This is a genomic window from Paenibacillus sp. FSL P2-0322 (genome assembly GCF_037975315.1).
In the GTDB taxonomy this organism is placed as follows: Bacteria; Bacillota; Bacilli; order Paenibacillales; family Paenibacillaceae; genus Paenibacillus; species Paenibacillus polymyxa_B.
Genome location: NZ_CP150243.1, coordinates 3,450,074 through 3,507,744 on the forward strand (window position 1 = coordinate 3,450,074; position 57,671 = coordinate 3,507,744).

The following is a 57,671-nucleotide window of genomic DNA, read 5'->3' on the forward strand; positions in this document are numbered from 1 at the left end:
CATTCATTAATACATTAAGTTATTTTTATGCTGTATACATTATTTTTGTCGTAAGTTAGAGAGGAGTCGAATTGTATGAACCGTTTTGTTTTAGCTGATCCCGATCAATGTATCGGCTGTCGTACCTGTGAAATCGCATGTGTCATCGCACATTCAGCGGAGAACCCTTTTATCTCGCCGGATGATGAGTTTCATTTTCACCCTCGTCTGAAGGTTATCAAATCATTTGGGGTCACTGCACCCGTTCAGTGTCGTCACTGTGAGGATGCTCCATGCGCCAACGCTTGTCCGAACGGCTCTATTACGAACGCAGATGGCTGCATTCTCATTAATAGCGAAAGCTGCATTGGCTGTAAAACCTGCATGATCGCCTGCCCTTACGGCGCGATTAACATGGTACCCGAGTATCGAAACGGGCAGCCTGTCGTGCAGGATGGATTGTATACCAATATGTCAGGACGCTTGCAACCCAAAGAGCGCATGATTGCCAGCAAATGTGATTTATGCGAAGGCGTGGACGGCGGTCCGGCCTGTATTGGTAAATGTCCAACACAAGCCCTCAAGCTGGTCGAGCCAGATCTGGTTCATGCCCGGGTTGAAGAAAAACGCGCTGCAAGTGCACGTCAGCTACTGCATATGACACGCATTCCGGCAACGGGTCTATGACCGAAGGTTTCCCTCTGTCTACAAATACGCGAACCGAGCGGGATGCGCTAGGAGAGATGGAAATTCCCGCAGATGCCTTTTACGGTATTCACACCGCACGCGCGATGAACAATTTTGCGGTCAGTGGCAGACCCGTGAACCAAAACCTGATCCACGCTCTTGTGTTGGTAAAAAAAGTAGCCGCTCAAGTGAATGGTGAGCAGAAACGGCTCCCTGCCCAACGGGCCTCTGCCATTGTAAATGCCTGCGACGAAATACTCGCCGGGAGGCACCAACATATGTTTACCGTGGATGCCATGCAAGGCGGCGCAGGCACCAGTACCCATATGAATGTAAATGAGGTCATTGCTAATTTGGCCATCGTACAGCTAGGAGGCAGACCAGGGCAGTATGAGATTATACATCCTCTGGATGATGTGAACTGCTGCCAGTCTACGAATGATGTCTATCCCACAGCGCTACGAATTGCAGCAATACGGCTGCTTCGGCCTTTATGTGACACGATGTCTTCGTTACAGGATGCTTTACAGCACAAAGAAACGGAATATGCTGACCTGCTCAAACTAGGCCGCACTCAGCTAATGGATGCCCTGCCCATGATGGCCGGGCAGGGCTTTGGTGCCTACGCAAAGGCTATAGCGCGCGACCGCTGGCGTCTCTATAAAGCTGAAGAGCGGCTGCGGGAAATCCCTATTGGAGGCACGGCGATTGGCACAGGTATGAACGCGCCCCGCGCTTACAGCTATCGGATGGTCGAAAAGCTGGCGGATGAGACTGGTTTTGGACTGAGTCGCAGCGACCACCCGATGGACCCGATTCAAAATATGGATGTCTTTGTGGAGGTGTCCGGTCTACTCAAATCAGCCGCCGTGAATCTGTACAAAATATCTGGCGATTTTCGCCTACTGGCCTCTGGTCCTTTCGGTGGTATTGGCGAATACACGCTGCCTCCAGTTCAGGCCGGATCCTCTATTATGCCTGGCAAGGTCAATCCGGTAATAGCTGAAATGGCAGGACTAACAGCCATGCGTGTGATAGCCGAAGATGCGGCTATCACTATGGCCGCTGCCTCCGGTCAGTTGGAACTAAACGCATTCCTGCCGCTGATTGCCGAATCGCTGCTGGAATCGCTACATATTCTGAACAGCGCGGTTCGACTATTCGAGGAAAGATGCGTACGCGGCCTGATCGTGCGTGAGGAACGCTGCACTACAAATCTGCGTAACTCAGCCGTGATGGCTTCTGCTCTGGTCGCGGAGCTTGGCTATGATGAAGCTGCCTCCATTGCATCTGCAGCCATTGTGCAAGGTCGCACACCAGAGGATATTGCAGAAGATCGCGGCCTACTGACCCGTTCGAGGATTGACCAATTATGCCATCCCTATACAGTAACCAAACCCGGAATTCCGGGGCAGGAAGAAGGAACTCACCATGGGAATGAATGATACCCCTCGTAGCAACCGACCACATATTGTCCTGCTCGGTCGCCGCAACGCAGGCAAATCCAGCATTCTGAACACCCTGACGGGTCAGCCCGTCGCTGTGGTATCTCCTGTAGGAGGAACGACCACGGACCCCGTTTTCAAACCGATGGAGCTGCTCCCAGCGGGTCCCATTGTTCTGGTGGATACCGCCGGACTGGACGATGAGGGTGAGGTCGGGGAGCTGCGCCGCAACAAAACGCTAGAAATACTTAATAGTACAGACTTGGCCTTGCTCGTTATCGACGCCACCGTTGGAGTCGGACCATTCGAGCATGAGCTACTCGAAAAGCTCCGCAACAAAAAGATTCCTGTTATTGGGGTATTGAATAAGGTAGATACCCTTACTGAATCAGATAAAACGACTACAAAGCTGGCAACTGAACTGGATCTCACCCTGATTCCTTTCAGTGCATCTTTGCTCCAGGGAGACACGGAACTGAAAAAATCTATCACGAATACACTCCCCCAAAATGAGGATCGTTTCCGTATCGTCGGTGACCTGTTGTCACCCGGCGATGTTGTTGTGCTGGTCGTTCCCATCGACAAAGCTGCACCAAAAGGCCGTTTGATCCTGCCACAGCAGCAAACAATCCGCGATACACTAGAGAGCGATGCCATCGCCGTAGTTACCAAAGAACATGAATTACGATTGACGCTGGAGAGATTGGGGCGCAAACCTCGCTTGGTCATTACCGATTCACAGGTTTTTATGAAAGTAGCGGCCGACACGCCCAAGGATGTGCCTCTTACCTCTTTTTCCATCCTGTTTGCCCGTCATAAAGGCGATCTGGACGAACTGGTACGAGGTGCAAGAGCCATTGATCGCCTCAAGGATGGAGACCGTGTACTCATTGCCGAAGCCTGCACTCACCAATGCCAATCTGACGATATTGGTCGAGTGAAAATTCCCCGCTGGCTCCGCCAAACGATAGGCAAACGTCTCATCATCGAGCATGCATCCGGCTCCAGCTTCCCTGATGATCTGAGCGAATATGCACTGGTTATTCATTGCGGTGCATGCATGCTCAATCGGCGTACGATGCTTCATCGAATGTCGGAAACGAAAGCTGCCGGAGTGCCGATTGTGAACTATGGTATTTTCATCGCTTATGTACAGGGGGTCTTTCCCCGTGCTATTGAATGCTTCCCATCTGCTATGCTGGCATGGGAGCAAGCTGTAGAAGCCGGCAGTTATTCCTAAAAGACCTTATCTCGTCATTAATATTTTTTTCCAGATACACAAAAGCAGTCGCGCTGATTCCAACGCGACTGCTTTTTATTTTCAAGTTCTATTATAAATCATGAGAATTTTCATAGTGTGAAATGATACTACGAATAATATAAATTGCTAAAAATACAAATCACGCTCGCCTGCTTCCAGTCGCTCCAGTCTGTCAAGCGTCAAACGGCGCGTCGATTCACGTGGTATACGCTCCAAATTCTCTCGCAGAGCGGCAGCTCCCAGTTCACGCGCCTCCTCATCCCCATAATCCAGCAGATATTCTTGGAAGGTTAGCAGCGAATTCGGCTGGCACACATTATGAATTTGTCCTGATTTGGCAAGCTCCATGAAACGATCTCCAGTTCGCCCCTCACGGTAGCAAGCTGTGCAGTAGCTCGGCATATATCCACCACGGCACAGACTTTTAATAATTTCCGATGGTGAGCGATGATCCCCTACCTCAAATTGAGGCTTATCATCAGTTTCCTGTTTTGCATATGCCCCTACGCCTGTAGCTGAACCTGCACTAATCTGCGACACGCCTAGACCAATGACACGATCCCTATATTCCGGCTCCTCGCGTGTGGACAGGATCATACCAGCATAAGGGACAGCCAGTCGAAGAACGGATACAATTTTCATAAAATCCTCATCGTTGACCAGGTACGGATATCGCTCCAGGTCTACATTTTCAGCCGGACGCAATCGTGGAACTGAAACCGTATGAGGGCCACACCCAAAGGCTTCTTCCAAGTGCTCGGCATGTTTCAGCATCGCTACGGTTTCATAGCGGAAATCATACAGACCGTACAACACACCGATCCCCACATCATCTATACCCGCACGCATGGCTCTGTCCATTGCGGTGGTGTGCCAATCAAAGTCCCGCTTTGGTCCCTGCAGGTGGAATTTACGATAGCTTTCCCGATGATACGTTTCCTGAAATAAAATATACGTACCAATGCCTACCTCTGCCAGCTTCCGATAGTCCTCCTCGGTTGTGGATGCAATATTCACATTGATCCGTCGAATGCTGCCGTTATCTACCTTGACCTCATAGATCTGGCGCAGACAATCGACGATATAGTCAATGGGACAATGGACTGGGTCTTCCCCCGCTTCCAGCACGAGCCGCTTGTGTCCCAGTTCTTGAAGCACTCTAACCTCCTGTACCAATTCCTCCGGTGTCAGACGGCTACGAGTAAAGCTGTCATTGGTATGTTTATAACCACAATATTCGCAGTTATTCACGCAGTGGTTGCTTACATATAAAGGGGCGAACAGTACAATTCGGTTGCCATAAATTTGTTCTTTGACTGCCCTCGAAGATTTGAACATCTCTTCCAATAATTCAGGATCATCCACATGCAAAAGAGCCGCCGCTTCACTCGCACTCAGTCCCCGGCAGGCTCTCCCCTTTTCTAAAATTTCTAAAATACGGTTTCGATCTGTTGCCTCTTGTTTCCCCTGCTCCACTGCTGCCATAATCTCTGCTTCATTAATAAAATCCGCCGACACTTTCTCCCGTACTCCACTCACGTATACCCATCTCCTTATTTATGGTTACTGCAATGTTTCCGTTATGGCCTCACAAAGTTTCCTGTCTCATAAGCTGTCGTTGCACCCTCAAACTATCGCCGCGCCCCATATCGACTTCAAATCCCGCTCCGCGAATCCGCAGCTCCAGGCAATGTCGACATTGGGCAGACTCATCGCCCAAACATATTTTATTCTCATAAATCGCATACTTAGGTCTCACCGCTAGTGGCGACAAATTGGGCATCACCACATTTGCCCCTGCCTGAAGCGCTTTCTCCCTGCCCTGGGGATGAATCGTTCCCATTGCCGTGGACGCCGGAATAAGAGCATCTGGAACGACCAATCGGGATAACGAAATAATATCGAGTGCCTTTTCCATGCTCCCCTGACTGGCATCCCGAAGCGGCGTGTTGCTATGCGGTAAAAAGGGGCCAATCCCGATCATATCTGGTGACAGGCTGTGCAGATAGACCAAATCGTCTGCTAATTCACTATTCGTTTGTCCTGGTAACCCCACCATACATCCGGCCCCGATCTGAAAGCCGATTCGTTGCAAAGCCAGCAGACGGCTGCGCCTGCTTTCCATCGTCATCGTCGGATGCAGCTTGGCGTACAAACGGGGGGAAGCTGTCTCATGCCGCAGCAAAAAACGGTCCGCGCCCGCCTCGTATAATTGCTCATAAGTTTCATCATCCCGTTCACCGATGGACAGTGTAACCGCCACATCCGCAAAACGGCTTTTAATTTCGCGAATCAATTTCGTCAGCCGGGCTGCTGTAAACCAGTAATCTTCCCCACTTTGCAATACAAAGGTCCGATAACCGAGTTCATACCCCTCCGCACAACAGGCCAGAATTTCTTCTGGCTGCAAACGGTAACGATCTGCCTGTTTATTCGAAGCGCGCAGCCCACAGTACATGCAGTCCTGACGACATATACTGGAGAATTCAATTAATCCCCGTAAAAAAACACCTTTGCCATAGCGCTCCAATTTGGTGCGAGCTGCCAGGTGGCGCAGTTGAGCCCGAAGCGTTGGCTCATCATCCAGACGTGTCAGCAGCTCCATCATTTCCATATGCGTCCATTCCTTGCCGTCAGCCAGACGCAGTAATAATTCGTCCGTGACTCATCCCTTCTTCCCTCGTCCATCCGGACTTCACATCATCAGCGGCTTGTACCGTACATGTATTATTCTAGCAATATCGGAGAGGATGTAACGTGATTAGTTTCACAAAAAATCCCATTTTATAAAAACCTCCTCCAACTTCTGCCCCAAAAAATACACATTTATATCAACACACAAAAAAGCTGTCTCTTCCTCTAATGGAAGAAACAGCCCTTGTCGATGGTTCTGCTTATTACTGAATCAAATCAATCGCCTGCTGGGGTACAAAATAATCAACGCCGTTAAATACAACTACACCGTTGAGCGTGGTATTTTTACCATTCAGCGTAGCGACATTTTTGTATACCGGAAGCTCCAGCTTGTTACTGCCTTTGGTCACTGTAATAACTTTCGTGTCCGCAGAAAACTTGGCTCCTTTAGCTTCAAAAGCGGCTTTTGCAGGAATAAAAAGCTGCTTGCTGACCGTATCCAAATCCAGTCCAAGTACACGTGTCATATATTTATTCACATCTGTATTGTCGATTACACCGGTTGGACGGTCTCCGTTCGGCGCATACGTGTACAACACGACATCGCCTCCTGTATGTCCGCCTGTAGTCCAGCCAATATTCGCACGTTTGCTAATGATCGGTCCGACAGCATAGTTCATGCTTCCTTCTTTGGCATCCTTAATGGTTTTTACTTCTTCGTCTGTCAAATCGGTGATGCCAAAATATGTGGAAAGCACCTCTTTAATATTGCTGCGATCTGCATTCAGCTTGGCTTCCAAGCCCTCACCCGTCAGCTTCGCTTTTTTCAGCGGGTCTATAAAAGAAGCTAAAGGTGTTTTGTCATAATTGCTAGTTGTATCGCTGCTACCAATCGTCAATCCACCGTTTCCGTGGTCTGTCACTGCTACGACGACTGTATTTTGGTTTTGTTTGGCGTAATCCACAGCAACTTTCACTGCATCGTCAAACGAAAGCACGTCACTAATAATTCCGGTTGGATCATTTGCATGGGCGGCCCAATCCACCTTACTGCCTTCTACCATTAAGAAGAAGCCTTTATCGTTTTTGGACAACACATCAATGGCTTTCGATGTCATTTCTGCCAGACTAGGTTCCTTGGATGCATCGCGATCCAGGTTATACGCAAGGGCTTCAGGAGAAAAGCTGCCCCAGAGCTTGCTGGAGGTCGAATTTTTCAACCCTTCAGGTGTCGTGACAAAGTCATAACCCTGGTCTTTAATTTGGGCTACCAAATCTTGGCCATCTTTACGCCCTGCTGCCTCCAAAAACTTGCCGCCTCCACCTAACACTACATCAACCCCGTTGTAGGCTTGCTGCATGCTGAGTGCATCATAATTTTTACGATCAGGATAATGTGCGGTAAAATCAGCTGGTGTCGCATGCATAATCTCCGAAGTCGCAATAATTCCAGTCGATTTCCCTGCCAGCTTGGAAGCCTCAAGAATGGAAGCTACAGGCTTTTTGGCGTCACCCGCTGCAATGGGTTGTTGTCCGGGCATTGTCGCTTCATCAGGAAGGACACCTACATACCCAGTATGAGATTTATGTCCTGTGGCAAAAGCAGTACCCGCTGGAGCAGAATCGGCAATTGGAGCATCCGCAGAATGCGTACGCACCATGCCGCTTGCCATGCTGTCTAACGTTAAGGAAGATCCTTTGTACCATCTAGCCAGTGCAGTGGCGTCATTAGCCATACCGTCTGGAATCAAAATAATTACGTTTTTAATCGACGTGTCCTTTTCGACTGCCATCGCCGTCCCAACGCTTACTGCTAGCATCATAGTCGCTACGAGTGCTGCCACCGATTTTTTCGTATGTATCCCCCAACATTTTAGCATTCAATTTCCTCCCAGACACTTTATTGTACAATCAGAACTAAGTCTAATCATACTTTGTCAGGAGAATGTTAAGGGGATTGTCTAACTATATTAAAGATGCTCTCTGGAGTATTGGTCTCACTCAAATTGTCCCTGAATTACCGATACGATACTTTCACGGAGTGCTTTGGCGTTTTGTGACTTATACGGATCAGCATTAAAAAGGATTGTATCTGCTGTGTAGTTTTCTTTTATACGTCCCAATCTGTCCCCATATCCCAAAATTTCAGCGGCGAACTCCGTGGCAGCCTGCCAGGCCTCTTTTCGAGTTAATCCACAGTCTATGAGTGTGTCTAATTCCTCAAGGTTACGTCCATGTAACGAAGGTGTGGCAAAATCTGTACCGAACGCAATTCGTACGCCTGCTCTTTTGGCATAGCTAACGGCTTTAGGGTGGGCTTCGGCGGCGCGGGCAGCACGATCACAAATTTCCCTGTCGAGTGAAAGAACTCCAGACGGGTCTGCAGCAATACGATAGATGGAAGCAGTAGGCACAAAGGCTGTCCTGGATTGCGCAAGCCGGTTGGCTTGATCCTCGGTCAAATACATTCCATGCTCTATAGATTCCACTCCAGCGTCAATAGACCAATCCACAGTAGGTCCACCCCAGGTATGAACCATGACTTTTATGTTGCGTGCATGGGCGCTACGCACAATAAAAGAGAATTCTTCCTCAGAAAAAATCGGGTTCAGCACTGTATCTGGCGACGAGCCTAGTCCCCCCGTTGCAAGAATTTTAATCCAGCTTGCCCCGCAATCAATAATTTCTGTTACCCGCCGTTCCAAATGCTTAAGACCTCGTGCGTCTCCGGCTCCGAGCATATCACCACTGGTATAAACTCTTAAAGGCTGGCTATAATGCTGACCTATATGCTTCACCGTACTTGGCAAAAGCCCACCTGCATCACGCACTGAAGTCACTCCAGCCTGGAAAGTAGCCTCAAAGGCTTGCGCCTGCATCACTTCGATCTCCAGTTCATCGCGCTTCTCCTGGTCAGTATGATTAAAATCCGTCCATGCCAAATGCGTATGAAGATCAATTACGCCGGGGCTAATCCATAAGTCGCCATCTGGACCATTTTGTTGAGTATGCGAGGATAAGGACTCTGCAATACACGAAAAATGACCATTGGCGATTGTTATATCGAATCGTTTCCCATCAATCCCCGCCACAAATATATTTTTGTAGGTTAACTCTTTTTGAATTTTATTTTCCATCTTCATTCCCCCAAATTAACCTTTGGGCGGCAAGCGCATGATAAGGATCTTGATGTACAAGCTCAGCAAGCGTTTGGATAGCTTCTTCAACGCTTTGTTGATTTGCCTTCGCCCCAAAATGGTTAATGCGTAAGAGTTTATTATGCAATTCTCCATCTCCGGGTGCGACAATGCCTATGGGCTGTTCGATATTGAAATTACCGCCTTGAGGGATCCGAACCGTTGTAGTCAACGTTGAGTAGCTATCTTTATTCCGCTGCCAAGGTTCAAGGCCCAAGGCTTTAATGCCGGCAATTGCAGCAGATGTAGTTACGCGATGGCGGCGGTTGACCGCTTCCAGACCTTCTTCTTCAATAAGCTTTAATGCCTCTATAAGCGCACGGGCTTCCAAAACAGGGATGTTGGCAGGAACTCGCACGGGCGTCACATGATTAGGGGAACGCTTTAAGTCAAGCAAAGACAGTATGGAATTGCGCGGCGCATTGTCGTTGGAGGCCAGAAACTCCCAGCCACGGGGAGAAATCCCCACAGCGCTGATCCCGTTAGGCCCGGATAGTGCTTTTTGCGCCCCTACAGCTACAAAATCAATTCCCCACTCGTCCATAAGCACCGGTTCGCCCCCGATTGCAGAAACTGAATCTATCACGGTTATAATGTTTGATCGACGCGCAAGCTCCATGATTTCCCTTGTTGGATTAGAGCCTCCTGTAACCACTTCCGCCTGCACAAAAGAAAGCGCACATGGGTTATATCGCTCAATCGCTGCGGCGACTTCATCTACAGTTACCACATTATCAAAAGATGTTTTGAGTTCGATGACTTCTGCTCCGCCACGCGCAAGCCAGTTACCAAAAATCGTTCCATATGGACCTGTCACAATGTTTAGAATTTTACGGTCGGGCGCAGATATGCCTGCTGCTATGGCTTCAATTCCCAGGATCGCCTCGCCCGGTATGATTACCGGGGATTCTTGGGTGGACAGGAGTTTGGAGAGCAAGTTAGTTAGCGTATCAAACTCCGATATTGTAAGAGGTACAAATCCTTTATTATTTTGACTCATAAATACCTCCTGCAGAATGGGATATTGGCATTTTAGGAACAGCGGACAAAAGCTCACGGCTATAAGGCGTTTCAGGACGAGAAAAGAATTTCTCCTTGGGGTTGATCTCAACCAGCTTCCCCTGCCGCATTACAGCAACAATATCGCTTATGGCATTTATAACTCCCAAGTCATGAGAGATAAAAAGCATCGTAAGATTAAGCTCCGATTTGAGTGTGCTCAACAGTTCAAGCATACTCCGTTGTACCGAAACATCCAGTGCGCTCGTTGGTTCATCTGCGATAAGTATGCTTGGCTCAACGCTTAATGCGCGGGCAATTGCTATTCGCTGACGCTGACCGCCGGAAAATTCGTGAGGGAATCTGCCAAGGGCGCTTTCATCGATGTGAACACGTGTAAGCAGTTCCCTACATTTCTTGTCCACTTGAGCTCGGTCAACAATCTTGTGAAAAAGTAAGGCTTCGGCAAGGATTTGCCTGATCGTATGCTTTGGATTTAGCGAGGAATCCGGGTTTTGAAAAACCATTTGTATTCTTTTATGCTGCTCCCGGCTCCGTCGCTTGCCCAGAACCTGAGAACCCAGCATGATCCGGCCCTCATCCGGGGCGATCAGCCCGGCTATTACCCGCGCGAGGGTAGACTTTCCTGAACCCGATTCTCCCACAAGACCAAGCGTGGTACGCTCCTGCAGCTCCAGGCTTACTTGATCAAGCGCGGTGAACTTACCATAAGCAACCGTTATATTTTCTATCTGCAAGGCTGTTTTCATAAATCCGCGCTCCTTTCAAGATCCGGGAGAGGAAGCACTGAGCTTATCAGCAACTGTGTATACGGATTTTGCGGGTTTTGTAAAAGGGGCAAAGTGTCTCCCCGCTCTATGATTCTTCCCTCTTTCATAACGCAAAGCTTTGAGCACATCGAAGCAGCTACAGCAAGATTGTGCGTAACAAACACCATGGCAAAACCCAGCTCCTTTTGAAGACGTGAAATAACGTCAAGTATTTGCCGTTGAACCGTTACGTCAAGCGCAGTTGTTGGCTCATCACAAAGAAGGATGCCCGGCTTGCACGCCAAAGCCATCGCAATAACAATACGTTGACACTGGCCGCCTGAAAGCTGGCGGGGGTAACGGTCAGTATGCTTTAAGGAATCGGGAAGACCGAGCATTTCAAGCAGTTCCAAAGCTATTGTGCGCGCGACCTTCCGACTCACCTTCTGCCTGTAGTACACAACCTCGGCAAGCTGCCGGGCCACCGGGCAGAGAGGGTCAAGTGCCCTTATCGGGTCTTGAAAAATCATTGCGCATCTGCCATTGCTCCTAATATGCCCGCCAACTTGTTCAATACCGGAGGGAAGCAACCCTATGATGGAGCGAAGCGTGAGCGATTTTCCAGATCCGGATTCCCCCACAAGTCCTATACTTTCGCCCGCTTCAACTTTGAGACTCACATTGGTGACCAATTTATGATTCGATTGCGTCGCGAGCGACAAATTTTCCACTTCTAAAATTGGATTCATAGCATTCATTTTCTTCTCCATATATCTGCTAGCCCATCGCCCACAAGGGATAAGGCTATCCCTGTATATACTACCGCAAAGCCCGGGATTGCTGAAAGCCACCACTTAGTAGATATAAAGGGCTGCCCATCAGAAATCATAGTTCCCCAATCCGGAGTTGGCGGCGCAATGCCGATACCTAGATAGCCTAGCGTAACAATGGCTACAAGCAGAACAGCCATGTCCGTCATAAGCACTACCACCGCTTGCGGTAACACATTCGGCAGAAGATGGCGCAGTATGATTTTAATATCCGGGATTCCCAGAGTTTTTGCAGCGGCTATCCATTCCTGCTTGCGAAACGATGCGCTAAGACCCTTGACCACGCGCGCGTATACAATCCAGCCAACCAGGACAAATGTAATGTATATCCCCTGTTCACCCGTACCGCTTGCAAACGCCACTATAATTACAATCAAATAAAAAGGGAACGCAATAAACGTATCGGTCAAAAGCGTGATAACCGTGTCTACCCATTTACCATAATACCCGGCAAGCATTCCCAGAAACACCCCCATACAAAAAGGGATGATCTCCGCCAGCACCATAATCTTCAAATCAGTCCGTGCGGCATAGATCAGCCGTGTAAACAAATCACGCCCCAGTTGATCGGTTCCCAGCCAGTGTTCGAAGGACGGGGGTTGTAAAGTTGCCGAAATATTTTGATCAGAAGGCTGGTAGGGGCTAATAACCGGTGCGAACACTGCAATACCTATGAGTAACGCAAACATAATACTGCCCCATAAAAGAGATGGAGTATTCAGTATTTTTCCCCAAGAGCGGTTGCTATGACCCGCCTTCTGAATCTGAAGATCTAATTGCGTGCGTTTCATTGTTCTCCTTTCGTCCTGGGATCAAGATACCCAGAAGCAACCTCAATCACGAAGCCGATGATGACCACAGATATCGCACAATAAAGAGCAATCCCCTGTATAACAGGAAAATCCCGGTTTGAAATGGCTGAAAATAACAGGCTTCCGATACCCTTGAGGCCAAAAACCTGTTCAATTACCAACGTGCCGCCCATCAGGTAGGCAATGTTTACGCCAAGCAGCATAAGAGCGGGAAGAGCGGAATTGCGCAGGACATGCTTTACCAATATAACCCGGTCGGGGATTCCCGCTGCCTTCAAGGTTACAACAAAATCAGATTCCAGCACTTCCAGCATCTGCGCTCTTAAAGAACGAACAAGCGAGGGAATTTGCGACAATCCGACAGTGATCGCAGGAAGGGCGAGACTGTACAAGATTCCAAGCCAGCCCTCGCCGACTCCCCCAACGGGGAACCAGCGAAGCCGAACGCTAAATACCAGAATCAGTAGCAGTCCAACCCAAAAAATCGGCATACCGAGCGTTACAGCAGGCAAGATGCGTATAATGTGGTCAAGCAGTCCGTCTTTATGTGTTGCCGCAAGGGTGGCCAGCACCAGCGAAACAATGATGGAAAAAAGACAGGTCATTGCAATGAGCAGCAGCGTCACAGGGGCCCGCTCTGCAATCAACTCTCTTGAAGAAGTCTCAAAAACAATCGAAACGCCGGTATCACCGTGTGTAAAGAAATTGTGCACAAAGCCTATAAACTGCTCCCAAAGAGAACGATCCAGCCCCAACCTATGGCGCATACTCTCAATAGCCTCAGCTGTGGCGTATTCCCCCAGAATCATTTTGGCGGGGTCTCCCGGCACCAGCCTTATGATGAAGAAGACTGCCACCACCACACAGATGACTACTGATGCCGCTCTTATCATAGCGCGCACAAGCCATTTGTGTGGGAAAGTTAGATTTGCAGACAATCCGGCAGACTTTTTAAATAAATTGTGGGCCGTCAAGGATCTAATTACCTTTCACACGTACATCTTCAAAACGAGCGCTGTTATTGGGAAGCACGACCAGGCCATCAATGGAAGAACGAACACCTTTCAGAATATCCGGATAATAAAGCGGGATGTAAGGTACCTCGTCTGCAAGGATTTGTTGAAGCTTGGCGTAAATTCCCGCACGTTCTTCCCCATCAGGTGTTTTTTGCCCCTCGTGCAGGAGCTTGGTAACTTCATTGTTCGTGTAATGAGTCCAGTACGACTTGCTAAAGCCTTCCGGATCTGTCTGGAAAGCGAGGATCGAGTTGGCTTCTGGAGAATCCGCCTGTCCGCTGTTGATCATTGCCGAAAAATCATAGGCAAAGAAACGCTCGCGAAATGAGGCCAACTCAACAGATTCGATTTGAATGTCTATGCCGATCGTTTTGGCGGCCGCCTGAATAATCTGTGCCTCCTGAGTTCTTGAGTTGTTACCAGAGGCAATGAGCAATTTTGTAGAAAACCCATTAGGGAACTTTGATTTTGCAAGCTCTGCTTTGGCAGCGTTCGTATCAAAGCTGAGCGCTTTAATCGTATCGTTCGTGTTGTAGGGAATGGCTGGCGGCAAAAGCGAATTGGCTGGCTTTGCGAAACCAAAGGTAACCGCATTGGTCAATCCATTACGGTCAAGTGCCAACGCCAACGCACGGCGAACGTGCACATCCGAAAAATGCTCGTCCAGGGTATTGAAGAACAATTGCTCTGTCACCCAGCTTCCATTGGTCGCCACTTTGGTATCAGTTCCTTGTTTTAATTCATTTACATTTTCAAGAGCTACAGACTCAATAGCGTCTATCGCGCCAGCCTTCAGCTGGTTAATCGCTTGGCTGTCATCTTCAATGAGCTTGTAGACAAGTTCATCGATATATGGCTTGCCTTTCTGCCAATAGTATTTATTTTTGCTGAAAGTAAGATCACCGGCAGAATCCCATTTCTTAACGACGAAGGGACCGGTACCGACCGGATTCTTAAAGAATTCTTTTTCCGAGACACCGCCAAAATCCTTTGGAAGGATGCCATTGGAGAAATTTGAGAGTTCAGAAATAAACGGCGTATACGGCGCTTTAAGCTTAATTACAAGTGTTTTTTCATCTTGAGCCGAAAGCGAAGCCACCTGTGCCGCTATTGCAAGAGGACCTCCTACATTCAAATGACGCTGAATTGAAAAAACCGCGTCCTCGGCAGTAACTCCTTTGCCGTCTGAAAATTTCAAGCCATCGCGTAAAACAAAAGTATAGGTTAATCCATTCGCGCTAATATTGTGCGACGCCGCAAGCCAATCCACAATTTTTCCATCACCGTTAAAGGCAACCAGCGGCTCAAATACTTTGTCGATAGCAAAAGCATTATTTGATGTAATCTGATTATGCAAATCAAACGAGGTTACGGAAGCCGGGCGGCCATATGTAAAGGTTCCCCCTTCCGCGGGTTGATCAGCGGTTGTGCTTGGGTTAGTTGCGTTTGTATTTTTATCTGCATCATTTTTGGAGCCGGAGCATCCTGCCACGAGAACCAATAAAAGAAATGCTAAAGATCCAACCAAAAACGGTTTCCTAAAAGATACAATAAGTTTGGACATCCCATTTTCCCCTTTTCTCCAATAAAACATATTGTTTTAATATGAATAATATTATGGATGAACCCATTTGCCATGTCAAACAGAATTAAATACCATAATTTAAAAAATCAAAGATAAAAGTAAACATAGGGATTTTCCAGCTTGTGAACACATGGAGTTCATATGGGATTGGGAATTTCATTATATTATTGTATAATCAGTCTATGAAGTAATAGGTAAATCTTATAAGACGACAACCATTATAAAAGCGTATATAAAAGGGGTTTAAAACTCGATGGAATTCAGACAACTTCAATACACCCTGCAAATTGCAGCGGAAAAAAACTTCTCACGCGCAGCAGAAAAACTGCATATTGCTCAGCCCTCTTTGAGCCAACAATTGTCCAAACTGGAAAAAGAACTTGGGGTACTTCTATTTCAACGCAACACCAGCACGGTGGAATTAACACATGCAGGAGCAAGCTTTGTGGAAAAGGCAAAAAAAATAGTCGATGCAGTTGAGCAGCTCCGGCAGGAAATGGACGACATTTCTCAACTGCGAAAAGGGAAGGTTGTGGTTGGCAGTATGCCCATCACAGGTTCTCATTTGCTGCCGCATGTGCTGCCTGTATTCAAGAAAGCTCATCCGGACATTGAAATCGTGTTGGTCGAGGATTCATCCATGAATTTGGAGAAAAAAACTGCCAGTGGGGATACAGATCTCAGCCTGCTATCTCTTCCATTAGTAGAACCTACACTTTCCTATGTGCCGATCGGTGAAGAGTGGATTGATCTTGCCGTTCCTCCAGGTCACCCCCTAGCCCTGCGTAAAAACGGAGACCATCCGAAGCCTGTGCATATGGAAGAACTGAAAGATGAGCCTTTTGTCGTTCTGAAAAAAGGGCAAGGCTTTCGCAAGCTGACGATGGATTTGTGTCATCAAGCTGGCTTTGAACCCAATGTGGTGTTTGAGAGCACTAATATGGAGACGCTCCAATCGCTTGTAGCGACAGGTATGGGAGTGACACTCGTCCCCCGTTTTATCGCCCGGGCCGCCAGCAGCGAGTTTGTTCCAGCATTATTGCCACTCGCCGAACCTACCCCTAGCCGTACCCTAGCCATTGCCTACCGAAACGGACGTTATTTGTCTAAAGCTGCCGAAGCCTTTATTGATACCTTCCGAGAAACGGTCGAGCAACTTTCTCAAAAGTAGCTTCAAATGTGAAAAGGACCGTCTTCCTCCTCAGCCAAAGCCAGAGAAGAAGACGGTCCCGGGGCTTCGCCCCTATGCTTTCAATACTTCATTTACTTTACGGGTTCGATTACACTGTTGCGATGTTGCTTCCATCTGTCTTTAACGAACCACATTTCATGTTCATTTGAATTTCATGTCAGCCTCGCCTGATTACTTTACGCTTGCTCGGAAACTCCACTTTATCCATCCCGCATCACTTCTTTCCTTAAGGTCTCTAGCCTTGGTCTCCCAAGAATGTCCTACCTCAGTTCCAATGTGCTGTGTGATCCCAAAGTGCCTGTCCTCGCCTTTTTGTGATCAGGGTCTCCCTAAATCTGGTGGACTTTTATCCTGATCATAGCCCATTTCATAATTGTTTCCGACAACCTGTCTATTTAAGCCTCTCGGCCGTGACAGGCCATCCCTATTCGCCAGTTCGGATCTACTTTGGTTATCCATCGTTATCAACCTCCTGGTGTCGGGATACTATTATAATACACCTATGGGCTGTATCTGAAACAGGTATCAGAAAACTTTTTTATTATCGAGAAGAACCAAATGCTTGCTGTACCTCGGCTTCACTCACTTGTGTTTTAAAGACCAATTTCGAAGGATCTTGAGGTGAATAAATGACCTCTATAATACTTCCCTGCTGCAGCTTGGATAGTTGGGAAGAAAAAACAACCTTTTGCGTGGTTACATTAAATGTATCGCCGTTGTTTTTCGTAACACTCAGCGTAAATTGAAGCTTAATTTTATTAGGTCCTGCTTCCCCCATGGGTGTGACATCCAGCACCTTCGCATATGCCTGCTCACCGGTTTTGGCAATTTCCATCAGCTCAGGCGATACGCCCTGCTTGACCATTTGCTCATTCATTAACGCTTGTAAATCCGTCTGCGACACCTGCCCTTTCAGGTCAAGTCCTACTTTCAGTTTATCTTTCTCCGATACGACCAACGGAATGATCGAGCCTGGCTGAAATTGAGCCATGGAAGTCAAAGGAATAATCGTCGTCAAAGCAGTATCATATTTGTCTTCTCCATGTTTGGTTACGGTCAACCCGAGCTTTACCTGCGGCTGATTGTTTACATAAGTCCCTGTTAGCTGAACACTTGTAATAATCCCAACCCCAGGAACACCCTTCTTAACCTTACCGCCTTCAAAAAACACACCTAAAATTCCAGGTAGAAAAATAAGCGCAAAGCCTATATAAATTAACGGCCTATACCACGGGGCATCCATAATCACAAATGGATCATCCCATAAATAGTTAGCCAAAAATGGTGAGAAGCCTACACCAAACACCATAAGTACCCCGATAATACTCAAAAATCCTTTCATCCTCCAAAACCCCTTTTTCAATCATCTGTTCAAATTATATGTCAGCAAGAAAGGTGAAACGACCTGCTCATTTACACTGTCACCAGACCCATATAAATCAGCTCCGATGGATTTACCGGATTGCTCCCCAGACCCACCGTATCTCCAGGTCGCGGAATTTGCAGCTTGGATACGAGCGTTTCCAACGTTTTTGGATATCGATTACCGTTTACTTCTGTCACATCTAGCATTAGCACCACAATCGGATCAAAATTCACGAGCTTCCCGGTATCTGTTACCGAAATAACAACCGCAGTCGCCGACATCGACAAACTACTGTTAGCTGCCGTTTGAGCTTGTCTTGCCGAGTTTAGGCTTTGGTTGATCTGTTCCCGATGCTCTTTGGGTACCAAACCTTTCATAAATAATCCGGACAAACCCTTATTCATCAGTTGATCTGCTTGTTCTATCGCATCCTGCTGTTTTTTCTTTTTACCGAAAAAGTTCATCATGTGGTTGCACCTCGTATTTTGTATTGTCGTACCTTATGAATTCAGTATAGAAGACGGTATCTGACATCACAATACGTTTTGGCGCATACAAAAAAACCGGAAAAACAGGAGCTTTAACCTGTACTTTTCCGGTTTATTTTGAACTCTGGGACGGTTCACACAAAATTTTGCGCACTTTGGAGTATTCTTTTGCACGCTCATCCGATAGTTTTGTGAAAAGCGAATGATTTCAGGTTATTTTTTTCGTAAAAGATAGACCAGTTTGCGATAATAAGCCGATGATTCTTTATAACGACGACTGTCCTCAGACACAACAGCCAGCGTTTCATATAATTGTTCAAGCCGTGCTGGATGCTGGATAGCTTCAAAATAAGGCAAGCATTGCAAGGCATGCGTCCAAAAGGCATCCTGATTCCCTTGCGCAAGCGCAAGCTGGCTTTCATAAAAATCAAGTCCCATTTGCTGATCTATTGTCAGATTGGTTTGGCGAAGCTGATCCAAATGCTGTGACAGCAGCCCCCAGTTTTTCCAGGTAAATGCGATTTCACAACGATATATCAGCGTAACGGGCAGTATCATCTGCTGCATTTCCTCCCGCTCCCGGCTCACCAGCGCTTCAAAACGTGCTACTTCCTCCAAAGCCTTATCCAGCTCGCCAATCGATGTTAGCATAATAATCCGGTTGTTCAGGATGGTCGTGAGCATATCTGGTGCATTTTCCAAATACACCAAATTGGCCTCAGCCATAGACAACGTTAACAGTGCTTCCTGTACAGAACCCATGGCGAAACAATATCCGCTGTAAGCCACATACAGGCCCGTCAAACGGTGAAAAAGCCGATCATCATATACCCTGCGCATCGTCTGCTCGAATACCTGCTTCGCCTGATCAAATTGCTTGACCTGAATACAGGCCTCCATCATAATGTTTTGCGCATTCAGCCAGTTTTCCGTCCCCTCTTCCACCAGACGGCTTAGCTGCTTAACGTTATTCAGCACATCATAATAATGGTTTTTCGAGCGGAAATACTGGATTTTATAAAATAATATTGCTTTTTTTAGCGGTGCGGGCAGCTCCACCTCATCCGAGCGACCAAACTTCTCCAAATAAAAATTCAAATAGGTTTGATGTAAATATTCATAGGCCGTTGGGTCATTTAATTGCTGATAATAAACGGCCTTCATCAAATAAGTCGTCATTTCCACCACAAGCGAATCGTTGCGATCCTCCAGTAGATCCACATAGCTTTCCGTGGCAGGATTAGCCAGCTTGGACAGCTCTGTGAAAATCTTATCCGCTGTAGTCAGCGTCTCTTCATCCTCTGCCGCTGCACGCAAGAGGTAGGAGGGATTTACACCTAAACGCCCAGCAATTTGCTCGGCCAAATCCTCTGCCAACGGGTAACGGTCAGCCAGTATATTTGCGAAATGTGCTGGTGTCACCAGCCCGTCTACCAGCTCTTTACGGGACAGATTTTTCTTTTTACACAAAAATTCAATGCGTTCCTTAAGCATGGAGTATTCCTTTCTACACTGATTATCGGTCATACAGTGAGGGACGCCGATCTTCAAACACCGGAATACGACCACGTACGTCCTGCACTAAGGCAGACTCAATCGTTCCTGTGATGATCCCCTCCTGCTCTCCGCCCTCAGCAATGATTTCTCCCCATGGATCAATAATAAGCGAATGCCCGAAGAAATCAGTATCTCCACTGCGACCTACCCGGTTACAAGCAATAACATACATTTGATTTTCTATAGCACGTGCGGTTAGCAAGGTACGCCAGTGATGAAGCCGGGGATGAGGCCATTCTGCGGGTACGATCAGCAAATTTGCGCCCGACAGGGCCAAACTACGGGCTAGTTCAGGAAAACGAATATCATAGCAGATCGACGCACCTGCCCGAATCCCGCCATCCAGTGCGAATAAAACCTTTTCTTCGCCAGGCTGCAAATATTTTTCTTCATCCATAAGTCGGAATAGATGAATCTTGGAATACGAAGCAACCTCTCTGCCTGTTCGGTCAAAAACGAGCATCGTATTATACACATGACCGTCGCTTTTTTTCTCTGCGATCGACCCAGCTACTACGTTCACTGCATGGGTGGCAGCGAATGCTGCTATCCATGCCCGAGTCTCCGTCCCTTCCTTGTCCGCCAGCTCATGAATGCGATCTAAGGCATAGCCTGTGTTCCACATTTCCGGCAGGACAATCAGATCCGGCTTCAGTTCGACTTTCATCGCTTGTTCCATTAAAGCTCGGATATGACTGCGGTTTTCCGGGGGATTTCCTATCTCTATGTGAGCTTGTATGAGTGCAACACTGAACGGCTGAGCTTCCTGATACGTCAAAATCCTTCATCCTCCTTGTGAGCCAGAGCTTCCCGCGACCCATTGTCCGGTATTTTCCCCCATCATAGCCCGATCAGTCTGGATTACGCAACCATGCAAGCTTAATTCCCCCTATACAACTCGGTAAAATCGTGATAGATTATTTCTTAAACTATTCCAAAAGGTCGTGTGAATTGATGACTCATTTTTCTATTCCCTCCGCTGACGTCATGAAACAGTTACCCACTCAATTTTTTGCCACACTTGTACAAAATGTAAACCGTGAAATCGCGGCGGGGCATGATGTCATTAATCTTGGACAGGGGAACCCCGACACTCCCACTCCTTCTCATATTGTAAAAGCTTTGCAGGAATCAGCGGATAATCCGCTGTATCATAAATATTCGCCATTTCGTGGTTACAGCTTTCTCAAGGAAGCCGTTGCCCAGCGCTATCAGGAGGATTACGGTGTGACGCTCAACCCTGAAACCGAGGTCGCCATCCTGTTTGGCGGAAAAACGGGTTTGGTTCAGCTGCCGCAAGTCTTACTCAATCCCGGGGATGTGTGTCTCGTCCCTGATCCCGGCTACCCGGACTACTGGTCTGGTGTAGCCTTGGCTAAAGCGGAAATGTCTTTTCTCCCATTAAAAGAAGAGAACCGTTTTCTGCCCGATTATGAAGCCATTTCCGAGGAAGACCGCCGCCGCGCCAAGTTAATGTTCCTTAACTATCCGAATAATCCAACCTCGGCAACGGCTCCACTTTCCTTTTACGAGGATACAGTTGAATTCGCGCAACGTAACGGTATTGTAGTTGCCAGTGATTTCGCCTATGGCGCTATTGGATTTGATGGCGAACGTCCGGTAAGCTTCCTACAGGCTGAGGGTGCTAAAGAGGTGGGGATTGAGTTCTATACCTTGTCCAAAACGTACAATATGGCGGGCTGGCGTGTTGGTTTCGCGCTCGGTAATGCCGAAATCATCTCGATGATTAATCTCCTACAGGATCATATTTATGTAAGCTTGTTTGGCGGCATTCAGGCAGCGGCGGCGACAGCCTTGACGGCCTCGCAGAACTGCGTAGGCGAGCTGGTAGCCCGCTATGAATCACGCCGTAACGCTTTTTATGATGCACTTGGGCAAATAGGCTGGAAGGCGACCCGCCCAAGCGGCTCCTTTTTCAGTTGGTTGCCTGTGCCGCAGGGCTATACTTCCACTTCTTTTGCCGATCTGTTGTTGCGGGAAGCCAAGGTGGCTGTCGCTCCAGGGATTGGCTTCGGGAGTGGCGGCGAAGGATATGTGCGAGCGGGACTGCTGAGCTCAGAAGCTCGACTGACCGAGGCAGCTGATCGAATTGGCAAGCTAAACCTGTTTGGTTAAGCCGTATTTTCCAGCTACAACTTCTTTGCCAAACCTGGTCTTTTCGTGGTATTCTGTATCCAATATCATTTAGCGCGTTGAAGGGACTATTAAGAGAGACTCGGTCCTGTTCAGAGAGTAAATTCCGATAGGCTGCAAGAATTTACCTGGACTCTCTCCCAACTCCTATCCCCGAGCGCCCTGCGCAATCAGGCGGTCCCTGCCGTTAACAGGTTTCAAGTGGGATGATCATGAATCATCAATGAAGGTGGTACCGCGGAAGCACAAACTTTCGTCCTTTGCATACAAAGGATGGAAGTTTTTTTGCATTAAAAAGAGTAAAATTAAGGAAGTGGACGTCTTGTCAACACGAATCGTCATTAAAATCGGAAGCAGCTCTCTAACTGGAGTGGAAGGTGGCTTGAATCGGGAAGCCATCGCTTATTTTGCCCGGGAAATCAGCTTGCTACGTGCAAAAGGTCATGAAGTGCTGCTGGTTACATCAGGTGCAGTAGCCGCCGGATTCAGAGAGATTGGGTACCCGTTTCGCCCTAAGCTACTACATGAAAAGCAAGCGGCAGCGGCTGTTGGCCAAGCCCTTCTCATGCAGGCCTATGAGCAGGCTTTTAAAGATTTTGACCTAGTGATCGCGCAGGTTCTACTGACCCGTAGTGACTTTTTGAGCCGCAAACGGATGAATAATGCCGGAATGACCGTAGAAGAATTGCTGCGCCAGCAGGTTATCCCGATCTTCAACGAAAATGATACTGTATCGATTGACGAATTGAAATTCGGCGATAATGATATGCTGTCCGCGCTGGTTGCCAATCTGGTCAAAGCGCAGCATCTAATTATCATTACGGACACCGATGGCGTATATACGGCAGATCCGCGCAAGCATCCGAATGCCGTACGTTTTGAACGTATCGAGGAAATTACAGAGGAGATTTATGCATTAGCTGGAGGTTCTGGATCATCTGTAGGTACTGGCGGCATGCGATCCAAGATCGAAGCTGCCAAAGTCGCTACACGCGGCGGTGTGCCTGTATATGTGGGACGTGTAAGCGCGAATGGCGATCTAAACGCAGCCGTCGAAGGACACGGACCGGGAACTTATTTTGACACTCACCTCTCTTCACTTCCGATGAAAAAACAGTGGCTTGGATTTATGTCCACCCCTCTGGGCGCGGTGCATGTAGACGAAGGGGCCGAGGAAGCGTTGGTTCACGGAGGACACAGTCTACTTCCGGTTGGCGTACGACGTGTCGAGGGCAGCTTTCATGCCGGAGATGTCGTTGAGGTGCTCGGACCGGAAAATAAAGTTTTAGGACGCGGCATCGTCAATTATGACGATGAACAGCTCAGAATTGTACAAGGATTATCCAGCGGCGAGGTTGTGGGCAAAATCGGTCCCATTCACCGGCTTGAGGTGATCCACAGGGATGAATGGATTACATTATGTATGTAGGGAGGCCGTAACATGAGTGATTTAACGACTAACACAGCTACAACCGAGGAGAATCAGTTTAGCGAAGTACGAACCAAAGCCAATCTTGCCAAAAAAAGTGCCGGGGTCATGAACCGCCTGACTACAGCACAGAAAAACGAAGCATTGCTTGCTATGGCTGAAGCTCTAGTAAATCATACTGAAGAGCTGATTGCAGCAAACCATAATGACCTGAAACATGGACGGGAACAGGGAACATCCGAGTCGCTGCTCGACCGCCTCAAGCTGACCGAGGACCGAATCGGAGCTATTGCCGAAGGATTACGCCAAATTGTGGCACTGCCTGACCCGGTCGGCGACACCCTTGAGCAAATTGAACGTCCAAACGGTCTGAGAATTGAGAAGATACGTGTGCCGCTGGGTGTCATCGGCATTATATATGAAGCGCGTCCAAATGTAACCGTGGATGCTGCGGGCCTGTGCTTGAAAACAGGCAATCCGGTTGTGCTACGCGGTGGTTCAGCCGCCCTCTTCTCCAACCGCAAGATTATCGAAGTACTCCAGCAGGCACTAGACGCAACAGCTGTGCCACGCGAGGCGCTTCAACTTGTTGAAGATTCAGACCGTGCCTCGGTCAACGAAATGCTCACCTTGAACGGCTTGCTGGATGTAATTATTCCACGCGGCGGGCGTTCACTCATTCAAAATGTTGTTCAGAACGCTACCGTACCTGTCATCGAAACCGGAGCTGGTGTATGCCATACCTTTTTGGACGCTACAGCGGATGCAGCAATGGCCGAAGCGATTACACTGAATGCCAAGGTGCAAAGACCGTCCGTGTGTAACTCGATGGAAACATTGCTCGTACACTCGGATTATGCAAAAGCACACTTAACAGGATTGGCAGAACGCTTTCGTGATGCGGGGGTTGAGCTACGCGGCTGTGCACGCACACGAGAATTGGCCCCTTGGGCTATTCCTGTTACAGAAGAGGATTACGGCACCGAATATAATGATTACATTATGAACATCAAGGTCGTAAACAATTTGGACGAAGTACTGGAGCATATTGCCCGTTACGGTACAATGCATTCTGAGTGTATTGTCACCGAGGACAAAGCCCATGTCGAGCGTTTTCTGCAAGAAGTGGACGCGGCAGCCGTGTATCACAATGCATCCACTCGCTTCACGGATGGCTTCGAGTTTGGGTTTGGTGCCGAGATCGGAATCAGCACACAAAAATTACATGCCCGCGGCCCAATGGGATTGCCTGCCTTGACTTCAACCAAATATCGCGTGTACGGTACTGGACAAATCAGGGAATAATAACATAAATCAATCTGTATCCTTGGAGGTTATGAATCTATGTGTGAATCACAAACAAAAGTTTTAATTAATGAGCAAATTACATTTTTCGGGGCAGGATCAATGGCAGAGGCTATTATTCGCGGAATGACGGCTCGTTCTGTCGTCAAACGTAGTGGTATTACCGTCATCAACCGCAGTAATCAGGCTCGCCTTGAGGAACTTCAAAAGCGATATGGAGTCTTGTTCCAAACCGAGGATGCCGCCAAAACCGAGCTTCTGCGTCGTTCTCCGGTCATTGTGCTTGCCATGAAGCCCAAGGATGCTGCACAAGCACTTGGGCAGCTCGGCCCACTTCTGTCTGATGAGCAGCTGATTATTTCGGTAATCGCAGGATTGTCCATTCGTACGATGCAAACGTTGCTGGGTCGCAAGCAGCCGATCGCACGGACGATGCCCAATACATCCAGCTCGATTGGGCTGGGAGCCACAGGCATTAGCTTTTCCAAGGAAATCAGCGAAAACCAGCGTAAAAACGTGCTTACGATGTTCGAATCTGTAGGTACGGTAACGGTTATAGAAGAAGAGAAAATGGATGTTTTGACCGGGATATCTGGAAGCGGCCCTGCTTATGTCTACTACCTGATGGAAGCCATGATTGCCGGGGGAATCCGTGGTGGCTTGACCCCTGAGCAAGCGCACGAACTAACGGTGCAAACCGCGCTTGGAGCGGCACGCATGGTGCAGCAAACCGGAGAGGAGCCTTCTGCCCTTCGCCACAAAATCATGTCTCCTAATGGCTCTACGGTAGCTGCATTGGAAATGCTGGACAAAGGTGACTTCTACGAAACGGTGATTGCGGCGGTGCAGCGGTGCGCTGAACGATCCCGCGAGATGGGAGCTGTACTCAAGGAGGGAATTGAATGAGCTATTGCTTGGCGACCTACCGGGTATACGATGACAAAGCCGATTTTAACCAAAAGGCCCAATCTATTGCCATCGGCATGACGGTGGGCAGCTGGACTGAGCTCCCGCAAGCCAAACGGGACGCGATGCAAAAGCATCTTGGCTCGGTTCATTCTGTGGATATTCACGATGGAGGTCCCGGTAAACGGTACGCCGACCTGACCATCGCTTACCCGGATGTCAACTTCAGCCGGGATATCCCCGCACTGCTGGTCACAGTCTTCGGCAAAATTTCGATGGACGGCCGAATTAAGCTAACGAAGCTGGGTTTCTCGGAAGCATTCCGCTCTGCTTTTCCGGGACCGAAATTCGGTATCAGTGGCTTGCGCGAGCAGCTTGGCGTGTATGATCGTCCCCTGCTCATGAGCATTTTCAAATCTGTAATTGGCCTCAATTTGGACGAACTTCGTGAACAGTTTACCCGGCAGGCTCTCGGTGGCGTTGATCTGATCAAGGACGACGAGATCTTGTTTGAAAACGCGCTGACGCCGATTGAAAAACGTGTCGAAGCCTGCATCAAAGCCGCCGAAGCGGCTGAGCGTGAAACCGGTAAAAAGCTGCTGTATGCCGCTAATTTAACGGGGCCGACCTCGCAGCTTAAGACGCAAGCTCTCAAGGCCATTGATGCGGGTGCCAACGCGTTACTGTTTAACGTGTTGGCCTACGGTTACGATGTGCTACATGAACTTAGTAGCGATCCTGCCGTCTCGGTGCCGATTGCAGCCCATCCTTCGTTGGCGGGAGCTGCTTATCCATCGCCGCATTATGGTATTTCGGCGTCCGTCCTACTCGGTCAGCTTATGCGGCTGGCTGGCGCTGACCTCGTCCTCTTCCCTTCTCCCTACGGCTCAGTGACGATGCCGCGTGAGGAAAACATGGCGATCCGCGATGAGCTGATCACCCCTGATCTACCGCTGAAGGCCAGTATGCCGGTCCCTTCCGCAGGGATTCACCCGGGCCTCGTGCCGTTAATTGTACGTGACTTTGGTACTGACGTTGTTGTCAACGCTGGGGGCGGGATTCACGGTCATCCGCTGGGTACAGAAGCTGGTGGGCGCGCCTTTGTGCAGGCGATTGAAGCGGTACAGCAAAATGTCCCTCTGGCAGAATACGCCCGTACTCACCCCGAGCTGCAATCTGCGCTCGACACATGGGGAGGTGAACGATGAGCACAGCGAAGAAGCCCGTCATTTTTTGCGATTTTGACGGGACAATTACGAACAGCGACAATATTGTCGCCATTATGAAGCATTTTCAACCTACAGGCTGTGAGCCCATCATGCATCAGATCGTAAATGGGCATACATCCATTCGTGAAGGCGTAGGTGCGATGTTTGCCCTCATGCCTTCGGAGCAAAAGGACGAAATTATCTCATATGTACTTGGACAAGCTGGTATACGCGAGGGCTTTGCACGCTTTTTGGGCTATGTACGAGAGCAGCAGATTCAATTTTTCGTCACCAGTGGCGGCATTGATTTTTTTATTGATCCATTGCTAAAACCCTTCGATATTCCACACGACCACGTCTATTGCAACGGAGCGGATTTTTCCGGGGATCGCATCCAGATTACTTGGCCGCATCCATGTGAGGAACCGTGTACAAATGATTGTGGCATGTGTAAAACGACTGTGATTCGTCAATACCCTTCCGAACAATACGAACGGATTTTGATCGGCGACAGCCTGACCGATTTTGAAGGAGCTAAAATTGCCGATCTTGTGTACTCCCGTTCGCATCTGACTTTAAAGTGTCAAGAGCTTGGCGTACCACATGTACCCTTTGAAACATTTGATGACATTATCGAGGATTTAAAGCAAAAACAGGAGCAAGGGGTGCTGTAAATGAGTTTTAACTTGGCAGACATTTCATTGGAAGAAAAACGCCGCGCACTGGAAGAACTCGCTGATGTCAAAGAACTATTCGCATCTCGCAACTGGTTCCCAGGCACGAGCGGCAATTTGTCGATCCGAATTGGTGACTTTCATCCCGAACAATTTTATTTTGCAGTCACCGCCAGCGGCAAGGATAAAACCAAGCGTACTCCGGAAGATTTTCTATTCGTAGACCAGTACGGAAAAGCGGCAGAAGCGACAAACCTCAAGCCAAGCGCAGAGACGCTTATACATTGTGAAATTTACCGCCTAACAGGCTGCGGAGCCGTTTTTCATGTGCATACCGTGTTTAACAATCTGATTTCCGAATATTACGGTGAGCAAGGCGCTGTACCTATCCAAGGTATTGAGCTGATCAAGGCTTTTAACATTTGGAAAGAAAATGCTGCCATTGATATTCCTGTGCTGCCTAATTACGCGGATATTGCCTCGATTGCCAAGCTCGTACCTGGTGTGCTGAATGATCAGGTGCCTGGAATTTTATTGCGTAACCACGGCATTTATGCGTGGGGCCGTGATGTATTTGAGGCTAAAAAGCATTTGGAGGCGTTTGAATTTTTGTTTGAAACGACCTATCGCTCCCTGCTGCTGAAAACTTTGAAGTAAATAAACTCATAAATATCAAAGATGCGTATCCTTATTTGTAAAAGTGGTCATTGAATATCGAGAACGGAGCCTAAGCGATAGCACAGGAACGTTCTCTTTTTTTATAATAAGGGTATTTCTATTCTACTAGCGACATAAAAGGAAATATGATGAATAAGAATCCTCCTGATATAATTTTGGATATGCTGTAAAAAAACGCCCCCTATTGGGGACGCTCCAGCGTGAATTGCTCTCCTAGCTTCGCATAGTTGTTCCCAGCCAAACGACTTACTGGACGCAACTCCTTAGCAATCACATACGTATTTTGATACGCTTCCTCGGACAAATGATACTGCACTACGCGTCCGATTAACAGATCACAGGCAGGTGTGTCCTCCTGACCTCCCAACGGTATAACCTGTTCCAGAATACATTCCATACGTATTTTCGCTTCTGCCACACTGGGAACTTCGATTTTTGTACTTTTGACCGGGGTAAGGCCTGCCAGTGTAACCTCACTCTCCTGCGGCAACAGACGGGAAGCCGTCACATTCACCGCTCCCACATTGTCCTCGTCTGTGATATGTACGACAAAAGCCTTATGCTCCATCGCATTACGTGCTGTATCTTTGGGTACTCCATCAACACGTTGTACGGATACAGACAGCAGTGGCGGTTCAGAAGCTACGATGGAAAAATAACTGAACGGCGCACCATTCAGCACCCCTTCGCTGCTCAAAGTCGTTACAAAGGCTACCGGCCTTGGGATGATACTTCCGGTCAACAGCTTATAATTTTCACGCCCTGTAAGCGTGTCAGGATTCAACGAAATCATTTTTCTCCCTCATTTCCGATTACAATCGCTATTCGACTGCACATCATCAAGTTTCGCCTGATAAGCAAATGCACCATTAGTTAGCGACATGGATGACATCTCAGGCTTCCCTTTCAGTATCGCGTGAATGATACGAAATGTAAAGTTGGAGCCGGAAGATCTCCCTATTTTTCAATTATATTTCCTCGGCTATCGCGCACAGTAACCGTAATTCCCTCAGGTACAGCAATCGTAACATCAAGCTGCTGCTGAGTCTGCATAAACCGTGTCGGAATTTGACCCAGTAATACATACAAGGTATCGCCGATTTGCTTGGTCTGATATAAATCTTGCCCCTTTATTTCGTCCTCTTTGCCTGTGTATACATAACTCCCGAACACATGCACCTCCGGTGAGGTGGTTGCATCAATTTTGACCGCATAAGGATCTTCTCCCTGTACAATCACCTTGGTCACTCCGGCAGGCAGTTTTTCATGCCAGTCTGGGAGAAGCCTTGTTTCCTGAACCGAACTCATTATTTCTCTGACTTGCGGAGTGATCCCCAATGAACTGACCAAGGCAAATCCGATACAGCAAAAAACCAATACCGCCGTAATAAACATACTGAATAAATCATAACGAATGCGCTCACGCGTCCCTTTCCAAGCAGTATACATTAAAATTTCCAACCCCAGCAAAACAAAAACGACAGGCCACCAGGTCAAAGCCTGGTCCAGTATGCCCGCTCCCCAAAACTTGGAGGCAAACGTTATGCCCCCCAGCAGGACGAGGAAAAGTCCCATTGACAGCCTTCCGACTTTCCACACCCCTGCCGGAGCGTTTGACGCTTTAGAGGAACTATTTTTGTTAGACGATGTACCAAATATACCTGTGGAGCCTCCTCCATCGCCATGAGGATGATGGGCTCCCTTAAAGGGAGCCTCACTCTTTGAAAACTCAGTATCCATTCTATTGCTTCTCCTTTACTCGTTTAGATTTGGAATTCCCGATCATCATCCAAATACCACCGCCAATCAACAATAAGGATACGATAATCGTCCGTAGATACATGTCAACCAAATTATAAATCTCTCCATTCGGAAACAGACGATCCAGAGTAGGAACTAGTACGTTGATTAAGATGTAATAGGCGCCCAGCAATAGCAACCCCAAGCCCACCCAGCGGTGATATTGTGCAAACATACCGATCACAGGCTTGTCGATCAGCGGCTCCCGTCCATAACGGCTTACTTGCTGCAACGCATCAAAAAAGCTGTAAAACCAAACCACCGGAATCAGGAACAAAAAGAGTGAAAGATGTAGCACGTCCAGTACATAGATGCCTCCTAAAAACAGAAGCATAAGCTGGAGTCCACGCTTTTGCAAACCGATATACATATGTCCAGCACCGGGAAATACCGATAAAATGGTAGCCAGCATTTTACTCCGCCGTCCCTCGACTCTTCCATGCTCCAGTTCCTCAAACAAAGTCCGGTCCTGAAGCATTTCTCCCGCTTGTTTGCGATGTACATGCTGCACCGCATCAAACATGCAATACAGCCAAATGATCGGCAGCACGCCCGCAAACGCCAAAAATCCGGATTCGTTTGTAATGCTGGTAATAAAAACGAGGATCGCTCCAAAGCCAAAGAAAGATAGCAGAAAAGACAAACCACGCTGCATCAGCCCCAAATGAAGGTGTCCCAATCCAGGAATGAACGACAGCAAAATCGTAAAAAAGCGTTCATTCTCCGATCCTTTTTGAAAAGCAGGTGATCCTGCCATACCATAGTGTCCTTGTTGATAATGGTTATAGCCCGGACCATATCCCATTCCTGCTCCCGGTGCATCCACATCCGCGTCTGTTGCCCCCTCCGGTACCTCTCCCGTTGAACCTGCATGTCCATAAGGCCCACTTTGCGAGTAATAACCATATGGATTGGGTCCTGCATGTGGGGGATATGGAACAGCAGCTGCACGAGAATCATAACGCAACAAGCTAATAATGATATGCAGCATACTCAGCCCCCAAAAAAGAGCGGCAACAAACATACTGGCCAATAAAGGTAATTCGTCTCTTGAAACCACTGAAAAAAATAATCCTCCCGCCAGACATCCGAAAAACAAAATGGTGTATACAAACGCATTGGCTTTTCTGGTCCAGTAATAGTGACCCACACCGGGAATGATGTTCAATAGAAATGCCAAGAGCTTGCTTCTTTCCGTATAAGGCATCGCTACACTTCCTTTCTATTTATGGGATTTAATAAAGTCCCCATTTGAAGGTTGTTGTTTGAGTTTTTTCATCTCAGCCTTTATCCGATGATTTAGGGCTTTAATTTATCGAGCCAGGTTGTTGTAGCTCGCATGACCTCTTCACTGTAAGAAACGCGTTCTTTTGGAGGAATCGGCTTTCCATCTGTTTGCGGCATCATTTTGTCAAAGGCTCCACTGGACAATAAGATCAACGTTAGGCTTGCGGCGACAACGTAGTGAAACACAGGTTTTTCAAACCAGCGGCGTTTTTTAAACAGAACTTGATTCGGTTCAGCTTCTATCTCGGGAAGAACGGCCATTACCTGATCTGTGAAGCGCTCCGTATCCATCCAGGCAGAATAATCTTTCATAGTTGACTCCAGTTGCTCCAGTGCGACAAGATATAGCATCAGCGCCTGTTCGTCTTCCAGCAGGAGCTTTTCCAGCCGGGCAGACTCCTCTATCGTGCAAGTTCCTGCAATGTAAGCATGCCAGTCATTCGATTTCCCTTCAATCCACGGTTTATCCTGTTGGTCAGTCATTGCCATTCCTCCTCCTTCCAGTGGTTTCGAATCCATAGCCGCGCCCGATAGAGCCTCGACTCTACTGTTTTTAAAGCTACCTGCGTCTCTTCTGCAATTTGGTCGTAGGTTTTGCCCTGCATATAATAGGCTTGAATAATATCCCGATGTTGCTGGGGCAACTGGGCGATTTTTTGCGATAGTTCTTCAATTTGCTCCTCGCGAATGAGACGAGCCAGCACATCCTCATCCCGGGAAGGGAGCTGTACAAGGGATTGTGCGACGTCTATAAGCTCTGCGGGTCGTCTGTCCTGTTTGCGCTTAATATCCAGCGCTTTGTGGAGCGCAATTCGGCTCAACCACGTTTTAAATCCTTCGTTCCGGTACTGGGGGAGAGACTTGTACACCTGAACGAATGCCTCCTGCGCGGCATCTTCTGCTTCCTTGCTGTCATGCAGTACCGAATAGGCGACATGAAATACATGCTTGCTGTACAGCTCTACGATCTCACGGAACGCCTGCCGGTCACCGGACCGTATTCGTTCAATGATTCTCTCTATATCAATGACGCTCTCCCCCTTCCCAATACTATAGACGCCAGGAAATTTCCTTCCCCTGCATATTTCAAAAAAATATTTAAAAAGGACACACCCTCCTGACGGAATGGTGTGTCCTCTATCATTAAAGCCTATTTACTCGCTTTCATTTCGGCTTAGTTCACGCGCACAGGCGATATTCCAGATTGTTCTCATTGCACATTAGCCAATTTGCAGTGACAACCTCGATACATAAGTCTACTGCTTAGCCTAAAAGGCTTAGACCGATATATCAATTGCGTCCGCCACCACGGAATCGCTGGGCGTATTCTTTGGCATCCTGTGCATTACGAACACGGTTTCGGCTCCACTCCAGCAAAATACGGTCTATATACCGGAAATGTACCTTCCCTGCAAATACCGCTTCCTTCAAAGCCAGCAAAATCAGCTCCTCGGGATACCGATCCTGATCCACCCAGCTGGTGATCGTCTCGTATTCCATCGGTGACAATGGTCGCCCGAATTCTTTCTCAAAAATCGTAAACAAATTCCGTTCTTCTGTAAGCGGGGATTCTGCTATTCCATTCAGTAAATCCGGCTTTCCAGCAAACAAAATGTCATCTTCATCGTGCTGCTCGTTACGCTCAGCGATCATACATTCTGCCAACTTACGATACAGCCCCGTCAAATTGTAACGTTCGAATTGTACGGATGAGCTGCGGTCTTCTACGGAATCGATTCTCAAAAATCCTTCTTTCATGAGCTTACTGAAATAGAGTGCGATTTCGTTCGCAGTACATCCGATGCGGGTCTGCAATTGTTCCCATGTCGGAAATTCATTACGTTCCGCTTGTTTAAAGGCAAGCAACTGCATCAGTAGCAGCATTTCACCATCTGTCAGCCGAAGTGTCCGATAATGCTTGAGCAGGGCATAGGGAATCTGGACCATTCCGGCTTCCATAGCAAAGGCTACTCCCTCCGCCCATTCTGCCGCTGATGTCTTGTCGAATGATCCGGTCATCGGTTACGGATACAAACGATACAGCATACGTGGGAACGGAATCGTTTCACGTACATGATCGAGTCCACAAATCCATGCTACTGTACGCTCCAGGCCCAGACCAAAGCCGGAATGCGGAACGGTACCATAGGTGCGTAGATCCATATACCATTGGTAGGCTTCACGAGCCAAGTTATGCTCGTTAAAACGTTCTTCCATCAATGCTGGATCATCAATCCGTTGGGAACCCCCGATAATTTCACCATAGCCTTCAGGAGCGATCATATCGGCACACAGAACAACCTCTGGACGGGTTGGGTCTGGTTTCATATAGAATGCCTTAATGTGAGTTGGCCAATGTGTAATGAACACAGGTTTGTTATATCTTTCAGCAATCGCCGTTTCATGAGGAGCACCAAAGTCTTCGCCCCATGGGATATCGAAACCTTCACCTTGAAGGAAGGCAATCGCCTCATCATACGTAATACGTGGAAATTCGCCTTGAATTTGCTCCAGCTTCGAAACATCGCGTCCGATTGTTTCAAGCTCCTTCGCACAGTTTTTCAGAACAGATTGCACGATATGGCTTACAAACTGCTCCTGAACGCGCAAGGATTCTTCATGATCCACAAAAGCCATCTCAGGCTCGATCATCCAGAACTCAATCAGGTGACGACGTGTTTTGGACTTTTCCGCACGGAAAGTTGGACCAAAGGAATACACTTTGCCCAGCGCCATTGCCGCGGCTTCCATATACAACTGTCCGCTTTGTGTCAAATACGCATCTTCATCAAAATATTTAATGTGGAACAACTCTGTTGTACCTTCTGCAGAGGAAGGAGTCAAAATAGGTGGGTCCACCTTCGTAAAGCCGTTGCCGTTAAAGAATTCCTGTACAGCACGGATAATTTCCGCCCGTACGATCAGAACAGCACGTTGCTTGGCGGAACGCAGCCACAAGTGACGATGATCCATCAGGAAATCTACACCATGCTCTTTGGGTGTAATCGGGTAGTTTTCGGTCAAATGAATAATTTCAATGCCTGTAACCGTTAATTCAAAGCCCGATTGGCTACGCGGTTCTTCACGCACCACTCCAGTAACGTAAAGGGAGCTCTCTTGAGTCAAGGATTTGGCGTCATTCCAAATATCCTCGGACACTTCGCTTTTCACGATAACCCCTTGAATATACCCGCTACCATCGCGCAGTTGCAGGAACTGAATTTTACCACTAGATCGTTTATTGTTTACCCAAGCGCCGATTGTAACCGTTTCCCCTACATGGCGGCCCACTTGGGCAATCGTACTTTTATTCGTCATGACCGTCTCTCTCCTCTTAACCGAAAATCAAACAGCCCTTCCCCCTGGGTCAGGCTGTTTGCTCTCGCTGTTTGGTGCATGCGGAACTCAAACAATAGTCCGCATGCATAAAGTTTACACTTTCGAACCGAACTACTGAACCAAACGGAACGTGTCGCGGGCAATAACCAGTTCTTCGTTCGTTGGAATGATCAGTACTTCTACCTTTGAATTTGCAGTTGTAATCCGACGAGGCTCGCCAGAACGAATAGCATTCAACGATTCATCCAGCTCGATACCGAGGAATGTCAATTGCTCCAACACTCTCTTACGCAGAACGATGGAGTTCTCGCCTACACCTGCTGTAAATGCAATTACGTCTACTCCGTTCATTGCGGCAGCATACGATCCAATGTATTTGCGCAGACGGTATTCATACATTTCGAATGCCAATGTAGAATTAGCTTCGCCTTTTTCCATACCTTCTGTGATTTCACGCATGTCACTGCTGATACCGGAGATAGCTAAAAGTCCACTATGCTTGTTCAACATGGAATTGACTTCATTGACAGTCAATTCTTCTTTGTTCATGACATAAGGTACGATTGCTGGGTCCAAATCACCACTACGAGTACCCATCATAAGACCTTCCAATGGAGTCATACCCATGGAAGTATCAACAGACAAACCGCCTTGAACTGCTGTTACACTACCACCATTACCGATATGACAAGTGATAATCTTCAGGTCTTCCAAAGGACGACCAAGGAATTTGGCGGCTTCCTTACTTACAAAATCATGGGAAGTGCCGTGGGCACCGTAACGACGAACCTTATACTTATTGTACAACACTCTTGGAATGGCGTACATATAAGCTTTTTCAGGCATAGTTTGATGGAACGAGGTATCAAATACCACAACCTGTGGTACATCTGGCATATTCAATTCAGCCGCTTTAATCCCCATCATGGAAGCAGGGTTATGCAGTGGCGCCAGGTCAAACAAGCGACGGATTTCACTCTTCGCTTCAGGCGTTACAACTGCTGACTGTTTGAAGATTTCGCCTCCATGAACCACACGATGGCCCACAGCCTGAATTTCACTAGTACTGGAGATTACACCATGTTCAGCATCTGTGAGTACGTTCAGCACTTTACGGATGGCTGTAGTATGTTCCAAAATCTCGCTAACTTCAGTGTATTCTTCTTTATTGGTTGGCTTATGCGTCAGAATGGAGGAATCCATACCGATGCGCTCTACCAATCCTTTTGCCAGAACGGACTCGTCCGTCATATCATACAATTGGTATTTCAGGGAAGAACTCCCTGCATTGATTACGAGAATTTTCATATCCGGTCACCATCCTTGTCGTACTTAAAGAAGCCTTCGCCCGATTTCACGCCCAGATTACCTGCACGCACCATTTTCTTCAGTACGATGGACGGACGATATTTCAATTCGCCGAATTCACGGAACATACGCTCCAGAGCAGCCAAAACGGAATCCAGACCAAAGCGGTCAGCCATTTCCAAAGGGCCGCTTTGGAAGTTATATCCGATTCGCATAGCGTCATCGATATCATCAGCGGAAGCCACGCCTTCTTGAAGTACATGGGCCGCTTCGTTAATCAGCAGACAGATAATCCGGCTTGTTACGAATCCAGGAGATTCATAAATCATGACTCCTTTTTTCTCCACTATCTCTTCCACGAACATTTTAGTGTTTTCAAATGTATCGTCCGAAGTTTTCAAACCACGAATAATTTCTACAAGATCAATACGGGATACTGGATAAATAAAGTGCATACCAATAACACGCTCAGGATACTTGGTCGAGCTAGCAAGCTCGGTCAGGCTCAGCGTGGATGTATTACTTGCAAGAATAATATTGCTTGGACACACATGGTCTAGCTCTTGGAACACTGCTTTCTTCTCGTCTAGATTCTCTGTAATAGTCTCAATGACCATATCACAGCTGCCGAGCTCCGCTAAATGGATTACTTTTTGAATACGGGATAAGATCAATTTTTTCTCAGCTTGAGTAATTGCCCACTTTTCCAGTTGTTTGTCCAGACTCGTTTCAATCATATTGTAGGCGTAGTCTAGTTTCTCTGGTGTCTGCTCTACCAGCAGCACATCGATTCCTTTGGACGCGAGCATTTCAGAAATCCCCTGTCCCATGGTGCCGCCGCCGATGACGCCGATTTTTTTAAATTGCATGATTCTTTACTCCACCCTTTCCTGGTCACTCTCATATATTGTATCCTTCTTTGTCGAAAAATACATGTTTATGTCCCAATAGATAATAATATCTTAGCACGGACTAAAAGTAAAAAAAAATAACCAGCATAAAAAATTATGCTGGTAATAAAGCATTTTCACTAAATTGACATCTAAATTGGTCTCCAGACAGAGTTTCTTCCTTCATCAGGATGTCAAGTGAGTTGTCGAACACAGGACGATGCTTTTCCAGCAGCTCCAAAGTTCGGGTATGCAGGTCAGCCATAATCTCGCCATTTTCCCGCATGAGTTCTTCTTTGGTTACCATTTCCATGTTAATAATGCCAAGTGAAGTCAAACCGGAAGTCATCATCGTATGAACGATGTTCAGCGCCTGCTCAAAATCATTACTTGAGCCAGTACTGCGACCGCCATAGTACATTTCTTCCGCCGTAGCCCCTGCGAGCGAGATCATAATTTGCTCCTCCAGGAACTGCTTGGTGTATAAATAATGCTCTTGCTGTGGATTGTGGCGCACATAGCCAAGCGCTTTCCCACGTGGGCTAAGTGCTACCTGGCTTACGCTACCGGGACGAACAATTTCGGCCATAATAGCATGTCCTAGTTCATGAATCGCTACACGTTTTTTCTCTTCCAAGGTCGATTCTCGGTCTGTCTTTTCACCCATCATCACTTTGTCAATCGCCATCGACAGATGCTTCTGCGCAATCATTTTCTGATCCTGTCTCATCGCATAGATTGCCGCTTCATTCATCACGCTCTCCAGCTGTGCGCCGGAAAACCCGTAAGATTCCTCAGCAATTTTGTCCAGATTTGCATCTTCCTGAATCGGTTTGTTTTTGGCATGAATTTTTAGAATATGAAGACGGCCCTTCTTGTCAGGCAGATCCACTTGAATATGACGATCAAAACGCCCTGGACGCGTTAAGGCGCTGTCCAGCATTTCTTTACGGTTTGTTGCCGCAATGATCAAAATCCGCGGTGTATCTGCGGAATAAATACCATCCATTTCTGTCAGTAACTGATTCAAAGTCTGATCATATTCTCGTTGCTGTCCACCCTCACGTTTACCACCAATTACATCGATTTCGTCAATAAAAATAATTGCATTTTCCTTCTTTTCCTTGGCTGCACGAGTACGCGCCTCCCGAAACAACTCACGGACACGGCCCGCTCCAACACCAACGTACATTTCAACAAATTCACTACCTGAGGCTGCAACAAATACAGAATTAGTGTAGTGTGCCGCTGCCTTCGCCATCAGCGTTTTTCCTGTTCCCGGAGGACCAGTGAGCAAAACGCCTTTTAATGGACGGATACCAAACTTGGAAATTTCATCATGTCGATTCAAAAAATCCAGGGCCTCGCGCAGTTCCTGCTTAGCGCTTTCTTGCCCACCGATTTCCTCAAAAGTCAGCTTGTCCGGACCATTTTTTTTACGTTTACGCTCTTGCCCAGCACCTACGGCCAAACCGCCACGCGCATGCATGAGCATTAACAAGCCGCTGAACATCACGCCAGCAACCAGAAGAGGGATAATATTTACCCCAATAAAAACGAGAAATATAATGGTTACCGGCACAATGCCGATTAATATTTCCTTGATCCATCTAGGCATTAGGCCATACCCCCATTTGCTGAGATTGACGTGGCAAAACGATAAACTTGGTCGCTTTACCTTCGCTGAGTCGGATATAGACATTGTTCGAATCCATGTCGGTATCAGCTTTGATACCCGTCTTTTTCTTTTTCATCTGCTCAACTGTAGATGAAATTTGAGTATACTTTTTATTTTCCATCGCTTCGGCCACAGGAAACATAGCCTCAGACCACCATTGATTCAGTGCTGAATTGGAACGATCTGCGATATCCAACTTAATGGTGCGGCTGCCAATGATGGATTGTCCTTTTTGCTTAACCACATCGACCAATCTGGCCACATCCGCCTGCGGTTTGAGATCTAGTTTCAATACAACCTGATCCTGTTTAATATCTATTTGAGCGCTTGTCACGCCTGGATATTGAGATACCAGTTTTTCCAGAGGACTTTGCATTGTAACCTGACGGTAAATGAACCATCCCCCAAATAGCAGCAAAGCTGCCAAAACTGCCGCCACAACGATAGGAACTGCACGCAATTTCAAACAACATCCTCCTCTCAAAATGTAAAACCCAGAAGAAACGGGACGAATGTCAACAAACAACCAAATTGCATGATCTTATAGTGATCAGCAATTCTTTTTTCTATCATTTTTGTCTATCACTTATAAAATATAGTATATCATAACGTATATCTAATATCGAAGGCAATGTGTGGAGGAGTTGTGATGAGGCAAAATCTTTGGTTATGGTGGAGGCGAGACGCTGCGTGTAGGATTTGATCTTACGATCGCTGTTGCCACCGGATTTTTTCGATTAGATTCTTATGGGGAAAATCCGGCGGCAAAGGCGAACGCTCCGCTTCTCCAGATTCAATCCTCCACTCCGCTATTGCCCGCCACAAAGATGAATTTGACCTAGGAGAGAAGATGGATAGGTAAAGATGCTTCACTGGCTTTCAGCCAGCTTTACGGCATAGCAAAACTAAAAGACGTAAATACGAATTTTGTCGTATTTACGTCTTTTTCTTGAGCTTTTAATCATTTACTAGTCATTCATTCCACATTTGCCAATCCTCACACCAGCTCAGTTATTGGGCAAAGTATATTTCACACCCGTCGCTACCCCATCTGAGAAACGATAAAAGGTGTAGTAATGATGACTTCCATCATCGTAAAACAACTGCCACACATATTCGCCATTGAACACACTCGGCTGAAGCCTTACAATTTTTGCACCTGGAAGCTGCTGCTGAATTATTGCCGTCATTTTTTGCTCATCGACTCCGTTCTTCAGCAACTCGGTGTGAACACCGCTATTATCTGCGGCAGGTATGTTAGGTTGTCCTTCCACTTTTTGAAAAGGAACCCACACCATTATATTTTCATTCTGTGCATTTTTCCCTTGAACCACCCAATATACCTGATCCCACACAGACTTCCATGTTTGAGTCGTGCTAACCAGACCAGCTGATTGCTTGGCCTTAATGATAGCGGCATTTTTCTCAGCCACCTGGTCTTGAGTAACATAGGAATAATACCAGAAAATGCTGACCAGGATCAGTATCACGGCCAAAATGGCGACCGCTATCCATTTTTTCTTATTTTTCAAACCTGTGCTTCCTCTCTAAGGGGATGTGACACCTAAATTAGCGCGACAGCAGCCCTTCAAAGGCGGCTTGTGCCTCATGTTTGATACGTTCCTCGTCCATAGTCAGGCATTCGCCGTTTTTCACAACCTGGCGACCGTCTACCCACACATGAGCCACGTCCTTGGCGCTTGCAGAGTATACCGCATGGGAAATAAGATCTGTACGGGGCAAGAAATGTGCCTGATTCAGATCCAACGCGATAAAGTCAGCCTTGTTGCCTGCTGCCAACGCTCCTACTTCTTTTAAACCAATCGACTTTGCACCGTATTCTGTTGCCAGACGCAGCGCTTCACTTGCAGGAACTGCCGTAGGGTCACCGGATACACCCTTGTGAATAAGTGCCGCCAGACGCATTTCCTCGAACATATCCAGGTTATTATTGCTGGCAGGACCATCCGTTCCGAGAGAAACAGTAACCCCTGCACGCAGCAATTCAGGCACTCTTGCCACACCACTTGCCAGCTTCAAGTTGCTACCCGGATTGTGCGAAACCGCTACACCACGTTCAGCCAGTAAAGCTATTTCTTCGTCGTTCAAATGAACGCCATGGGCAATAAGCGAAGGACGGGAGAAAAAGCCAAGCTTATCCAAATGTGCAACTGGACGCAAACCGTAGTCGCGTACGTTTTGCTCCACTTCGGCGATCGTCTCAGACATGTGCGTATGCAGTGGCAAGTCCAGATCATGCGCTGCTTGTACGAATTTTTCAATAAACGCAGGTGGACATGTGTATGGCGCGTGCGGAGACATCATCGTTGTAATACGCCCGTCTGCTTTACCATGCCAGTTACGCGCAAAAGTCACGGCCTCAGCCAGCTTGATTCGCTGTTCTTCTTCCGAGCATAGTCCAATTGCTCCACGCATCAGACTTGCACGAATACCTGACTCTTCAGCTACACGAGCCACCTCATCCATATGATCGTACATGTCCAGGAAGGTCGTTGTTCCACCTTTCAGCATTTCCAGCACAGACAAGGACGTACCCCAGTACACGTCCGTAGATGTAAACTTGGCTTCCATAGGCCACATTTTCTCCTGAAGCCATACTTGAAGTGCCAAGTCATCTCCATGCCCACGCAGCAGAGACATCGCCGCATGACCATGAGTATTAATCAGACCAGGTAAAAACAATAGCCCCTTACCATCGATCGCTTCCGTCTCTTCCTCACCCGCAGGCAAAGTTTCGCCAATATAAGTAATACGGCTATCCTCCACAATCATAAAACCATGGACTACCCCAGCTTCTGATCCATTTACGGCAAAAGAGCCGTTTTTAATCATCCATTTATTCACTGTCATATTGTGTTTCTTCCTTTCCGTCCTCCAAATAATAAGCGAGGCTAAGCAAATCAGTTGTAAAGTCTGTGGCATGAATCCGAATGTTGGCCGGTGCCTTGAGAGTAGTCGGTGCAAAGTTCAGGATCGCTCCAATTCCGCTCTCAATAAGCCTGTCAGCCACGTGCTGTGCTTCAAAATCAGGTACGGTAATAATCCCGATTCGAATGTTTTTTTCTTTCACAGTCGCTTCCAGTTCATCCATCGGTTGAACGACCAATGTATTGATCTTGGTCCCTACCTTATCCGGAAACGCATCAAATACTGCGACAATCTTCATATTGTCTTTTAAATAAGCGTTATAATTCGAAAGGGCTTGCCCCAGATTACCCGCACCGACCAATACGACATTAATTTGCTGGTCGATTTTCAGGATATGGCGTATTTTCTCAATTAGATAAGAAACATCATAACCGATACCCTTCCGACCAAAATCTCCAAAATAGGCGAGATCTTTACGGATTTGGGCCGGGTTCAAATCTAGCCTCTGTCCCAACTCTTGAGAAGAGACCGTAGCCACCTCCCGTTTGTGAAGTGCATTCAGATAACGTAAATATACGGGTAACCTCCGTACGACAGCCTCTGAAATTTTATCTGATTTCATACTTGCTCCCCCTAATTGTAACGAACATACTTAGTGTCCGTCCGTTATGCCTCTGTCTCCGGGGCGGATTGGAGCCATTCGGCGATGCGGGGCACCATTTGCTCCGATGGCATATGCTCCATTTTTGGTCCCGGTAACGAGTACAAAAAGTGCTTTCCGTAATAGGATTCGATCACACGCGTATCGTAAACGATAACGACCCCGTGGTCGCTCGCTGTACGTACTAACCGACCAAATCCCTGTTTGAAGCGAATGACCGCTTGTGGTACAGACAGCTTCATAAATGGATTCTTCTTCTGCTGCTGAAGCAGCTCGCTTTTTGCCTCCAGCAACGGGTGATTCGGCGGTTGAAACGGCAAGCGAACAATGGCCAGGCAAGTCAGAGCCTTTCCTGGAATATCGACGCCTTCCCAGAAGCTGCTGGTTCCCAGCAATACAGAAGCTTTGGCTTCCTGAAAACGGCGGGTTAGCTTGCTGCGACTCCCACTGTCCACACCTTGTCCCAGCACAGTAATTTCGCTGGATGCTAAGGCCTCTTTGAGCGGCTCATACACTTGCCGGAGCATCCGATAGGAAGTAAACAGAACGAGCATTCTCCCCCGCGTCGCCTGAGCAGTCGCTCCTAGAGAGCTAACGAGCATATCTACAAAGTGTGCATCTCCTACACTGCCCTTCACGCTTGGGAAATCCCGTGGAATGACCAGCAACACCTGATCCCTGTAATTAAAGGGTGACGGGAGCTGCGAAGTCATCAGCCGCTCTTGATCTGCGGCCTCCTGCAAGCCGAGCTGATCGATCATGTACTGAAACGACTTATCTACCGATAAGGTAGCAGACGTCAGAATAATGCTTCTTTTTTTGTCAAAAAACATTTCTTTCAACTGGCGGCTCACATCGACGGGCACCGCATAAAATTGCAATGATTTACTACGGAATTGCCCACTCGCTTCGAGCCAGTATACGGTTGTTTCATCATCGAGTCGGATAAAAAAGCGCAAATTTTCTCGGATTCCCGCCAAATCCTTGAGCAGACCCGTGATATCTGTAATAAGGCTATCTGCCGCATAATCGTCATGTTCTTCCTTGACGTCCAGCATCAGCTTGTCGCCCTTGCGCAAAATTTCGCTCATCGTTACATATAGCTGATTTTCCAAAGCACCCGCCTGATCCCACTTTGCAGGCTTGGCCGAAGGTTTGAGACGGGAAGAAAACTGTCCTGTTTCACCCGGTGTCGCATCGCTTCGCTCTGGCAACATGCCAAACAGCTTGTCGCTTAGCAGGTCCCAAGTTTCCTTAACCTCTAACACGAGCGGATACATCTGGTCGATGGTTGAAGCCCAATCCGCCGACTTCTCGTGCCCCGATTTTGCCAACTGTTGACGAAGTGAAGGCAGTTGTCCATTCTTGCTGTCTTTGAACAGTCGCGTCAGTGTATGCACGAGTGTGAAATATTTCATATGCATACCTAGGTGCTTACCAGCTACTTCCTCCAGGTGATGGGCTTCATCAATCACCAGATGTTCATAGCTCGGCAACAACTGGTGACTGGCTTTGACGTCTGTGAACAACTTAGAGTGATTCGTAATAACGACATCCGCTATCCCTGCTTCATGGCGTGCACGATGATAATAACATTTGCGGAACCATGGACAAGAACGACCAAGACAGGACTCTGAATCACTCGCCACCGTTTCCCAGAAATCCCCTCCACGGTTGCTCAGATTCAGTTCTTCATCATCACCGGTTTCTGTTAGCGTCAACCAGACGATCATCTGAGCCGCTGTAATTAAGTCTTCCTTCGGTGTCGCGAAGTCTCTTCTGTTTATTTTATGTTCAAACTTACGCAGACACAAATAATGTCCCCGACCCTTGAAAATAGCAGCCCGGAACGGAAACGGAATCACCTTGGTCAGCATAGGAATGTCGCGCTCGCGTAATTGCTCCTGCAGGTTGATCGTATGTGTACTTACCATAACGCGCTGTCCTTTTTTTACACTGTGATACAGCGATGGGAGCAAATAACCGAGAGACTTTCCTGTTCCTGTACCTGCTTCGATCAGCAGATGCTTGTCTTCACTCAGTGCCTGATTTACACCCTCAATCATCTGTATCTGCGCCTCGCGCTCCTCATATTGGCTCAAGGATGAACGCAAATTGTCCCGCACATCATCCATGTACTCCTCAAAGGAAACACCTGAAAGTGGATTCGGGTCATCTTCTCTACGCGGTGCAGCTAGCTCCGTCCAATCTTCCACTTTTAGCGCAAGCTGACGAAAAAACTGATGTCCCTCCAAATCCTGAATAGGATCAAGCTCTTTCTCTTCACGCACCCCATCAAGAAACCATCCAAGGTCACTGTCTTCCTCTGCAAACAAATCACTAAGCCGCTGTATCGTTATCAGAGGTAATGCTTGAAGCTCACCCAGACACTTTAAAAACACCTCAGCCGTAGCCAACGCGTCGCTGTCTGCTTGGTGAGGGCGATCATGCGCCAGCCCGAACTCAGAAGACACAAACCCCAACTGATACGAAGATAGCGATGGAAACATAATTTTCAGAAAATCCATTGTATCCAAGATTCTTCCGCTAAACGGTAAATATCCGCACCGATCCAGAGCGTTTTGCAAAAAATTAAAATCAAACGCCACATTATGACCGACCAGCACAACATCGTCCAGCATAGGCACGAGCTCCATCATCATTTCTTCAAGTGCAGGAGCATCCTTGACGTCATCGTCTGTAATTCCGGTCAATCCAGTGATAAAAGGTGGAATAGATCTGCCAGGGTTCACATAAGAGCCGTAAACACGGGAAATGCTGTTATCATGATCTATAATTGCAAGTCCGACTTGAATGATGTCATCCGCGGACTGGGTGCCTGTCGTTTCAAAATCCAATACCGCAAATTTCATTCGGGCTTAATCCTTTCTTATGACACTTACAAAAATAATAACTCTATATATTAGCATAGCAGAAGATCGCCTGTTTGGAAATTAAGACAGCCAAAAAAGACGATGCACACGCCGCCTGAGGAGGTGGGCATGCATCGTCTTACTCGGTGTCTGACAACTACATCCAGGTCATCATGGAGCTGTCGTATCGAAGCATTTCGGTACCGGACAAACAGGCTTCCATATTGTGCAGCGGCTCGGGTAACGCAGGATCGAACTGATGTGCGAGAGCAAAACATTTTTGCGCCTCCTCTACGTCAGCCTGCTTTGCCAACAGACAGCCTAGCGCATTATAGATGACCGCCTTTAGTCCTGCCTGCTCAGTCAGGTCCAGCACCTTCTGAAAATGGCATACAGCCTCTGCTGGATCATCTAGTTGAAAATAGGCCATTCCCATATACATGCGACTCTGCCAGCTGTTCGGAAAATGCTGTAGTACCTGCTCAAATTGTTGGATCGCCTCAGGGTACATAAGTAATCGATAATACCCTTGCCCCCGATTAAAAGCTGGCAGCTCTTTTTCAGGCAGCTCAGTGTCAGACATATCGGTCTCTGCGGAAAATCCGGCCGCACGCAAGCAAACCATTTTTTCCTCAAAGGCCAGCCACTCATCCATAATTCCGTCACTCATTCTCCGCAGCAGACTCCAGTGCTGTAGCAGCTCCTGCCTGCGGGAGCCCTGGGCTGATGGGTAATGCTTCACGATATCATCTAACATGCTGTTCATTTCTGCGAATACATGCTGGAACATGTGCATCCCGCCCTTATGAAAGATGGATTAATACACTCACATTTTTCGCTTAAAAGACGGGTTTCATCCGCACTCCCATTCATTACATGATCGTCGCGTGTACTTCTTTGTTCATCGTTTGGGCTGGTTTATTATGTTCATCAACAAATACCACTGTTGGTTTGTATGTTTTGGCCTCTTCATTCGACATGGAAGCATAGGAAATAATAATGACTGTATCACCAGGCTGCACCAAACGGGCTGCCGCACCGTTGAGACAGATCACTCCGCTCCCACGCGGTCCGGGGATAACATAGGTTTCCAGTCGAGCTCCATTGTTATTGTTTACAATTTGAACCTTTTCATTCTCCAACAGATCCGATGTCTCCATGAGATCTTCATCTATAGTGATACTCCCCACATAGTTCAGGTTAGCTTCCGTAACGGTAGCGCGGTGAATTTTGGATTTCATCATGGTTCTAAACATGGGAAAGCACCTCCGCCTTCTGTATTCTTATATTGTCAATCAGTCGGGTATTGCCAAATTTCACAGCCAGCGCTACGATGACATCTTCCTGAACATCACATAGCCGTTGCTCGGGAAGAAGGGGCTCCAGACCGGGAAAAGTTAATATTTCAATGTAATCAATGTCTGCTAAAGGAGAGGAAGTAATGGTGGACTCCACCATTTGATGTAGCTGACGAATCGTAATTGTGTTTGTTACAATATCTTCGCTCACTTCTTGCACCTTACGCAGTGACTGGGACAGCACCAACGCCTGCTCGCGCTGTTCTGCACTTAAATACACATTACGGGAGCTGAGGGCCAAACCATCCGCCTCTCTGACGATGGGACAAGGTACGATAGTCACGTTCATATTGAGATCAGTCACCATCTGCTGGAGCACAGCAACCTGCTGCGCGTCCTTCATTCCAAAAAAGACCAAATCAGGACCTATCATGTTAAAAAGCTTGGCTACCACCGTAGTCACACCATCAAAATGGCCGGGACGGGAGGCACCGCACAAGCGATCTGTCAAAGCGGATACACGAATTTTGGTTTGGGTTGGTTGTGGATACATTTCTGCTACAGTTGGCAAAAATACAATATCCACGCCCTCGCGCCGTGCTACCTCCAAATCACGAGCTTCATCGCGGGGGTAGCTTTCCAGATCTTCATTCGGTCCAAATTGAATCGGATTTACGAAAATGCTAAGCACCACCGTATCTGCCATTTCACGCGCCTTGTGCATCAAGCTCGCATGTCCTTCATGCAGGTATCCCATTGTTGGTACAAAGCCGACTTTATGTTGCTGTAAAGAAGCAGAATCGTTTATTGTTTTTGCTCCGTTTGTCCCAAGCTGCCGACGTTCAGCAATAATCTTGCGCAGCTGAGCCACTTCTCTTACGATGATCATGACCGAGATTCCACCTTTTCCTTAGCTTGTTCCTGTGTCTGTCCTTTTGCCTTACCGTATAGGGATTCCACAACGCGGTCATCCGCGCTGAACACATGCTCTGCGGCCGGAAATGCCCGCCCTTTCACATCACTCACATACTGCTCAATGCTGCTGCGGATCAAGCCGCCTACATCGGCATAGGTTTTAACAAAGCGTTTGCTGAAATAAGGCGATGCGTACTGAATCAGATCGTGATAAACAAGTACCTGACCGTCACATCCACGTCCAGCACCAATTCCAATGGTTGGAATGGAAAGCTCTTTAGAAATCGCTGTTGCCACTTCCTCAGTTACCAATTCCAGTACAACGCCAAAAGCACCCGCCTGCTCCAGCGCCTTGGCGTCCGCCATCAACCGGCGTGCGTCCGCTTCGTCCTTGCCTTGAATGCGATAGCCGCCAATTTGATTAACCGATTGCGGAGTAAGCCCAATATGTCCCAATACAGGCACACCTGCCTGAACAGTTGCTTTTACGACATCGGCAATTTCAGCTCCGCCCTCCAATTTAACAGCATGCACATGTCCTTCCTGCATCAGACGGCGGATGCCCTGAAGACTTTCTGATACGCTGCTGTGATATGTCATAAAAGGCATGTCCGCTACGATAAATGTATGTTCCGCGCCTCTTGCGACTGCCCGGGAATGGTACACGATATCATCCAAGGTTACAGGGATGGTTGAATCGTAACCAAGAACTACGTTACCCAGCGAGTCACCTACGAGAATCATGTCAATTCCCGCCTCCTCGGCTATTTTAGCCGATGGATAATCATAGGCGGTCAGCATACTAAGCGGAATGCCCTCTTGCTTCATTTTTTTCATTTTCACAATATTCAGTGCTTGTTTTCCTGCCATTGCGAATGGCTCCCTTCCATCTTTTTTTGGCACAAAAAATAACCTTTTATGAACGCCTGTACATCTGCGTCATCAAAAGGTCCGAACAGCCAAAAAAGACACTCATTTTGAGATCGTCCCTTCTGTCTCGGTCCTGTTCGGCTCAGAGCAGAATCCAACGTAACCTTCAAATGAAGTTATGATGGTCTTACAAACTTGCTAAAGTAGAGCATGTGCCCCTGGAGTGCAGCTCGGACCGTCCGATGCCGCCTCCTGCACAGTATAACAAAAAACATCAGCTTTTTCACGTGAAGTTTTGCACAGGGAATAGAACGATTTCGGTCGTTTTCATAGCTAAGGTCGCTTCTATAATTGTATATCCCCTGAAATGACCTGAATTCGCTCTCCCTGATCCGTTTCTATCACGAGTGCCCCGGAAGGGTCCAAGCCAACAGCTGTACCTTCTACAGTTATCCCTTGTCCGGTATGTGCCCGTACACTACGGTTCATAGTCACGGACAAAGCCTCCCACAGCATGGCTATAGGCTGGAACCCCTGCTCGGCATACAACTTACTTAGCTGTTCCATCTCTTCCAGCACTGAGGCAATCAGCACAGTACGGTCAATTTCACGCCCTGCTTCTATTTTCAATGACGTTCCCACCTGCGATAACTCTTCCGGGTAATCTTCTTTATTCAAATTTACGTCAATGCCGATCCCTGCAATACAATAGCGAACCCGTTGATCCTCTGTTGCAGATTCCAACAGAATACCGGATACTTTGCGACCATGAATCAGCAGATCGTTTGGCCATTTGATACCAGCCTCCACACCCGTCAGCCGACGAATGGCTCTACACACTGCTACACCTGTAAGTAGCGTTAGCTGGGGGGTAAAAGCCAAAGGCTGGGTAGGGCGCAACACAATGCTCAACCAGACTCCTTTGCCACGAGGTGAATACCACTTCCGCCCCTGACGTCCCCGACCTGCCGTTTGTTCCTCTGCAAGCACTACTGTCCCCTCTGGCGCGCCCTCTTCTGCCAAACGCATGGCATCCTGCTGAGTGGATACCGTCGAATCCAGTACAACGATACGCTGGCCAAACGATTGGGTATTTAATATATCGGCCAATTTGGAGACTTCTAGCCGATCCGGTCGGGATATCAACCGATAGCCCCGACGCGAGGAGGCATCAATATTGTAGCCCAACTCACGCAGTTTGTTGATCTGCTTCCATACTGCTGTTCGGCTAACCGAGAGCCGTCGGCTGATTTCCTCCCCTGATACGTAATCGGATGTACCTTCCTCCAGTATGCCTAACAATCTTTCATGATTATTCACTACTCATCACCCGTTTCGCTTCCTGAAGCAATGTTTCTGTTTCATTCGGAATATCTCCACAGGCAACAGCTTGTAAAAGCTGTTCCATCATCTGACCCAGCCAAGGTCCGCCTGGTCGATTCATCGCCTGAACCAGTTCATTTCCTGTAATATTTAAATCTTTGATACGAACGACTACAGCCTGCTTTGTCCACAAGCTTGCCAGTTCGGCTGTTTTCGCCACATGCTTTTCTACCCATGGCGATAATCCGCGGAATGAAGCAGGCAGTGTATTGTAAAGATCAAGCCAGTCTGAAGCTGTATCCTTTCCCAGTCTAATTAGCAGTCGAATCCAGCTACGACGCAGTGCCTCATCGTTGATAATGTCAGACTCCTCCGTAACGGAGTCGCCAGCTATGACACTAGTACTGTAGATTAATTCGGTCTCCCATTCCAGCAAATGAACCAGCCGAAGTCGTACCGCGTTGGAGAAGGTCCAAGCTCTTAGTAGCTCGTCAGCTACCTCTGAGGTAAGTCTACAAGACATTAAGAGCAGGCCCCACCGCAGTTCTTCTTGCAGTTGAACGATCCCCTTGAGCGCTTGTGCTTCACATTGCTCCCAGGGAACCGGAACCTTCGTACAGCCGAGCAATCCGCTACGCCCCAGCATCTCCAACCCACGTAAAGGGTCAGGGCCCGCCAGCATCTTTTCCAGCTCGACCCGCACACGTTCCATGGCTATGTAACGAAGTCCCTCTCTGCGCCGAATCATACCTTTCCAGGTGTTGAATGCAACGCGGAACCGAAATACAGAGGCAAAACGGATGCAACGCAGCATCCGCAACCCGTCCTCCTCAAAGCGTTCCTCGGCTCGGCCTACACAACGAACGAGAGCAGCTCGTAAATCGGCTTCTCCCCCAAACGGGTCCACCCGCTCTCCGTGTTCTGCCATCGCAATCGCATTCATAGTAAAATCCCGTCGCATCAGATCCTCACGGATATCCTTCACGAAGGCAACTTCCGTTGGACGGCGGTGATCGGCATAACCGCTTTCCGTACGAAAAGTGGTCACCTCGAACGCATGACCACCCTGCATGACCGTAACCGTCCCATGCTGAATCCCTGTCGGAATGACGTGAGGGAATAGCGCTATGACCTGTTCAGGCTCAGCCGAAGTGGTCAAATCCATATCATGAATAGCTCGTCCTAATAGCTCATCCCGCACACAACCACCGACCCAGTAAGCTTCGTGTCCTGCTGCTGTTAGTGTATGTATGACCTCTCTACCATGAAGAGCCATCTCTTGGTCAGCATATTGCCAAGTATTTGTATTCACAGGGTTTCCCCCTTTGCAAGTATTCAATATAAAAAACGGACGCGAGTCCGCCCCCTTAAACGCTGATCGGTTTAAGATCCGGCACCTCGCGTCCCAACACACGGTAATATATTTCTTCATATTGACGGGTAATCAGCTTATCACAGAAAACGGTACGGGCGCGTGTCAGACACGCTTCACGGAAACGTTCCGCCATCGCTTCATCGGACAACAGCTCTACTGCATAATCAGCCATTGCCTCCGTATTACCGATTTCAGCAAGATACCCTGTAGTTCCATGCACAACGAGTTCAGGTACTCCCCCTGCCTGAGAACCGATTGTCGGCACTCCACAGGCCATTGCTTCCAGCGCAACCAGACCAAAACTTTCTTTTTCCGAGGGAAGCAGCAGTACATCCGCCATAGAAATCACTTCTGCGATCTGATCCTGCTTACCTAAAAAGAAGACCTTATCTTGCAGACCTAAAGTCTCGATTTTGCAACGGATTTTTGGAAGATCCGGTCCTTCCCCCACCAACAGAAGCTTCGCAGGTACTTTACGTTGCACTCTTTCAAATATATCCAACACATCTCCCACCCTTTTGACAGGACGGAAATTGGAAATATGCATCATTATTTTTTCATGCGGTTGGGCAAAATCACTTCTAAGCGCAGCGGCATCTCGTGGATAATATACCCGTTTATCTACAAAATTGTAGGTTAAATCAATAGGCCGTGTAATTTCCAACGCATCTATCGTCTCCCGAATCAAATCCTTGGAAACCGCTGTCACAGCGTCACTTTTGTTAATAGCCAGCCGAATCAGGTCCTTCAACGACTCATCCTGTGCCAACACGGTAATGTCCGTACCATGCAAGGTGGTTACCACCTTCAGATGATCACCCACCATTTCCTTCGCCAAGTAAGCGCATACTGCATGTGGTACCGCATAATGAACATGGAGTACGTCCAAATTCTTCATTTGTGCGACTTGGGCCATTTTGGTCGCCAGTGACAAATCATATGGCGGATATCTAAACACGTAATAATCGTTAACTTCAACCTCATGATAAAAAATATTTTTTTGAAACGCCCCGCCTAATCTGAACGGAATGCTATTGGCAATAAAATGGACCTCGTGCCCTTTTTCTGCCAGCAACTTACCCAACTCAGTAGCCACTACGCCGGAGCCACCCAGCGACGGATAACAGGTAATTCCAATTTTCAGTTTGTCATTCAAGCTAAGCTGCCTCCTTCCGCCCATCAGTGATAACTTTTCTGCCGATTTATTTTAACATTCTGCAAAATGCTCAAGTATAGAATTCTTATGTCAGGATTTTGCAAAATTCGATTCCAATCGCTCCGAAGTACAAGATATAGACAAACTAAACCATTTCGATCTATATCTTATCATTGGAAGTCGCTTATTGGATTTTTGCAAAATCCTTATGTGAATAGCTTAACCAGGTATGGCGTTTTGGACGCAAAGCCTTCTGCATACGAAATCAGTTTGCGCTGACCCAACAACGAGTCACGAGCTTTTACGCGTTCTACATATCCCTGATTTAATGGTGTGGATACTGTATCCTTTCCAGGCGTTGCCTGAAATTGCGAAGCATAACTCAACAACGACTGTTCCTTGGCTTCATAATGCTCGGTAATATCCACAATCAAATCCGTTCTGCCAATATCATTAATAAAATAAAAATATAATTGCTCTACCTGTACCGCAGGATTTTCTGGCATAAAACGTCGCAACTTGGCGTTAAATACCGCTTCCTCCACCAACTTGCTGCACATGACATGGTCTGGATGCCGATCCTCCCAATAAGGAGCGAATACAACTTTAGGTGCATGGCGTCGAATTTCTGCTGTAACTGCAGCTACATGTTCAGGAGTCACATTTAATCCACGATCAGGCAGACCCAAATTCGTACGCACAGCAAGCCCGAGCACTTTCGAAGCATGTTCAGCTTCTGACATACGAGTATCCACATCACCATTGGATGACATTTCAGCCCGCGTCAAATCGCACACGCCCACCTTTAAACCAGCGGCTGTATGCTTGGCAATCGTGCCACCCATTCCTATTTCTGCATCGTCGGCATGGGCTCCGAAAATCAGGATGTCCAACGTCATTTTACATCACCCTGCTGGTCGATGCCCGGTTTATATTTATGTACCAGCTCACGCCAAGCAAAATCGCCACGGTCTAGTGCTTTGACCAGTATTTCAGCAGTTGCAACGTTAGTTGCCAAAGGGATCCCCTGCACGTCACACAAACGTAACAAGGCGCTAATGTCCGGCTCATGCGGTTGTGCCATGAGCGGATCACGCAAGAATATAATCAAGTCCATGTCATTTTGCGCAACCATAGCCCCGATTTGCTGATCTCCTCCAAGCGGCCCGGACATGAAACGGTGAATTTGAAGCTTGGTTTGCTCCATAATGCGCAGACCTGTTGTACCTGTTGAAAATAATTGGTGATCTGTAAAAACATGCTCATAGGCCGTTATGAAATTCACCATTTCATCCTTTTTTCGGTCATGCGCTATAAATGCAATCTTTAACATTCAAAGTTCCTCCTGCCTCATTCTATAATTTCATTCGTCAAATCATTCGCGTATTCTTAATCGATGTAATGCTCAAATCCATATACAAGCCCTGGCTGCTCCATGACCTTCTGAATTCCGATTTTAACACCAGGCATATAGCCCGCCCGTTCATAAGAATCCTGACGAATTTTCAGAGATTGTCCAAATCCTCCGAATATAACTTCTTGCTGTGCGAACACACCGGGAAGACGGACACTGTGGACACGGAACCCTTGATAGTAACCCCCCCGTGATCCTTCTAACGTTTCTTCCTCTTCCGGGTTACCCTGTCGTAGCTCTTCACGCTGTTCGGCGATCAGCTCTGCGGTCTTAATGGCTGTGCCCGATGGCGCGTCCAATTTTTGGTCACCATGATATTCGATGATTTCCAGATGTGGGAAGTATTTCGCTGCCTGAGCCGCAAAACGCATCATCAAAATGACCCCAATCGAAAAGTTTGGCGCGATCAGACCACCAATTTGCTGCTCACGACACTGCTTGTCCAGTTCATCAATCTGTTCGGGGGTAAACCCTGTCGTTCCGATAACCGGACGAACTCCATGCTTGATAGCAAGCGCTGTATGTGCGTACGCAAAACGCGGCCCCGTAAAATCGACCATGACATCCGCACGACTCTCCAGTAAAGCCTGCTCCACATCCTCCACAATAGCGATACCCGCTTCCGGTAGTCCGACGAGAAGGCCGGCATCACTGCCGGCATGTGTTCTGTTCACTGCGGCCACAAGCTGTAGTTCCTCATCCTGAAGAACCAATTTGATAACTTCACGGCCCATACGCCCTGCTGCTCCTACAACAGCCACTTTTATTGGTTCTGACATATCCCTACAACTCCTTATGCATCCATTTGTGTTAGATCTGTTCATTCATCTGCTGGCATAACTTCTTCATGAGGTTGGCAAGCTGCACATTGTGAGGAAACAGTGCAGCCGCCTCACGAGCAGCCTGCACAGCCAGCTTATACTCATTCAATTCGTCATAAATCAATGCAAGCAGCAAAAAAGCATCCCCACATAACGGATCGAGGGCTATTGCTCGTTCCAGTAGTAAAATCGCATCCTGACGCACCTGTGGCGTAGCTCTGTCAACATCCAGCATTTTTCTGGCCTTCTCCGTATGCTGCCTGGCTTCCTGCGCATGCAGATGGAGAACATATTCATCCTGCTGTGGAGCAAGACGAACCGCATGCTCTGCATATGCGAGAGCCTGCTCCAAACGACCACTGCGAGCATAGGTAACCGAGCACCGGAAATAATGCTCCGCATGATCAGGCTGGGCTGAAATTGCTTTTTCAAACCATTCCACGGCCTGCTCAAAATCGTTCTGCAAAATGCACTGATAAGCTTTCTGAACGTATTCCTCCGCCTTCATGACACTGCACCTCCGGGTAACCGGTTTGGTACAGCATATGTACAAAACGCCTAATCGGTGTCCTTTTTAGTCCAGCGATTCGCGTCACGCGTGTTAAATTTTTGCATGACCTTATCATGAGCCTCGGTCAAATTTATACCTAGTGAGTTCGCAAAGCAAACTGTGATGAACAAAATGTCCCCCAGCTCCAGCTCAATGGAATTGTCCGCCTCATCCGTTTTTTTCGGTTTCTCGCCAAAGGAGTGATTAACTTCCCTCGCCAGTTCCCCGACTTCCTCAGACATCCGGGCCAACATCGCCAAAGGGCTAAAATACCCTTCCTTAAATTGAGATATATACTGGTCTACCTCACGTTGAATTTCATCTAATGATTTTTCCATGAAACACGCAATCCCCCCATGTGCAGGTTTATTCATATGTTATCGTAAAGCACATTTTAAAACAAATTTTTTTTAATTGTGTACTTATGATCCCAACTTACAGTCATCAGTCTTTTAAAGCTAGCGTAAAAAGGTATACTACATATAAGGAGCTGCGATTTAGCAAAATCAGCATGAAGTCGTTCTTCCTTAAACTGCTACTGCGAGGGATTATATGAAGATATCCAAGTCCATGGAACAGCTTAAAATGATTTTATCCATTGTGCTCGGGACCGCCATTTATGCATTCGGTCTGCTTTATTTTATTATACCCAGTAAACTGATGGAAGGTGGTATTACAGGGATCACCCTGCTGCTTAATTATGCTTTTTCGATTTCACCCTCTCTCTCCACATTACTTCTGAACATTCCTTTATTTTTAATTGGTTGGAAAATGCTTGGGGGCAAGCAAATTCTATATACAGGGGTAGGTATCGGGTCGCTCACTTTTTTTCTGTGGTTATTTGAAAAAATGATTCATTTCGGATGGATGGGAACGTTTCAGACTGAACACGATTTTATACTTTCTTCATTATATGCAGGGGTTACGCTTGGGGCCGGGTTAGGTATTGTGTTCCGCTTTGGCGGCACCACGGGCGGCTCGGATATTATCGCTCGTATTCTAAACCGGAAGTTTGGCTGGAGTATGGGAAGGATTCTGCTGGTCATTGATATTGTCATTATCGGTGCTTCACTACTTTACATACCAAAAGAAAAAATTCTATATACATTAGTCGCCGTGTTCATCGCGTCCAAGATTATTGATTTTATACAAGAAGGGGCCTATTCCGCCAGAGCCTTTATGATTATCAGCGACCACACGATGGACATTGCGGATATTATTATTAGGGACATGGATCGCGGAGTTACTATTATTCCGGCTGTAGGTGCATTTTCCAAGCAGGCCAAGCATGTTGCCTATTGTGTCGTGCCTCGTCAGGAAATACGACGTTTGCACCAAATTGTTAAATCGGTTGATCCACGGGCGTTTATTATCATACAGGATGTGCATGATGTTCATGGAGAGGGGTTCAAAGAGGAATAGCCCGGAAATCCGGGCGATGGGCTAACCTATATGGATGGCTCAGCAGCCAACGACGCGAATGTTTGAATTTTGCATCGTTATCCAGAGAGACCAGCTCGATATTTACGATAACCTGCATAGACCAGCGCCAGCAGAACAATCATGCCGATTGCCAATTCTGCCCGGCGCTCACTTTCACGCGGGATAAATGGCGCCAGGGCAGTGGCGTCTTTTTCACGTCCAAACAAGGCATTAAACGTCGGATTCCCCTGATCCAACGCCCCTCTAATCGCTGAGGCATCTGCATTTTGCTGATCCCCCAAACCTTTGACGTAGGAAATCCATGAGTCAGCCCGGACAACTTCACTTGTTCTGCCATGAATCAATGCTGCTGTACGGATCGTCTCATAGTGGTCCTCCAGCACTGCGGCTCCAGCTTTGAAACCCTTCATGTTACCTTTAGCAAACTGGCTGTTCAAGCCACTAACATCTTCTTTTAAAATCTTATAATACTGCTGCCATAAAGGCTGACGCGGATGTGCAAGCGCATCGGTCGCAAGTCGTAAATTGGCCGCAGCCTTCACCCACTCATCCGGTGATGCTTGGACGGACTGTGTAGCTTGCTGCACCTCAAGGATGCTGCCGGACAAAGCATGAATGGCCTCTACAGATAACGCTGCCTGCACCTGTCCGGTGCCAAACCATCGACTCACCTCGGCTACATCCGCGCGCGCTTTTTCAATGTTCCCGTCCATGACATCCCGGTACAGTATCGCAGCTGCATGATCTAGTTCCTCAATTTCTTTTGTATTTCCTATGGGTTTTGACTGATCACGCGCTTCTGCCACACCTGGAGGGACGCAGACAGACAGCAGCAGGACCATAGATAAAACAACACTCGAAACAATACGTATCATAATTTGAAACGCCTGACCCCTAAACATGGGACATCCCTCCTCACCTTACTGTATGGCAAGGTTACCGGGACTAGAACTTGCTTTAGGACGAATCGTTTGAAGCCGGGTTATGCCCGGGACAAAATAGGAAACATTCGTTGGTTTTCTTTACATGTGTTTTGATCTTTAGTTTTATAAAATAGCGTCGTATCTTCCTGTTTCAACAGAGAAATATTGCAGCCTTCCTGTTCTCTTGGTGTAAAGCCAAAAACAACCTTCTTCGTTTCTTGTTTCGTTACCGCTGACAGTATGATATCCATAGGAATTTCGCCCGTTCCATAAATATCGTAACAATTCATCGTATCCCCTTCAAAATCTGCAACCACAATCGTATCGTATTGAGGTATATACCAAAATTTATCTTTAAAAAACGAGATGGCATAGAATAAGACCAGCCATTCACTACTTTTCGCAGCAAAAAGTGAATACGGATTTAATCTAGCACTTTTATTTTTGAGTAAATTTAAATCCGACTGCTCTTCCATGTTCAATTTCTCAACTTTAATGTCTACGTTGTTTGCGGTTACTTTCCGGTTTAATTGATATTCTTGTACCGAAACAAACCCGAATTTAGGGTAAAAATTCTTCACACTATCATTTGCGAACAAATACATAGCATCACAGTTGCCCTGCCAATCTTCTAATACACGTTCTATTAAAAACCGGCTCAACCCTTGATTTCTATAGTTGGTATC

Annotated in this window: 57 protein-coding genes (2 of these 57 running past the window's edge); 13 read left to right on the forward strand and 44 right to left on the reverse strand. The window is 47.5% G+C overall.

The annotated features are described in order from the left end of the window. The 4 genes from MKY24_RS15020 to hydF all read left to right on the forward strand — a co-directional run. A protein-coding gene (locus MKY24_RS15020) for a [FeFe] hydrogenase, group A (RefSeq protein ID WP_071559616.1) crosses the window boundary here: on the forward strand, window positions 1–10 show its 3' portion. The gene continues 1,457 nt to the left of window position 1, outside the view; only the last 10 of its 1,467 coding nucleotides appear in the window; the start codon falls outside the window, past its left edge; it ends in the stop codon at window positions 8–10. Between the two features lie 65 nt (window positions 11–75). Next, window positions 76–666 (forward strand): 4Fe-4S dicluster domain-containing protein, encoded by a 591-nt coding sequence (locus MKY24_RS15025; RefSeq protein ID WP_028540676.1) that lies wholly within the window; start codon window positions 76–78, stop codon window positions 664–666. After that, window positions 663–2,111 (forward strand): aspartate ammonia-lyase, encoded by a 1,449-nt coding sequence (locus tag MKY24_RS15030; RefSeq protein ID WP_076159271.1) that lies wholly within the window; start codon window positions 663–665, stop codon window positions 2,109–2,111. Before MKY24_RS15025 ends, MKY24_RS15030 begins: the two co-directional genes overlap by 4 nt. Next, window positions 2,098–3,351: a [FeFe] hydrogenase H-cluster maturation GTPase HydF gene (gene hydF, locus MKY24_RS15035; RefSeq protein WP_338532502.1), complete on the forward strand. Its 1,254-nt coding sequence runs from the start codon at window positions 2,098–2,100 to the stop codon at window positions 3,349–3,351. Before MKY24_RS15030 ends, hydF begins: the two co-directional genes overlap by 14 nt. A gap of 147 nt (window positions 3,352–3,498) precedes the next feature. On the opposite strand, the gene hydG is transcribed toward hydF, so the two are convergent. The 10 genes from hydG to MKY24_RS15085 form a co-directional block, all read right to left on the reverse strand. Continuing rightward, a complete protein-coding gene (gene hydG, locus MKY24_RS15040) occupies window positions 3,499–4,911 on the reverse strand; it encodes a [FeFe] hydrogenase H-cluster radical SAM maturase HydG (protein ID WP_339200273.1) in 1,413 nt (470 codons plus the stop codon). Window positions 4,912–4,960: 49 nt separating this feature from the next. Then, a complete protein-coding gene (gene hydE, locus MKY24_RS15045; protein ID WP_226887778.1) occupies window positions 4,961–6,013 on the reverse strand; it encodes a [FeFe] hydrogenase H-cluster radical SAM maturase HydE in 1,053 nt (350 codons plus the stop codon). A gap of 256 nt (window positions 6,014–6,269) precedes the next feature. Next, window positions 6,270–7,886 (reverse strand): alkaline phosphatase, encoded by a 1,617-nt coding sequence (locus MKY24_RS15050; RefSeq protein ID WP_338532503.1) that lies wholly within the window; start codon window positions 7,884–7,886, stop codon window positions 6,270–6,272. Window positions 7,887–8,003: 117 nt separating this feature from the next. Then, a complete protein-coding gene (locus tag MKY24_RS15055) occupies window positions 8,004–9,143 on the reverse strand; it encodes an amidohydrolase family protein (protein ID WP_339200274.1) in 1,140 nt (379 codons plus the stop codon). Next, window positions 9,133–10,203 carry an aminotransferase class V-fold PLP-dependent enzyme gene (locus MKY24_RS15060; RefSeq protein ID WP_339200275.1) on the reverse strand — a complete coding sequence of 357 codons (1,071 nt, stop codon included), beginning with the start codon at window positions 10,201–10,203 and terminating at the stop codon, window positions 9,133–9,135. Before MKY24_RS15060 ends, MKY24_RS15055 begins: the two co-directional genes overlap by 11 nt. Then, entirely contained in the window at window positions 10,190–10,972 is a 783-nt protein-coding gene (locus MKY24_RS15065) for an ATP-binding cassette domain-containing protein (RefSeq protein ID WP_023989106.1), read from the reverse strand. Before MKY24_RS15065 ends, MKY24_RS15060 begins: the two co-directional genes overlap by 14 nt. Further along, a complete protein-coding gene (locus tag MKY24_RS15070) occupies window positions 10,969–11,742 on the reverse strand; it encodes an ABC transporter ATP-binding protein (protein WP_048481509.1) in 774 nt (257 codons plus the stop codon). Before MKY24_RS15070 ends, MKY24_RS15065 begins: the two co-directional genes overlap by 4 nt. Beyond that, window positions 11,727–12,593 (reverse strand): ABC transporter permease, encoded by an 867-nt coding sequence (locus MKY24_RS15075; protein WP_023989108.1) that lies wholly within the window; start codon window positions 12,591–12,593, stop codon window positions 11,727–11,729. The genes MKY24_RS15070 and MKY24_RS15075 overlap by 16 nt, the downstream gene beginning before the upstream one ends. Next, the gene (locus MKY24_RS15080) at window positions 12,590–13,588 is read right to left on the reverse strand and encodes an ABC transporter permease (protein WP_023989109.1); all 999 of its coding nucleotides are present in this window, start codon (window positions 13,586–13,588) and stop codon (window positions 12,590–12,592) included. Before MKY24_RS15080 ends, MKY24_RS15075 begins: the two co-directional genes overlap by 4 nt. 4 nt (window positions 13,589–13,592) lie before the next feature. Continuing rightward, entirely contained in the window at window positions 13,593–15,194 is a 1,602-nt protein-coding gene (locus MKY24_RS15085) for an ABC transporter substrate-binding protein (protein ID WP_023989110.1), read from the reverse strand. 274 nt (window positions 15,195–15,468) lie between these two features. Between MKY24_RS15085 and MKY24_RS15090 the strand changes: the two genes are divergently transcribed. Further along, window positions 15,469–16,386, forward strand: a complete 918-nt coding sequence (locus tag MKY24_RS15090) for a LysR family transcriptional regulator (RefSeq protein WP_023989111.1) — start codon at window positions 15,469–15,471, stop codon at window positions 16,384–16,386. Between the two features lie 339 nt (window positions 16,387–16,725). Here the strand turns inward: MKY24_RS15090 and MKY24_RS15095 are convergent, their stop codons facing one another. The 5 genes from MKY24_RS15095 to MKY24_RS15115 form a co-directional block, all read right to left on the reverse strand. After that, window positions 16,726–16,866, reverse strand: coding sequence for a hypothetical protein (locus MKY24_RS15095; protein WP_023989112.1), 141 nt, complete (start codon window positions 16,864–16,866; stop codon window positions 16,726–16,728). Between the two features lie 82 nt (window positions 16,867–16,948). After that, entirely contained in the window at window positions 16,949–17,749 is an 801-nt protein-coding gene (locus tag MKY24_RS15100; RefSeq protein ID WP_023989113.1) for a hypothetical protein, read from the reverse strand. Window positions 17,750–17,820: 71 nt separating this feature from the next. Further along, window positions 17,821–18,240: a hypothetical protein gene (locus MKY24_RS15105; protein WP_023989114.1), complete on the reverse strand. Its 420-nt coding sequence runs from the start codon at window positions 18,238–18,240 to the stop codon at window positions 17,821–17,823. Between the two features lie 234 nt (window positions 18,241–18,474). Continuing rightward, on the reverse strand, window positions 18,475–19,755 hold the full coding sequence (locus tag MKY24_RS15110; protein ID WP_023989115.1) for a helix-turn-helix transcriptional regulator: 1,281 nt from the start codon (window positions 19,753–19,755) through the stop codon (window positions 18,475–18,477). 22 nt (window positions 19,756–19,777) lie between these two features. Further along, window positions 19,778–20,596: a carbon-nitrogen family hydrolase gene (locus tag MKY24_RS15115; protein WP_023989116.1), complete on the reverse strand. Its 819-nt coding sequence runs from the start codon at window positions 20,594–20,596 to the stop codon at window positions 19,778–19,780. 176 nt (window positions 20,597–20,772) lie between these two features. On the opposite strand from MKY24_RS15115, the gene MKY24_RS15120 reads away from it, so the two are divergent. From MKY24_RS15120 to MKY24_RS15150, 7 genes are all read left to right on the forward strand, one after another. Further along, on the forward strand, window positions 20,773–21,954 hold the full coding sequence (locus MKY24_RS15120) for a pyridoxal phosphate-dependent aminotransferase (protein ID WP_068941622.1): 1,182 nt from the start codon (window positions 20,773–20,775) through the stop codon (window positions 21,952–21,954). Window positions 21,955–22,195: 241 nt separating this feature from the next. Next, window positions 22,196–23,401, forward strand: a complete 1,206-nt coding sequence (gene proB, locus MKY24_RS15125; protein ID WP_028540662.1) for a glutamate 5-kinase — start codon at window positions 22,196–22,198, stop codon at window positions 23,399–23,401. Window positions 23,402–23,413: 12 nt separating this feature from the next. Then, complete coding sequence (locus MKY24_RS15130) at window positions 23,414–24,706, forward strand: glutamate-5-semialdehyde dehydrogenase (protein WP_023989118.1); 1,293 nt, start codon at window positions 23,414–23,416, stop codon at window positions 24,704–24,706. A gap of 39 nt (window positions 24,707–24,745) precedes the next feature. Next, on the forward strand, window positions 24,746–25,612 hold the full coding sequence (gene proC / locus MKY24_RS15135; protein WP_076159285.1) for a pyrroline-5-carboxylate reductase: 867 nt from the start codon (window positions 24,746–24,748) through the stop codon (window positions 25,610–25,612). Then, a complete protein-coding gene (locus tag MKY24_RS15140) occupies window positions 25,609–26,820 on the forward strand; it encodes a 2,3-diketo-5-methylthiopentyl-1-phosphate enolase (protein WP_076159288.1) in 1,212 nt (403 codons plus the stop codon). Before proC ends, MKY24_RS15140 begins: the two co-directional genes overlap by 4 nt. Then, window positions 26,817–27,494: a 2-hydroxy-3-keto-5-methylthiopentenyl-1-phosphate phosphatase gene (locus tag MKY24_RS15145; protein ID WP_028540658.1), complete on the forward strand. Its 678-nt coding sequence runs from the start codon at window positions 26,817–26,819 to the stop codon at window positions 27,492–27,494. Before MKY24_RS15140 ends, MKY24_RS15145 begins: the two co-directional genes overlap by 4 nt. Then, window positions 27,495–28,151 carry a methylthioribulose 1-phosphate dehydratase gene (locus MKY24_RS15150; RefSeq protein WP_023989122.1) on the forward strand — a complete coding sequence of 219 codons (657 nt, stop codon included), beginning with the start codon at window positions 27,495–27,497 and terminating at the stop codon, window positions 28,149–28,151. A 202-nt stretch (window positions 28,152–28,353) separates the two neighbouring features. Here the strand turns inward: MKY24_RS15150 and MKY24_RS15155 are convergent, their stop codons facing one another. The 27 genes from MKY24_RS15155 to MKY24_RS15285 all read right to left on the reverse strand — a co-directional run bounded on the left by MKY24_RS15155 (window position 28,354) and on the right by MKY24_RS15285 (window position 54,957). Then, entirely contained in the window at window positions 28,354–28,965 is a 612-nt protein-coding gene (locus MKY24_RS15155; protein WP_076159291.1) for a flavin reductase family protein, read from the reverse strand. Between the two features lie 164 nt (window positions 28,966–29,129). Continuing rightward, window positions 29,130–29,912 (reverse strand): hypothetical protein, encoded by a 783-nt coding sequence (locus tag MKY24_RS15160; RefSeq protein WP_028540655.1) that lies wholly within the window; start codon window positions 29,910–29,912, stop codon window positions 29,130–29,132. Window position 29,913: 1 nt separating this feature from the next. After that, window positions 29,914–31,179 (reverse strand): multi-tm2 domain protein, encoded by a 1,266-nt coding sequence (locus MKY24_RS15165; RefSeq protein ID WP_076159294.1) that lies wholly within the window; start codon window positions 31,177–31,179, stop codon window positions 29,914–29,916. Between the two features lie 92 nt (window positions 31,180–31,271). After that, window positions 31,272–31,742, reverse strand: a complete 471-nt coding sequence (locus MKY24_RS15170; RefSeq protein WP_023989126.1) for a hypothetical protein — start codon at window positions 31,740–31,742, stop codon at window positions 31,272–31,274. Next, window positions 31,739–32,413: an RNA polymerase sigma factor gene (locus MKY24_RS15175; protein WP_305954142.1), complete on the reverse strand. Its 675-nt coding sequence runs from the start codon at window positions 32,411–32,413 to the stop codon at window positions 31,739–31,741. Before MKY24_RS15175 ends, MKY24_RS15170 begins: the two co-directional genes overlap by 4 nt. 136 nt (window positions 32,414–32,549) lie before the next feature. Then, window positions 32,550–33,278, reverse strand: a complete 729-nt coding sequence (locus MKY24_RS15180; protein ID WP_069079758.1) for a DnaD domain-containing protein — start codon at window positions 33,276–33,278, stop codon at window positions 32,550–32,552. A 3-nt stretch (window positions 33,279–33,281) separates the two neighbouring features. Further along, the gene (gene asnS / locus MKY24_RS15185; RefSeq protein WP_013310674.1) at window positions 33,282–34,577 is read right to left on the reverse strand and encodes an asparagine--tRNA ligase; all 1,296 of its coding nucleotides are present in this window, start codon (window positions 34,575–34,577) and stop codon (window positions 33,282–33,284) included. 132 nt (window positions 34,578–34,709) lie between these two features. Then, the gene (locus tag MKY24_RS15190; protein ID WP_023989129.1) at window positions 34,710–35,906 is read right to left on the reverse strand and encodes an acetate kinase; all 1,197 of its coding nucleotides are present in this window, start codon (window positions 35,904–35,906) and stop codon (window positions 34,710–34,712) included. Further along, the gene (locus MKY24_RS15195) at window positions 35,903–36,775 is read right to left on the reverse strand and encodes a 3-hydroxyacyl-CoA dehydrogenase NAD-binding domain-containing protein (protein WP_023989130.1); all 873 of its coding nucleotides are present in this window, start codon (window positions 36,773–36,775) and stop codon (window positions 35,903–35,905) included. The genes MKY24_RS15190 and MKY24_RS15195 overlap by 4 nt, the downstream gene beginning before the upstream one ends. Window positions 36,776–36,911: 136 nt before the next feature. Continuing rightward, window positions 36,912–38,414, reverse strand: coding sequence for an AAA family ATPase (locus MKY24_RS15200; protein ID WP_069079759.1), 1,503 nt, complete (start codon window positions 38,412–38,414; stop codon window positions 36,912–36,914). After that, window positions 38,407–38,940 carry a hypothetical protein gene (locus MKY24_RS15205; RefSeq protein WP_023989132.1) on the reverse strand — a complete coding sequence of 178 codons (534 nt, stop codon included), beginning with the start codon at window positions 38,938–38,940 and terminating at the stop codon, window positions 38,407–38,409. The genes MKY24_RS15200 and MKY24_RS15205 overlap by 8 nt, the downstream gene beginning before the upstream one ends. 541 nt (window positions 38,941–39,481) lie before the next feature. Further along, window positions 39,482–40,006, reverse strand: a complete 525-nt coding sequence (locus MKY24_RS15210) for a DUF5590 domain-containing protein (protein WP_053325661.1) — start codon at window positions 40,004–40,006, stop codon at window positions 39,482–39,484. 37 nt (window positions 40,007–40,043) lie between these two features. After that, complete coding sequence (locus tag MKY24_RS15215) at window positions 40,044–41,345, reverse strand: amidohydrolase (protein WP_053325662.1); 1,302 nt, start codon at window positions 41,343–41,345, stop codon at window positions 40,044–40,046. Further along, window positions 41,332–41,985: a redox-sensing transcriptional repressor Rex gene (locus MKY24_RS15220; protein WP_013310684.1), complete on the reverse strand. Its 654-nt coding sequence runs from the start codon at window positions 41,983–41,985 to the stop codon at window positions 41,332–41,334. The genes MKY24_RS15215 and MKY24_RS15220 overlap by 14 nt, the downstream gene beginning before the upstream one ends. Before the next feature lie 44 nt (window positions 41,986–42,029). After that, complete coding sequence (gene dinG, locus MKY24_RS15225; protein WP_053325663.1) at window positions 42,030–44,897, reverse strand: ATP-dependent DNA helicase DinG; 2,868 nt, start codon at window positions 44,895–44,897, stop codon at window positions 42,030–42,032. 157 nt (window positions 44,898–45,054) lie between these two features. After that, window positions 45,055–45,687: a tetratricopeptide repeat protein gene (locus tag MKY24_RS15230; protein WP_023989137.1), complete on the reverse strand. Its 633-nt coding sequence runs from the start codon at window positions 45,685–45,687 to the stop codon at window positions 45,055–45,057. Window positions 45,688–45,769: 82 nt separating this feature from the next. Then, window positions 45,770–46,153 (reverse strand): aspartate 1-decarboxylase, encoded by a 384-nt coding sequence (panD, locus tag MKY24_RS15235; RefSeq protein WP_013371641.1) that lies wholly within the window; start codon window positions 46,151–46,153, stop codon window positions 45,770–45,772. Continuing rightward, window positions 46,146–47,084, reverse strand: coding sequence for a pantoate--beta-alanine ligase (gene panC, locus MKY24_RS15240; protein WP_339200280.1), 939 nt, complete (start codon window positions 47,082–47,084; stop codon window positions 46,146–46,148). Before panC ends, panD begins: the two co-directional genes overlap by 8 nt. Further along, the gene (gene panB, locus MKY24_RS15245) at window positions 47,081–47,980 is read right to left on the reverse strand and encodes a 3-methyl-2-oxobutanoate hydroxymethyltransferase (protein WP_023989139.1); all 900 of its coding nucleotides are present in this window, start codon (window positions 47,978–47,980) and stop codon (window positions 47,081–47,083) included. Before panB ends, panC begins: the two co-directional genes overlap by 4 nt. Before the next feature lie 345 nt (window positions 47,981–48,325). Continuing rightward, entirely contained in the window at window positions 48,326–49,300 is a 975-nt protein-coding gene (locus MKY24_RS15250) for a biotin--[acetyl-CoA-carboxylase] ligase (protein WP_069079761.1), read from the reverse strand. Continuing rightward, a complete protein-coding gene (locus MKY24_RS15255; protein ID WP_339200282.1) occupies window positions 49,293–50,615 on the reverse strand; it encodes a CCA tRNA nucleotidyltransferase in 1,323 nt (440 codons plus the stop codon). Before MKY24_RS15255 ends, MKY24_RS15250 begins: the two co-directional genes overlap by 8 nt. Before the next feature lie 55 nt (window positions 50,616–50,670). Further along, entirely contained in the window at window positions 50,671–51,834 is a 1,164-nt protein-coding gene (gene bshA, locus MKY24_RS15260; RefSeq protein WP_023989143.1) for an N-acetyl-alpha-D-glucosaminyl L-malate synthase BshA, read from the reverse strand. A gap of 206 nt (window positions 51,835–52,040) precedes the next feature. Continuing rightward, window positions 52,041–52,733 (reverse strand): bacillithiol biosynthesis deacetylase BshB1, encoded by a 693-nt coding sequence (gene bshB1 / locus MKY24_RS15265; RefSeq protein ID WP_023989144.1) that lies wholly within the window; start codon window positions 52,731–52,733, stop codon window positions 52,041–52,043. Then, the gene (mgsA, locus tag MKY24_RS15270) at window positions 52,730–53,167 is read right to left on the reverse strand and encodes a methylglyoxal synthase (RefSeq protein ID WP_023989145.1); all 438 of its coding nucleotides are present in this window, start codon (window positions 53,165–53,167) and stop codon (window positions 52,730–52,732) included. Before mgsA ends, bshB1 begins: the two co-directional genes overlap by 4 nt. Window positions 53,168–53,223: 56 nt before the next feature. Next, window positions 53,224–54,027, reverse strand: coding sequence for a 4-hydroxy-tetrahydrodipicolinate reductase (gene dapB, locus MKY24_RS15275; protein WP_023989146.1), 804 nt, complete (start codon window positions 54,025–54,027; stop codon window positions 53,224–53,226). A gap of 31 nt (window positions 54,028–54,058) precedes the next feature. Next, entirely contained in the window at window positions 54,059–54,577 is a 519-nt protein-coding gene (locus tag MKY24_RS15280; RefSeq protein WP_013310696.1) for a tetratricopeptide repeat protein, read from the reverse strand. 50 nt (window positions 54,578–54,627) lie between these two features. Beyond that, the gene (locus MKY24_RS15285; RefSeq protein WP_023989148.1) at window positions 54,628–54,957 is read right to left on the reverse strand and encodes a nucleotide pyrophosphohydrolase; all 330 of its coding nucleotides are present in this window, start codon (window positions 54,955–54,957) and stop codon (window positions 54,628–54,630) included. A gap of 214 nt (window positions 54,958–55,171) precedes the next feature. Here MKY24_RS15285 and MKY24_RS15290 point away from each other — a divergent pair, with 214 nt between their 5' ends. Next, window positions 55,172–56,041: a YitT family protein gene (locus tag MKY24_RS15290; RefSeq protein WP_023989149.1), complete on the forward strand. Its 870-nt coding sequence runs from the start codon at window positions 55,172–55,174 to the stop codon at window positions 56,039–56,041. Window positions 56,042–56,118: 77 nt separating this feature from the next. Here the strand turns inward: MKY24_RS15290 and MKY24_RS15295 are convergent, their stop codons facing one another. Together MKY24_RS15295 and MKY24_RS15300 are read right to left on the reverse strand one after the other, a co-directional pair. Next, window positions 56,119–56,964: a sporulation protein YpjB gene (locus tag MKY24_RS15295; protein WP_023989150.1), complete on the reverse strand. Its 846-nt coding sequence runs from the start codon at window positions 56,962–56,964 to the stop codon at window positions 56,119–56,121. An 80-nt stretch (window positions 56,965–57,044) separates the two neighbouring features. After that, a protein-coding gene (locus MKY24_RS15300) for a GNAT family N-acetyltransferase (RefSeq protein ID WP_264453641.1) crosses the window boundary here: on the reverse strand, window positions 57,045–57,671 show its 3' portion. It continues 270 nt past the right edge of the window; only the last 627 of its 897 coding nucleotides appear in the window; its start codon lies beyond the right edge, outside the window; it ends in the stop codon at window positions 57,045–57,047.

What these genes read in the sequence shown, in the direction of transcription:
- MKY24_RS15025 (WP_028540676.1), top strand. Translation starts at nt 76, where the DNA reads ATGAACCGTTTTGTTTTAGCTGATCCCGATCAATGTATCGGCTGTCGT.
- MKY24_RS15030 (WP_076159271.1), top strand. Translation starts at nt 663, where the DNA reads ATGACCGAAGGTTTCCCTCTGTCTACAAATACGCGAACCGAGCGGGAT.
- hydF (WP_338532502.1), top strand. Translation starts at nt 2,098, where the DNA reads ATGGGAATGAATGATACCCCTCGTAGCAACCGACCACATATTGTCCTG.
- MKY24_RS15050 (WP_338532503.1), bottom strand. Translation starts at nt 7,886, where the DNA reads ATGCTAAAATGTTGGGGGATACATACGAAAAAATCGGTGGCAGCACTC.
- MKY24_RS15055 (WP_339200274.1), bottom strand. Translation starts at nt 9,143, where the DNA reads ATGGAAAATAAAATTCAAAAAGAGTTAACCTACAAAAATATATTTGTG.
- MKY24_RS15060 (WP_339200275.1), bottom strand. Translation starts at nt 10,203, where the DNA reads ATGAGTCAAAATAATAAAGGATTTGTACCTCTTACAATATCGGAGTTT.
- MKY24_RS15065 (WP_023989106.1), bottom strand. Translation starts at nt 10,972, where the DNA reads ATGAAAACAGCCTTGCAGATAGAAAATATAACGGTTGCTTATGGTAAG.
- MKY24_RS15070 (WP_048481509.1), bottom strand. Translation starts at nt 11,742, where the DNA reads ATGGAGAAGAAAATGAATGCTATGAATCCAATTTTAGAAGTGGAAAAT.
- MKY24_RS15075 (WP_023989108.1), bottom strand. Translation starts at nt 12,593, where the DNA reads ATGAAACGCACGCAATTAGATCTTCAGATTCAGAAGGCGGGTCATAGC.
- MKY24_RS15085 (WP_023989110.1), bottom strand. Translation starts at nt 15,194, where the DNA reads ATGTCCAAACTTATTGTATCTTTTAGGAAACCGTTTTTGGTTGGATCT.
- MKY24_RS15090 (WP_023989111.1), top strand. Translation starts at nt 15,469, where the DNA reads ATGGAATTCAGACAACTTCAATACACCCTGCAAATTGCAGCGGAAAAA.
- MKY24_RS15095 (WP_023989112.1), bottom strand. Translation starts at nt 16,866, where the DNA reads ATGGATAACCAAAGTAGATCCGAACTGGCGAATAGGGATGGCCTGTCA.
- MKY24_RS15100 (WP_023989113.1), bottom strand. Translation starts at nt 17,749, where the DNA reads ATGAAAGGATTTTTGAGTATTATCGGGGTACTTATGGTGTTTGGTGTA.
- MKY24_RS15105 (WP_023989114.1), bottom strand. Translation starts at nt 18,240, where the DNA reads ATGATGAACTTTTTCGGTAAAAAGAAAAAACAGCAGGATGCGATAGAA.
- MKY24_RS15110 (WP_023989115.1), bottom strand. Translation starts at nt 19,755, where the DNA reads ATGCTTAAGGAACGCATTGAATTTTTGTGTAAAAAGAAAAATCTGTCC.
- MKY24_RS15120 (WP_068941622.1), top strand. Translation starts at nt 20,773, where the DNA reads ATGACTCATTTTTCTATTCCCTCCGCTGACGTCATGAAACAGTTACCC.
- proB (WP_028540662.1), top strand. Translation starts at nt 22,196, where the DNA reads ATGAAGGTGGTACCGCGGAAGCACAAACTTTCGTCCTTTGCATACAAA.
- MKY24_RS15130 (WP_023989118.1), top strand. Translation starts at nt 23,414, where the DNA reads ATGAGTGATTTAACGACTAACACAGCTACAACCGAGGAGAATCAGTTT.
- proC (WP_076159285.1), top strand. Translation starts at nt 24,746, where the DNA reads ATGTGTGAATCACAAACAAAAGTTTTAATTAATGAGCAAATTACATTT.
- MKY24_RS15140 (WP_076159288.1), top strand. Translation starts at nt 25,609, where the DNA reads ATGAGCTATTGCTTGGCGACCTACCGGGTATACGATGACAAAGCCGAT.
- MKY24_RS15145 (WP_028540658.1), top strand. Translation starts at nt 26,817, where the DNA reads ATGAGCACAGCGAAGAAGCCCGTCATTTTTTGCGATTTTGACGGGACA.
- MKY24_RS15150 (WP_023989122.1), top strand. Translation starts at nt 27,495, where the DNA reads ATGAGTTTTAACTTGGCAGACATTTCATTGGAAGAAAAACGCCGCGCA.
- MKY24_RS15155 (WP_076159291.1), bottom strand. Translation starts at nt 28,965, where the DNA reads ATGATTTCGTTGAATCCTGACACGCTTACAGGGCGTGAAAATTATAAG.
- MKY24_RS15160 (WP_028540655.1), bottom strand. Translation starts at nt 29,912, where the DNA reads ATGGATACTGAGTTTTCAAAGAGTGAGGCTCCCTTTAAGGGAGCCCAT.
- MKY24_RS15165 (WP_076159294.1), bottom strand. Translation starts at nt 31,179, where the DNA reads ATGCCTTATACGGAAAGAAGCAAGCTCTTGGCATTTCTATTGAACATC.
- MKY24_RS15170 (WP_023989126.1), bottom strand. Translation starts at nt 31,742, where the DNA reads ATGACTGACCAACAGGATAAACCGTGGATTGAAGGGAAATCGAATGAC.
- MKY24_RS15180 (WP_069079758.1), bottom strand. Translation starts at nt 33,278, where the DNA reads ATGACCGGATCATTCGACAAGACATCAGCGGCAGAATGGGCGGAGGGA.
- asnS (WP_013310674.1), bottom strand. Translation starts at nt 34,577, where the DNA reads ATGACGAATAAAAGTACGATTGCCCAAGTGGGCCGCCATGTAGGGGAA.
- MKY24_RS15190 (WP_023989129.1), bottom strand. Translation starts at nt 35,906, where the DNA reads ATGAAAATTCTCGTAATCAATGCAGGGAGTTCTTCCCTGAAATACCAA.
- MKY24_RS15195 (WP_023989130.1), bottom strand. Translation starts at nt 36,775, where the DNA reads ATGCAATTTAAAAAAATCGGCGTCATCGGCGGCGGCACCATGGGACAG.
- MKY24_RS15200 (WP_069079759.1), bottom strand. Translation starts at nt 38,414, where the DNA reads ATGCCTAGATGGATCAAGGAAATATTAATCGGCATTGTGCCGGTAACC.
- MKY24_RS15215 (WP_053325662.1), bottom strand. Translation starts at nt 41,345, where the DNA reads ATGACAGTGAATAAATGGATGATTAAAAACGGCTCTTTTGCCGTAAAT.
- MKY24_RS15220 (WP_013310684.1), bottom strand. Translation starts at nt 41,985, where the DNA reads ATGAAATCAGATAAAATTTCAGAGGCTGTCGTACGGAGGTTACCCGTA.
- dinG (WP_053325663.1), bottom strand. Translation starts at nt 44,897, where the DNA reads ATGAAATTTGCGGTATTGGATTTTGAAACGACAGGCACCCAGTCCGCG.
- MKY24_RS15230 (WP_023989137.1), bottom strand. Translation starts at nt 45,687, where the DNA reads ATGTTCCAGCATGTATTCGCAGAAATGAACAGCATGTTAGATGATATC.
- panD (WP_013371641.1), bottom strand. Translation starts at nt 46,153, where the DNA reads ATGTTTAGAACCATGATGAAATCCAAAATTCACCGCGCTACCGTTACG.
- panC (WP_339200280.1), bottom strand. Translation starts at nt 47,084, where the DNA reads ATGATCATCGTAAGAGAAGTGGCTCAGCTGCGCAAGATTATTGCTGAA.
- panB (WP_023989139.1), bottom strand. Translation starts at nt 47,980, where the DNA reads ATGGCAGGAAAACAAGCACTGAATATTGTGAAAATGAAAAAAATGAAG.
- bshB1 (WP_023989144.1), bottom strand. Translation starts at nt 52,733, where the DNA reads ATGACGTTGGACATCCTGATTTTCGGAGCCCATGCCGACGATGCAGAA.
- mgsA (WP_023989145.1), bottom strand. Translation starts at nt 53,167, where the DNA reads ATGTTAAAGATTGCATTTATAGCGCATGACCGAAAAAAGGATGAAATG.
- dapB (WP_023989146.1), bottom strand. Translation starts at nt 54,027, where the DNA reads ATGTCAGAACCAATAAAAGTGGCTGTTGTAGGAGCAGCAGGGCGTATG.
- MKY24_RS15280 (WP_013310696.1), bottom strand. Translation starts at nt 54,577, where the DNA reads ATGAAGGCGGAGGAATACGTTCAGAAAGCTTATCAGTGCATTTTGCAG.
- MKY24_RS15285 (WP_023989148.1), bottom strand. Translation starts at nt 54,957, where the DNA reads ATGGAAAAATCATTAGATGAAATTCAACGTGAGGTAGACCAGTATATA.
- MKY24_RS15290 (WP_023989149.1), top strand. Translation starts at nt 55,172, where the DNA reads ATGAAGATATCCAAGTCCATGGAACAGCTTAAAATGATTTTATCCATT.
- MKY24_RS15295 (WP_023989150.1), bottom strand. Translation starts at nt 56,964, where the DNA reads ATGTTTAGGGGTCAGGCGTTTCAAATTATGATACGTATTGTTTCGAGT.